The sequence below is a fragment of the Halogranum rubrum genome (genome assembly GCF_900114455.1).
GTDB lineage: Archaea > Halobacteriota > Halobacteria > Halobacteriales > Haloferacaceae > Halogranum > Halogranum rubrum.
Genome location: NZ_FOTC01000005.1, coordinates 170,224 through 212,889, shown reverse-complemented (window position 1 = coordinate 212,889; position 42,666 = coordinate 170,224). Strand labels below are relative to the sequence as shown.

Annotated in this window: 45 protein-coding genes (1 of these 45 only partly in view); 32 read left to right on the top strand and 13 right to left on the bottom strand. The window is 62.7% G+C overall.

Features of this window, described 5'->3' with window-relative positions; all coding sequences use genetic code 11:
- Positions 1-331, top strand: a 331-nt coding sequence (locus tag BM083_RS18090; RefSeq protein ID WP_143085765.1) for an integrase core domain-containing protein, incomplete at its 5' end; no start/stop codon positions are given.
- A 75-nt stretch (positions 332-406) separates the two neighbouring features.
- On the opposite strand, the gene BM083_RS22930 is transcribed toward BM083_RS18090, so the two are convergent.
- Positions 407-916, bottom strand: coding sequence for a hypothetical protein (locus tag BM083_RS22930; protein ID WP_143085764.1), 510 nt, complete (start codon positions 914-916; stop codon positions 407-409).
- 225 nt (positions 917-1,141) lie between these two features.
- Between BM083_RS22930 and hemB the strand changes: the two genes are divergently transcribed.
- The 6 genes from hemB to BM083_RS18055 all read left to right on the top strand — a co-directional run bounded on the left by hemB (position 1,142) and on the right by BM083_RS18055 (position 7,005).
- Positions 1,142-2,122 (top strand): porphobilinogen synthase, encoded by a 981-nt coding sequence (hemB, locus tag BM083_RS18080; RefSeq protein ID WP_089871303.1) that lies wholly within the window; start codon positions 1,142-1,144, stop codon positions 2,120-2,122.
- A 368-nt stretch (positions 2,123-2,490) separates the two neighbouring features.
- A complete protein-coding gene (locus BM083_RS18075) occupies positions 2,491-3,897 on the top strand; it encodes an ammonium transporter (RefSeq protein WP_089871302.1) in 1,407 nt (468 codons plus the stop codon).
- Positions 3,894-4,295, top strand: a complete 402-nt coding sequence (locus BM083_RS18070) for a nitrogen regulatory protein GlnK1 (protein WP_009367092.1) — start codon at positions 3,894-3,896, stop codon at positions 4,293-4,295. Before BM083_RS18075 ends, BM083_RS18070 begins: the two co-directional genes overlap by 4 nt.
- A 419-nt stretch (positions 4,296-4,714) precedes the next feature.
- Positions 4,715-6,088, top strand: coding sequence for an ammonium transporter (locus BM083_RS18065; RefSeq protein WP_089871300.1), 1,374 nt, complete (start codon positions 4,715-4,717; stop codon positions 6,086-6,088).
- Positions 6,085-6,450 carry a nitrogen regulatory protein GlnK1 gene (locus BM083_RS18060; protein WP_089871299.1) on the top strand — a complete coding sequence of 122 codons (366 nt, stop codon included), beginning with the start codon at positions 6,085-6,087 and terminating at the stop codon, positions 6,448-6,450. The genes BM083_RS18065 and BM083_RS18060 overlap by 4 nt, the downstream gene beginning before the upstream one ends.
- Before the next feature lie 183 nt (positions 6,451-6,633).
- Positions 6,634-7,005: a nitrogen regulatory protein GlnK1 gene (locus tag BM083_RS18055; protein ID WP_089871334.1), complete on the top strand. Its 372-nt coding sequence runs from the start codon at positions 6,634-6,636 to the stop codon at positions 7,003-7,005.
- A gap of 11 nt (positions 7,006-7,016) precedes the next feature.
- Here BM083_RS18055 and BM083_RS18050 read toward each other — a convergent pair whose 3' ends face one another.
- The gene (locus tag BM083_RS18050) at positions 7,017-7,922 is read right to left on the bottom strand and encodes a DMT family transporter (protein WP_089871332.1); all 906 of its coding nucleotides are present in this window, start codon (positions 7,920-7,922) and stop codon (positions 7,017-7,019) included.
- A 106-nt stretch (positions 7,923-8,028) separates the two neighbouring features.
- On the opposite strand from BM083_RS18050, the gene hemL reads away from it, so the two are divergent.
- Together hemL and BM083_RS18040 are read left to right on the top strand one after the other, a co-directional pair.
- Positions 8,029-9,366, top strand: a complete 1,338-nt coding sequence (gene hemL, locus BM083_RS18045) for a glutamate-1-semialdehyde 2,1-aminomutase (protein WP_089871297.1) — start codon at positions 8,029-8,031, stop codon at positions 9,364-9,366.
- Between the two features lie 171 nt (positions 9,367-9,537).
- Positions 9,538-9,753, top strand: a complete 216-nt coding sequence (locus tag BM083_RS18040; RefSeq protein ID WP_143085763.1) for a hypothetical protein — start codon at positions 9,538-9,540, stop codon at positions 9,751-9,753.
- A 68-nt stretch (positions 9,754-9,821) separates the two neighbouring features.
- Here BM083_RS18040 and BM083_RS18035 read toward each other — a convergent pair whose 3' ends face one another.
- Complete coding sequence (locus BM083_RS18035) at positions 9,822-10,847, bottom strand: NAD-dependent epimerase/dehydratase family protein (protein WP_089871294.1); 1,026 nt, start codon at positions 10,845-10,847, stop codon at positions 9,822-9,824.
- Between the two features lie 98 nt (positions 10,848-10,945).
- Here BM083_RS18035 and BM083_RS18030 point away from each other — a divergent pair, with 98 nt between their 5' ends.
- The 5 genes from BM083_RS18030 (at position 10,946) to BM083_RS18010 (ending at position 15,127) form a co-directional block, all read left to right on the top strand.
- Positions 10,946-11,428 carry a hypothetical protein gene (locus BM083_RS18030; protein ID WP_089871292.1) on the top strand — a complete coding sequence of 161 codons (483 nt, stop codon included), beginning with the start codon at positions 10,946-10,948 and terminating at the stop codon, positions 11,426-11,428.
- Positions 11,429-11,539: 111 nt separating this feature from the next.
- A complete protein-coding gene (hemC, locus tag BM083_RS18025; RefSeq protein WP_089871291.1) occupies positions 11,540-12,652 on the top strand; it encodes a hydroxymethylbilane synthase in 1,113 nt (370 codons plus the stop codon).
- Entirely contained in the window at positions 12,649-13,437 is a 789-nt protein-coding gene (cobA, locus tag BM083_RS18020) for a uroporphyrinogen-III C-methyltransferase (RefSeq protein ID WP_089871290.1), read from the top strand. The genes hemC and cobA overlap by 4 nt, the downstream gene beginning before the upstream one ends.
- Positions 13,434-14,183, top strand: a complete 750-nt coding sequence (locus BM083_RS18015) for a uroporphyrinogen-III synthase (protein ID WP_089871289.1) — start codon at positions 13,434-13,436, stop codon at positions 14,181-14,183. Before cobA ends, BM083_RS18015 begins: the two co-directional genes overlap by 4 nt.
- Before the next feature lie 752 nt (positions 14,184-14,935).
- Positions 14,936-15,127: a hypothetical protein gene (locus BM083_RS18010; protein WP_089871288.1), complete on the top strand. Its 192-nt coding sequence runs from the start codon at positions 14,936-14,938 to the stop codon at positions 15,125-15,127.
- An 82-nt stretch (positions 15,128-15,209) separates the two neighbouring features.
- On the opposite strand, the gene BM083_RS18005 is transcribed toward BM083_RS18010, so the two are convergent.
- Together BM083_RS18005 and BM083_RS18000 are read right to left on the bottom strand one after the other, a co-directional pair.
- Positions 15,210-15,461, bottom strand: coding sequence for a type II toxin-antitoxin system HicA family toxin (locus BM083_RS18005; protein ID WP_089871287.1), 252 nt, complete (start codon positions 15,459-15,461; stop codon positions 15,210-15,212).
- A 3-nt stretch (positions 15,462-15,464) separates the two neighbouring features.
- Positions 15,465-15,734: a type II toxin-antitoxin system HicB family antitoxin gene (locus BM083_RS18000; protein ID WP_089871286.1), complete on the bottom strand. Its 270-nt coding sequence runs from the start codon at positions 15,732-15,734 to the stop codon at positions 15,465-15,467.
- 323 nt (positions 15,735-16,057) lie between these two features.
- On the opposite strand from BM083_RS18000, the gene BM083_RS17995 reads away from it, so the two are divergent.
- Positions 16,058-17,251 carry an MFS transporter gene (locus tag BM083_RS17995; protein ID WP_009367106.1) on the top strand — a complete coding sequence of 398 codons (1,194 nt, stop codon included), beginning with the start codon at positions 16,058-16,060 and terminating at the stop codon, positions 17,249-17,251.
- Here the strand turns inward: BM083_RS17995 and BM083_RS17990 are convergent.
- The gene (locus tag BM083_RS17990; protein ID WP_089871283.1) at positions 17,248-17,985 is read right to left on the bottom strand and encodes a YqjF family protein; all 738 of its coding nucleotides are present in this window, start codon (positions 17,983-17,985) and stop codon (positions 17,248-17,250) included. The two genes, BM083_RS17995 and BM083_RS17990, sit on opposite strands and share 4 nt — an antisense overlap.
- Before the next feature lie 78 nt (positions 17,986-18,063).
- Here BM083_RS17990 and BM083_RS17985 point away from each other — a divergent pair, with 78 nt between their 5' ends.
- Both BM083_RS17985 and BM083_RS17980 read left to right on the top strand, forming a co-directional pair.
- Positions 18,064-19,476, top strand: coding sequence for a RecJ family nuclease (locus BM083_RS17985; RefSeq protein WP_089871280.1), 1,413 nt, complete (start codon positions 18,064-18,066; stop codon positions 19,474-19,476).
- Positions 19,477-19,549: 73 nt separating this feature from the next.
- Positions 19,550-19,984 (top strand): hypothetical protein, encoded by a 435-nt coding sequence (locus BM083_RS17980; protein ID WP_089871277.1) that lies wholly within the window; start codon positions 19,550-19,552, stop codon positions 19,982-19,984.
- A gap of 94 nt (positions 19,985-20,078) precedes the next feature.
- Here the strand turns inward: BM083_RS17980 and BM083_RS17975 are convergent, their stop codons facing one another.
- Positions 20,079-20,441: a VOC family protein gene (locus tag BM083_RS17975; protein ID WP_089871276.1), complete on the bottom strand. Its 363-nt coding sequence runs from the start codon at positions 20,439-20,441 to the stop codon at positions 20,079-20,081.
- Between the two features lie 219 nt (positions 20,442-20,660).
- Here BM083_RS17975 and BM083_RS17970 point away from each other — a divergent pair, with 219 nt between their 5' ends.
- The 4 genes from BM083_RS17970 to BM083_RS17955 all read left to right on the top strand — a co-directional run bounded on the left by BM083_RS17970 (position 20,661) and on the right by BM083_RS17955 (position 23,425).
- Positions 20,661-20,984: a DUF5783 family protein gene (locus BM083_RS17970; protein ID WP_089871275.1), complete on the top strand. Its 324-nt coding sequence runs from the start codon at positions 20,661-20,663 to the stop codon at positions 20,982-20,984.
- Positions 20,985-21,052: 68 nt separating this feature from the next.
- Positions 21,053-21,421 (top strand): NifU family protein, encoded by a 369-nt coding sequence (locus BM083_RS17965; protein ID WP_089871274.1) that lies wholly within the window; start codon positions 21,053-21,055, stop codon positions 21,419-21,421.
- A 106-nt stretch (positions 21,422-21,527) separates the two neighbouring features.
- The gene (locus tag BM083_RS17960; RefSeq protein ID WP_089871271.1) at positions 21,528-23,072 is read left to right on the top strand and encodes a sulfatase; all 1,545 of its coding nucleotides are present in this window, start codon (positions 21,528-21,530) and stop codon (positions 23,070-23,072) included.
- 110 nt (positions 23,073-23,182) lie between these two features.
- The gene (locus tag BM083_RS17955; RefSeq protein ID WP_089871269.1) at positions 23,183-23,425 is read left to right on the top strand and encodes a hypothetical protein; all 243 of its coding nucleotides are present in this window, start codon (positions 23,183-23,185) and stop codon (positions 23,423-23,425) included.
- Here BM083_RS17955 and BM083_RS17950 read toward each other — a convergent pair.
- The 6 genes from BM083_RS17950 to BM083_RS23495 form a co-directional block, all read right to left on the bottom strand.
- A complete protein-coding gene (locus tag BM083_RS17950) occupies positions 23,408-23,731 on the bottom strand; it encodes a DMT family transporter (RefSeq protein WP_009367116.1) in 324 nt (107 codons plus the stop codon). The two genes, BM083_RS17955 and BM083_RS17950, sit on opposite strands and share 18 nt — an antisense overlap.
- A complete protein-coding gene (locus BM083_RS17945; protein ID WP_089871267.1) occupies positions 23,728-24,624 on the bottom strand; it encodes a ketopantoate reductase family protein in 897 nt (298 codons plus the stop codon). The genes BM083_RS17950 and BM083_RS17945 overlap by 4 nt, the downstream gene beginning before the upstream one ends.
- A gap of 60 nt (positions 24,625-24,684) precedes the next feature.
- A complete protein-coding gene (locus BM083_RS17940) occupies positions 24,685-24,978 on the bottom strand; it encodes a DUF7130 family rubredoxin-like protein (RefSeq protein WP_049893735.1) in 294 nt (97 codons plus the stop codon).
- 202 nt (positions 24,979-25,180) lie between these two features.
- The gene (locus BM083_RS17935) at positions 25,181-28,714 is read right to left on the bottom strand and encodes a DNA polymerase II large subunit (RefSeq protein WP_089871265.1); all 3,534 of its coding nucleotides are present in this window, start codon (positions 28,712-28,714) and stop codon (positions 25,181-25,183) included.
- Between the two features lie 13 nt (positions 28,715-28,727).
- Positions 28,728-29,147: a PPC domain-containing DNA-binding protein gene (locus BM083_RS17930; RefSeq protein WP_009367120.1), complete on the bottom strand. Its 420-nt coding sequence runs from the start codon at positions 29,145-29,147 to the stop codon at positions 28,728-28,730.
- A gap of 117 nt (positions 29,148-29,264) precedes the next feature.
- Complete coding sequence (locus BM083_RS23495) at positions 29,265-29,429, bottom strand: DUF7556 family protein (protein ID WP_009367121.1); 165 nt, start codon at positions 29,427-29,429, stop codon at positions 29,265-29,267.
- 228 nt (positions 29,430-29,657) lie between these two features.
- On the opposite strand from BM083_RS23495, the gene BM083_RS17925 reads away from it, so the two are divergent.
- From BM083_RS17925 to BM083_RS17875, 11 genes are all read left to right on the top strand, one after another.
- A complete protein-coding gene (locus BM083_RS17925; protein ID WP_089871262.1) occupies positions 29,658-31,517 on the top strand; it encodes an ABC transporter substrate-binding protein in 1,860 nt (619 codons plus the stop codon).
- A 185-nt stretch (positions 31,518-31,702) separates the two neighbouring features.
- Entirely contained in the window at positions 31,703-32,749 is a 1,047-nt protein-coding gene (locus tag BM083_RS17920) for an ABC transporter permease (protein WP_009367123.1), read from the top strand.
- Positions 32,750-32,752: 3 nt separating this feature from the next.
- On the top strand, positions 32,753-34,219 hold the full coding sequence (locus tag BM083_RS17915) for an ABC transporter permease (protein WP_089871260.1): 1,467 nt from the start codon (positions 32,753-32,755) through the stop codon (positions 34,217-34,219).
- Positions 34,216-35,292, top strand: coding sequence for an ABC transporter ATP-binding protein (locus BM083_RS17910; protein WP_089871258.1), 1,077 nt, complete (start codon positions 34,216-34,218; stop codon positions 35,290-35,292). The genes BM083_RS17915 and BM083_RS17910 overlap by 4 nt, the downstream gene beginning before the upstream one ends.
- Positions 35,293-35,306: 14 nt before the next feature.
- Positions 35,307-36,623, top strand: coding sequence for an ABC transporter ATP-binding protein (locus tag BM083_RS17905; protein WP_394327624.1), 1,317 nt, complete (start codon positions 35,307-35,309; stop codon positions 36,621-36,623).
- A gap of 5 nt (positions 36,624-36,628) precedes the next feature.
- Positions 36,629-37,024: a DUF7555 family protein gene (locus BM083_RS17900; protein ID WP_089871252.1), complete on the top strand. Its 396-nt coding sequence runs from the start codon at positions 36,629-36,631 to the stop codon at positions 37,022-37,024.
- A gap of 79 nt (positions 37,025-37,103) precedes the next feature.
- On the top strand, positions 37,104-37,655 hold the full coding sequence (locus tag BM083_RS17895; RefSeq protein WP_009367128.1) for a DUF7529 family protein: 552 nt from the start codon (positions 37,104-37,106) through the stop codon (positions 37,653-37,655).
- 71 nt (positions 37,656-37,726) lie between these two features.
- Positions 37,727-38,587: a CBS domain-containing protein gene (locus BM083_RS17890; RefSeq protein ID WP_089871250.1), complete on the top strand. Its 861-nt coding sequence runs from the start codon at positions 37,727-37,729 to the stop codon at positions 38,585-38,587.
- A gap of 217 nt (positions 38,588-38,804) precedes the next feature.
- Positions 38,805-40,274 (top strand): glycosyltransferase family 1 protein, encoded by a 1,470-nt coding sequence (locus BM083_RS17885; protein ID WP_245756932.1) that lies wholly within the window; start codon positions 38,805-38,807, stop codon positions 40,272-40,274.
- Positions 40,275-40,444: 170 nt separating this feature from the next.
- Complete coding sequence (gene glyS / locus BM083_RS17880; protein WP_089871246.1) at positions 40,445-42,229, top strand: glycine--tRNA ligase; 1,785 nt, start codon at positions 40,445-40,447, stop codon at positions 42,227-42,229.
- On the top strand, positions 42,226-42,666 hold the 5' portion of the coding sequence (locus tag BM083_RS17875; protein ID WP_089871244.1) for a diacylglycerol/polyprenol kinase family protein. Its footprint extends 147 nt past the window's final position; 441 of the gene's 588 nt are visible here — the first part of the coding sequence; its start codon is at positions 42,226-42,228; the stop codon falls past the right edge of the window. The genes glyS and BM083_RS17875 overlap by 4 nt, the downstream gene beginning before the upstream one ends.

Below are 42,666 nucleotides of genomic sequence, written 5' to 3'. Positions count from 1 at the left end.
CAAGAATCATGGGACTGATCCGGCGGCTGCGTTTCTCCACGGCGTTTGCGAGAAACACGACTGTTCAGACGCGGTGTTTCTCGCCGATGCCTTCGGTTATCGGACTGCCTTCTCTCGATTAGGGTTGAACGGTCGGGTCGACTACACAGAGCGAAACCTGATCGAAAAGTGGTTTCACACGTTCAAAATGAGGGTCGACCGTTTCCACAACTCATGGGTGGGCAGTCGGCTGAGCGTCCGCCGGTGGCTTGCAGTGTTCGTTCATTACTATAATTTTCAGCGACCGCATCAATCGCTCGGTGGTCGAACGCCAGCTCAGGAGGTTAACTAGACAGTGCCAATCTAGTCTATCTGAAAGTCAAAAGTTGACCTACTTCTCCCCTTCAGCTATTGGGGGTGAATGCCGCTACGAGTCCGACTTATCGCTAAGTACCAGCTCTAGAGCTGCCGGTTTGGGATGACCATTCAGCTGCCACGTGATTAATGTGGTTTCTATATGGGTGTCACTGTAATCTGTTTCCTTCTTTTCAATCGTGGCTGTCATTCGCAACGAATCTTCGCTGATGTCGGTGACTTTCGTCGTCAAGATTTGGTCTTCACGGAGAACAGCGTGGACAACTGATACAACGTGCGTAGAGTAATCAAGTGAGAAGTAACCATTCTCAGCAGGATCGAACACTTTCGTGCTACGGAAGTGTTCTCGCGCATCTGCAGAATTCTGAATGAGTACCCCATGTAGCGAACCAGGCTCTGTTGGTGCGTCGCTGAGGAGGGGTGAATCGGAGATAACGGTTGAAACTTGCCATGCATCGGGTGATTGAGTGAAGGTGTTGAAGACAGGTCGAACACACCCACTAATTCCACTTACAGCAACAAGAGGAATCAAACGGAGGAAGTCTCGGCGTGTGGAGGTCATCAATTAAAAAAGAGAGCACCATAGTGGCATAACAGTAACCATAATTCTGAAGTAAATAATCAGACCACCTCTGACGGAAACTGGGAGGTTTCAATGAGCATGCTGAACTCACCCTCTATATTCAGCACGCGGTTCCTATCAGTTCCCGGCCATCAACACGGCAGAACCAGAGCCACCACGACGAGGGAGCGATGTGGTTTTCCACGGCCCACCCGAACGCCGAGTATGAACCTGAGAGACCGCCCACGTCGGCTTCGGACCGACGGCGTTCGCCCGCTGGTCAGCGAGACGCGACTCGACGCGACGGACCTCATCGCGCCCGTCTTCGTCGACGCGACGACGGACGAACGCGTCCCCATCGAGACGATGCCGGGCCACGAACGCGTCCCCGTCGACGAGGCAGTAGCGCGCGTCGAGGAGATTCGTGAGACGGGCGTCGAGGCGGTGATGCTGTTCGGCATCCCGAACGCGAAAGACGAGTACGGGTCGCGTGCGTGGGCAGAAGACGGCGTCGTCCAAGAGGCGACGCGCCGTGTGAAAGCCGAGACGGACACCTACGTCATCACCGACGTCTGTCTCTGCGAGTACACCAGCCACGGCCACTGCGGCCTGGTCGAACCCGAGGCGGAGGAGAACCCGCGATTGACCGTCCAGAACGACGAGACGCTCGAACTACTCTCGAAGACGGCCGTCTCGCACGCCGACGCCGGTGCCGACATGGTCGCTCCTTCCGCGATGGCCGACGGGATGGTCCGTGCGATTCGCGAGGGACTGGACGAGTCGGGCTTCTCGGACGTGCCCATCATGAGTTACGCCGCGAAGTACGAGTCGGCGTTCTACGGCCCGTTCCGCGACGCCGCCGACGGCGCACCCGCGTTCGGTGACCGCCGACACTACCAGATGGACCCGGCCAACGCCCGCGAGGCGATGCGCGAGGTCAAACTAGACGTCGAAGAGGGTGCGGACGTACTGATGGTCAAACCCGCGCTTCCCTACCTCGACATCGTCCGCGACGTGCGCGAGGCGTTCGACCACCCCGTCGCCGCCTACAACGTCTCCGGCGAGTACGCGATGCTCCACGCCGCCGCCGACAAGGGGTGGCTGAACCTCGAAGAGACGGCCGTCGAGTCGCTGCTCTCCATCAAGCGCGCCGGTGCCGACCTGATTCTGACGTACTTCGCCGAGGACGTCGCCGAGTCGCTCTGAGCGTCGCCGAGACGAACAGAGTGGCGCTGACGTGAGGACGTCACGACGTCGGCGAGAGGGTGTCAACGCCACCCATGCGCGTGGGTGAACGGCCGACGACGACACATTATTTCGCCGACAACTGTTTCACAACTACTGGTAGCCACTGTCTACAACTGGACGAAATACAACCTTATACTGGTTATATTGTTACCGATTTTGTCCATATGCCCACAAACACCACCCATAATTAGGAGTTTGCAACCCTACACTTTATGTAGTACGTTGTCCTGAAGCTCGACCGTGATTGACTTCATGAATGCGAAGCAAACCAGCGAATCAGTGGATGGACGTGCAGCGACCACCCCGAAAGGAGGTGTGTTCAGGTGATGGGACTTCCCCTGCAGGCCGACCCGGCGACCATCGCCAACGGAATCAACTACGTCTGGATTCTGGTCGTCTCGTTTCTCATCTTCTTCATGCAGCCCGGCTTCGCGCTGCTGGAGGCAGGACAAGTTCGTGCGAAGAACGTCGGCAACGTCCTGATGAAGAACATGACCGACTGGGCGCTGGGCGTGCTCGTCTACTTCGTCGTCGGTGCAGGTGTCGCGACTATCGTCGGTGGCCTCACGTCGACTGGCACGGTCGACCTCGCCGGCGCGTTCTCGTACATCGGTGACGACACGGTGTGGATCGACTGGCTCTTCGGGGCCGTCTTCGCCATGACGGCGGCGACCATCGTCTCCGGAGCCGTCGCAGAACGCATGAACTTCAAGGCGTATGTCCTCTTCGCCGCGGTCATCACGGGCTTCATCTACCCCGTCGTACAGGGGCTGACGTGGTCCGGTGGCCTACTCTCCGGGGGCGGTTTCCTCGGACAGGCGCTCGGCGTCGGTTACCTCGACTTCGCCGGTGCGACGGTCGTCCACATGGTCGGCGGTATCGCCGGTCTCGTGGGTGCGAAGATGGTCGGCCCGCGGAAGGGTCGCTTCGACGAGAACGGAAACAGTCGAGCCATTCCCGGCCACTCGATGCTGCTCGCCGTCCTCGGCACGCTCATCCTCGCCTTCGGTTGGTACGGCTTCAACGTCGGGACGCAGGCGACGGTGCTCGCCGTCGCAGAAGACGGTAGCCTCCAGTTCATGGGTGCGGCACTCGGTCGCGTCGCGCTCGTGACGACGCTCGGCATGGGTGCCGGTGCAGTCGCCGCGATGCTCGTCTCCACCTCGTGGCAGGGCAAACCCGACCCGCTTTGGATGGCAAACGGCCTGCTGGCCGGTCTCGTCGCCGTGACGGGCGCGGTGCCTCACGTCACGTGGTGGGGCGGTCTCATCCTCGGCGCACTCGGCGGCGCAATCGTCCTGCCCGCCTACCGCTTCACGGTCGACACGCTGAAGATCGACGACGTGTGTGGTGTCTTCGCGGTTCACGGTGCGGCCGGTGCGCTCGGCACGGCACTCATCCCGGTCTTCGGTGTGGGTGGCTTCATGGGCGTGAATCAACTCATCATGCAAGTGCTCGGCGTCGCAATCATCGCACTGTGGACCATCGTCGCCTCGGGCATCGTCTTCGCCATCGCCGACGCGGTGTACGGACTCCGCGTCTCCGACGAAGAAGAGAGCGAAGGTCTGGACCAGGGCGAACACGGCGTGACGACGTACCCCGAGTTCGTCGGCGACAGCGGCCCCGAATCTGCCCTCGGCAACCCCGTTCGGGCGGACGGCGGGTCCGAGTCGGTATCGACTACCGACGAGGTCGGTGGAGTTGACAGCAACCTCGGTGGTGACGACGAATGAGCGACGAAGAAATCGACGTCGACGACAGCGACGAGGTCGAACAGCCGAACGACGGTAGCATCAAACTCATCATGGCAGTCGTTCGCCCGGACCGACTGAGCGAGATCAAGACCGCACTCGCCGAAGTCGGTGCGCCCTCGCTCACCGTCACACAGGTCTCCGGTCGCGGGAACCAACCCGCGAAGAAAGGCCAGTGGCGCGGCGAGAGCTACACCGTCGACCTCCACCAGAAGGTCAAAGTCGAGTGCGTCGTCGCCGACATTCCCGCCGACGACGTCGTCGACGCCATCCGGGACGCCGCGAACACCGGTGAACCCGGCGACGGCAAGATATTCGTCATCGACGTCGAGAAGGCCGTCCAGGTGCGAACCGGCAAGGAGGGAACCATCGCCGTCTGAGCGCTCCGCTACGTCGGTAACAGGTCCCCGCGACTGAGTCTCCAACCATACCCCTCCCCTCCGTTCGGTCTCTTTTGTGCCGCTCGTTCGAACCGTGAGTCGTCCCATCCTACCACCCAGCGCGCGCTGGATGTGAGCGACGAGCACGGGTGAGTCGACACGACAATCGTCCACCCATCCGGCAACATTTGTCCGAAGACACCGTAGACAAGGACCTTATACACACTATATTCGCTTGTAGTTCTACCAAACGTCCATTTTGAGCCTGTATAAATTTTCTTTTTCGTCATTATACTTATTACCCTCTACGTGCTGACTGTTGAGTACAAACGGTTGACAAACATGGTAGCGAATTCGGAAAACATCGACAACTGTCCAAGCAGCACCACCACCACCAACGCACCACCGGAGGAACCAGCATGAGTCTGGCGAGTCTCCCACTTCAGACGGGTATGGACGCCATCGTCACTGGCGTCAACCTCGTGTGGGTCCTCACTGTGACCTTCCTCATCTTCTTCATGCACGCCGGTTTCGCCATGCTCGAAGCCGGACAAGTGCGTTCGAAGAACGTCGCCAACCAGTTGACGAAGAACCTCCTGACGTGGAGCGTCGGGGTCATCGTCTTCTTCCTGGTAGGGGCGGCCGTCTCGACTATCGTCGGCGGTCTCACCGGCGGCGGCGGCGTCTCCATCACCGAGGCGTTCATGGCCATCTACGCACCCGACGCCGCGAGCGTCACCGCGTGGACCGACTGGCTCTTCGGGGCCGTCTTCGCCATGACGGCGGCGACCATCGTCTCCGGCGCTGTCGCCGGACGCGCGAAACTCCGTGCGTACATCAGCTACACCATCCTCCTCGCGGCCGTCATCTACCCCGTCGTCGTCGGCTTCACGTGGGCCGGCGGCTTCCTCGGGGCGATGGGCTTTCACGACTTCGCGGGCGGCATGATCGTCCACGGGATGGGCGGCCTCGCCGGTCTCACCGCCGCGTGGATCATCGGTCCGCGGATGGACCGCTTCAACGCAGATGGAAGCGTGAACGTCATTCCCGGCCACTCGCTCTCCTTCGCCGTTCTCGGCACGTTGATTCTGGCCTTCGGCTGGTACGGTTTCAACGTCGGCACCGCCGCCGCACCGCTCGCACTGAACGATGCGGGTGAGGTCACGCTCGGTTCCTTCGCCTACGTCGGGCGGGTCGCCCTCGTGACGACGCTCGGCATGGCCGCAGGCGCAATCGGCGCGGCCGCCGTCGCGATGCAGAAGACCGGCAAGGTCGACACGCTCTACGTCGCGAACGGTCTGCTCGCAGGCCTGGTCGGCATCACCTCTATCGCGGACGCCATCGTCTGGCCCGGCGCAATCGTCGTCGGCCTGCTCGCCGGCGCACAACTACCCATCGTCTTCGGCTTCATCGAGAAGCGCCTGCACATCGACGACGTCTGTGCGGTCTTCCCGGTTCACGGCTCTGCGGGGATACTGGGAGCACTCATGTTCCCGTTCTTCGCGACGAGTTTCTGGAACGGCAGTGCGTCGTTCGTCTCGCTGGCGATTCCACAGGTCGTCGGCGTCGCCGTCATCGCGCTGTGGACGTTCGGCGCGACGTACGTCGTCTTCCGCGGCATCCAGGCGACGGGTGAACTCCGCGTCAGCGCCGAACACGAGCGCGAAGGCCTCGACACGTCCGAACACGGCGTCGACACCTACCCCGAGTTCGGCAAGCCAGAACCCGTCACCGACGGTGCAGGCGTCCCGGTCGACGGCACGGTCCGGACTGACGGAGGGAAAGACGAATGAGCGACGAACCCAACGACGGCGGTATCAAACTCGTCATGGCCGTCGTCCGTCCCGACAAACTCGCCGACGTGAAGCAAGGCCTCGCCGAGATTGGCGCACCGTCGCTCACCGTGACGAACGTCTCCGGCCGCGGGAGCCAACCCGCGAAGAAGGGTCAGTGGCGCGGCGAGGAGTACACTGTCGACCTCCACCAGAAGGTCAAAATCGAGTGTATCGTCGGCGACATCCCCGCCGACGACGTCGTCGAGGCGATACGCGAAGCCGCGTACACCGGCGAACCTGGCGACGGTAAGATATTCGTCATCGACGTCGAGGATGCGATGCAGGTCAGAACCGGTTCGTCCGGTCCCGAAGCAGTCTGACGCCCTCGGCCGACGTCTCACCACCACGTCCCACGTTTTCTTTTGACGACCACCGCCACGAGCAACTGCGTCGACGAAGTGACTGCGTCGGTGAAGGGAGTCGGGGAGACACGAAACACCGAAACAGCGAGACAGCGACGTGACGGCGACGAAACTAAGTCACTCGCACGTCGTCGTATGTGTATGTCTGACACAGACCTTCCGAACGACGGTGGTATCAAACTCGTCATGGCCGTCGTCCGTCCCGACAAACTCGCCGACGTGAAGCGGGGACTCGCCGAGATTGGCGCACCCTCACTCACCGTGACGAACGTCTCCGGCCGCGGCAATCAGCCCGCGAAGAAAGGTCAGTGGCGGGGTGAGGAGTACACCGTCGACCTCCACCAGAAGGTCAAAATCGAGTGCATCGTCTCCGATATCCCCGCCGCCGACGTCGTCGAGGCGATACGCGAGTCGGCCACGACGGGTGAGCCTGGCGACGGCAAGATATTCGTCGTCGACGTCGCCGACGCCGTCCAGATTCGGACGGGTGAACGGGGTCGCGACGCGGTGTAGTCGGGAGCCAACTACGCGCCGACCAGTTGCGCACGAATCGCCCGGCGCTTGACGAGCAGGAAACCGACGACGATGACGCCGAATCCGAGGGCCGTCGTCGCGACGAACGGTTCGTCGAGCAGCGCCCATCCGACGAGTGCCGCGAAGACGGGAGAGACGTAGCCGACGAGATTTATCTCGACCGGTCCGAGTCGGTCGAGTAGGTCGAAGTAGAGCAGGTAACCCAGTGCGCCTGCGAAGGGGACGAGATACACGAACGCGATGACGACACTCACGGAGAGGTCGACCGACTGACGTTCGCCGAGTGCGAGACTCCCGAGGTGGAGCATCCCGCCGCCGAGGAGCATCGTCCACCCCTGATACGCCGCGAGAGGAAAGCGAGGTCCCACCGGGCGCAGATAGCGCGTGACGACGCCGCCGAGTGCGAACGCTGCCGCCGACAGCAGGAGGATGCCGACCCCGAACAGGTCCGGCGTGGTGGCGATTCGTGGATTCGGTGCGGCGATGACGACGACGCCGACGAGACCGATCAGGATGCCACCGACGTCGAGCGGCGTGAGTCGTTCCTCGGGGAAGACGGGCCGGGCGAACCCCGCCGAGAGGACGGGAATCGTGCTGAGGATGATCGCACTCACCGCGCTCGTGACGTAGTCCTGTCCGACGAACAGCAGGCCGTTGTGGACGGCGATGAACAGCGTCGCACCCGCGACGATGTTCGGGAGGTCGGTGCGAGACGGTCGCCAGCGCCGGTCGCTGACTACGACGTAGCCGAGGACGAGCAGACCGACGAGATCGAACCGGAGTGCTGCGAAGAGAATCGGCGGAAAACCGGCGAGGCCGGCTTTGACCGCTGGATACGACGCACCCCAGAGAACAGCGAGGAGGAGAAACGCGAGGAGATTTCGGTGCCGAGTCACATCGACTCTCGTCGGGCGGGAGTGGAGAGCGTGTCGGTCCAACTCTGTCGGACTCGTCGACCGATCCCAGAAACGACTATCCGGCACCCGTCCGAAACGTCGAGACATGAACCACGAGCGATCACGCGACCTCTACGACCGTGCCCTCTCGGTGATGCCCGGCGGCGTCAACTCCTCTGTTCGTGCGACTCGACCGTACCCCTTCTTCGTCGAGCGCGGCGACGGCGGCCACGTCATCGACGCCGACGGCAACCGCTACGTCGACTACGTGATGGGCTACGGCCCACTGCTCTACGGCCACGACGCACCCGAACCCGTGCAGTCGGCGATTCAGAAGTACGCCAGCGCGGGGCCGATGTACGGCGCGCCCACGGAGATCGAGGTAGAACACGCCGAGTTCGTCGCCCGCCACGTCCCGTCGGTCGAGATGATTCGGTTCGTCAACAGCGGGACGGAGGCCACCGTCTCGGCCGTGCGCCTCGCCCGCGGTTACACCGGTCGCGACAAGGTAGTCATCATGCAGGGCGGCTACCACGGCGCACAGGAGTCGACGCTCGTCGAGGGCGACGCCGACCATCCCCGACCGAGTACGAGCGGCATCCCGCAGGAGTTCGCCAAGCACACCCTGCCGGTGCCGTTCAACGACGAGGAGGCGATTCAGGAGGTGTTCGAAGAACACGGCGACGACATCGCGGCGGTGCTCGTCGAACCCATCCTCGCGAACATGGGAATCGTGATGCCCGTCGACGGCTACCACCAGACGCTCCGTGACCTCTGTGACGACTACGGGTCGCTTCTGGTCTTCGACGAGGTCATCACCGGGTTCCGTGTCGGTGGACTCGGCTGTGCCCAGTCGAAGTTCGGCGTCACACCGGACGTCACCACCTTCGGGAAGATTGTCGGCGGCGGGTTCCCGGTCGGTGCCATCGGCGGCAAGTCGGAGATTATCGAGCAGTTCACACCCGCCGGCGACGTGTTCCAGTCGGGAACCTTCTCGGGCCACCCGGTGACGATGGCGGCGGGCCACGAGTATCTGAAGTACGCCGCCGAGAACGACGTGTACGACCACATCAACCGACTCGGCGAGAAACTGCGAGAGGGAATCACCGACATCTGTGCCGACCAAGCACCGGAGTACACCGTCGTCGGCACCGACTCGATGTTCAAGACAGTGTTCACCCGCGAGCAACCGGCGATGCTCGACGGGCAGTGTGAGGCTGGCTGTCAGCAGCGACCCGACTGCCCGCGCTACGACCACTGCCCGAAGACCGGCGGAGACGTCGCCAACGCCGAGACCGAACGCTGGGAGCGCATCTTCTGGCACGAGATGAAAGAACAGGGTGTCTTCTTGACGGCGAATCAGTTCGAGTCGCAGTTCGTCTCGTACGCCCACACCGACGAAGACATCGAACAGACGTTAGAGGCGTACAAACACGCCCTGTAGGTGTCGTCGAGCGAGTCACGTGCAGTCGGTGCGAACCGTTCGCCGTCGCTCTCGAAGTCTGCGAACCGAACGAAAGCGTATATCGCTGGCGAGCGTCTGTCGATGTGAATTGGACTGTCCGAACGAGTGGACGGGGTTCGACTCGGCGACCTCACGATGCGGAGACAGAGAATGAACGAAGACGCAGTCGACAGACGGGATGGCGAGCGACACACGACCACTGGTCCGGCGAGAGAGACTCCGCTCGTGGGGTTCGAGTTGACACTCGCGCGGGACAAACCGGTCGAGTGCAGACTGTTTCTCATCGACACGACGGGAACGGTGAGCGAAGGTGCGTGGATTACGGCTACCGAAGGCGCGTTCGTCGACCTCGACGTGATGCAGTAGACAGTGAGCGTATAGCCGACACCGTGGATGGTCGAGACGAGTCGAGTCCTCGCTGGACGCGACCCAGTTCAGGGTGACCGGTCCCGGTCGAACGTCGTGTCGAGATGTGCTCGCGCGTCGCGCCACGCCTCGACGAGACGGTCGGGTGTCGGGTCCGACTCCCACGAGTCGATTCGGTCGTGGTCGTCCAACCACTCGACGGTCCGGCGGACGCCCTCCTCCCACCCGATGGTCTGTTCGTGACCCAACGCCGCGCGCGCCTTGCTGTTGTCGAACACCGTACTGTACTGGAAGTGGTCTCTGAGCCCCGTCGTTCGCTCGGGGACGAGGTCCGTGAGCACCTCGGTCGGGACGTGGACGAGGTCCGGTTCGGGTGCGTCGAGGGCCGTGGCGACCGTTCGGTGGTACTCGTTCCACGTCAGATGCTCCTCGGCGGTGACGTGGTAGGCCTCGCCCTCGACCCCCTCTGTTTCCACTGCAGACACGAAAGAGCGAGCGACGTCGTCGCGGTGGCAGGGTGCCCACACCGACGTGCCGTCGCCGTGGACGACGATAGGTTTGCCCGCCCGAATTCGGTCGAGATAGCTCGTCGCGTCGCCGAGTGTGTGAATCAGTTGTCCACCCTCGCCGTAGGTGTGCCACGGGCGGAGGATGGTGACGGGGAACCCCTCGTCCGCGTAGGCCGCGAAGAAGCGGTCCTCGGCGTCGGCTTTCCCCTCGCCGTACTCGCTCGTCGGCGGATGTCGCGGCGTCTCCTCGGTGAGGGGCATCCGAGCGACGGGACGGGAGTAGACGTCGATGGTGCTACAGAAGACGTAGCGGTCGACGCGTCCCGAGAAGGCGCGGATAGCGCTCTCGGCGTCCTCGGGTGTGAAACAGACCATGTCGACGACGGCGTCGACGTCGAGGTCGGCCATCTGCGCTTCGAACTTCTCGTAGTCGGTACGGTCGCCGTGGACGAACTCGACGGACTCCGGGATGCGGGCGTCCGTCTCGCCGCGAGTGTAACAGGTGACGTCGTGGCCGGCGGCGTCGAGTTGGCGAGTGATTCCGGTGCTGATGAGGCCGGTGCCGCCGACGAGAAGTACGTGCATAGCCGACCCACTCGGGGCGAGCGTAAGTAGCCACTCGTCGCGGCACGCTCGGCGACGGGTCGACGCGGATTTATGCGCGATGCCGCCCTAGTTCAGCTATGGATAGCCCTCCATCCACGAATCGGTCGGTCGAGCGACAGTCCACAGACGGCGCGATAGGTGACCTCCTCCCGCGTGCGAGCGTCGACTCGAAGTGGTGGTACTGGATAGCCGCCGTCCCGCTGTTCGCGCTCCTCGGGACGCTCTTCGGCGTCACGTTCGCCGTCGTCGGACTCCTCAGCTTCGTCGTCGGCGTCGGGTTCGACGCCGGGATTCTGTCGGTACTGCCGTTCTTCGCGGCGGTGCTCGCAGTCGTCTTCGTCGCCCTCGTCGGCGGCCTGTTGACGCTCGTCTTCCCGCTCGCGATGTACGTCGACGCACGCGCCATCACCGAATCCACCGCAGACTACGAGTGGCGGCCCGACCCGACGCTCTACGGTCTCGTCGCTCTCGCGGGCGCGGTGACGACGACGTTCGTCGTGACCGTCCCCCTGGCGCTGTACTACCTCTACAAGCGTCACGAGACGGTTGGAACGCCCTGAGTCAGTCGAGCCAGTACAGTCGAGCAGTATCGACGGCCGCGCCTGCGACCACCCCACACGCGGGCGACGGGAACTGGTGCCCTTTTCACGGTCGACCGCAGAGACGTGTGTATGAACCGTGGGACGCTTCGAATCGCGACGCGGGGGTCGGACCTCGCGCTGCGACAGGCGGCGAGTGTACAGGAGGCGCTCGAAAGCTATCGTTACGAGGTCGAGATTCAGGAAGTCGAGACGCGCGGTGACCAACTGCAAGACGAACTCATCCACCAACTCGGGAAGACAGGTGCGTTCGTCCGCAACGTCGACCAGCGCGTCCTCGACGGCGACGCCAACCTCGCCGTCCACTCGATGAAGGACATGCCGACCGACCAACCGCCGGAACTCACCATCGCGGGCATCCCCGAACGTGCATCTGCCTTCGACGTCCTCGTCTCGCCCGACGGCTACGAGTTCGAAGACCTCCCGGTCGGGTCCACCGTCGGCACCTCGTCGCTCCGCCGGAAGGCACAGATTCTCAACGCCCGGCCCGACCTGACGGTCGAGCCGTTGCGCGGAAACGTCGATACGCGCATTCAGAAGCTCCTCGCCGCCAGCCTCCAAGCGGAACACGAGAAACGACTGGAGGCGTCGAAAGACAAGAAAGGAAACGCCGGAGACGAGGACTACGAGGCCGACTACGACCAGTCGGTCGAAGAGTGGTTCGACAGCCTCTCGGAACTCCAGCGTGGCGCACTCGAACACGATTTGGACACCGAGTACGACGCTATCGTCCTCGCGGAGGCGGGTCTGCGCCGCAGCGGTCTCCACCACCACGTCGAGTTCGAGCGACTCCCTCGGGCGAAGTTCGTCCCCGCGCCCGGACAGGGAGCCATCGCCGTCACCGCCGCCGACCCCGACGTCGTCGAAGCGGTCCACACCGCCGTCGACCACCCCCGGTCGCGCGTCGAGACGACCGTGGAGCGGACGGTGCTCGAAGAACTCGGCGGTGGCTGTGTCGCCCCTATCGGCGTCCACGCTATCCTGCAGGGGTCCTACGTCCACACCGAGGTGCAGGTGCTGAGTCAAGACGGCGAGGAACTCGTCGAGTCCAAGCGTGACCTGCCGGTCGACGACCACGCGAACGCCGCCATCGAGATGGCCGAGAGCCTGCGTGACCGCGGTGCGGCCGACCTCATCAAATCCGCCAAGCGCGACACGCCGAGCGAGGGAACCCGAGACGAATGACCTCGGTTGGCAAGGTCTACCTCGTCGGGAGCGGTCCCGGCGACCCCGAGTTGATGACCGTGAAGGCGCGTCGTCTCATCGACGAGGCCGACGTCGTCCTGCACGACAAACTCCCCGGTCCGGAGATTCTCGGACTCATCCCCGAAGACCGTCGCGAAGACGTCGGCAAGCGCGCCGGTGGCGAGTGGACGCCGCAGGAGTACACCAACAAGCGACTCGTCGAGTTGGCCCGAGAAGGCAAGACCGTCGTCCGCCTGAAGGGCGGCGACCCGTTCGTCTTCGGCCGCGGCGGCGAGGAGATGGAACATCTCGCGGCCAACGAGATTCCGTTCGAAGTCGTCCCCGGCATCACCTCACCCATCGGCGGTCCCGGCGTCGCAGGCATCCCGGTCACACACCGCGACCACACGTCCTCCGTCTCGTTCGTCACGGGCCACGAAGACCCGACGAAGGAGGAGTCGGCCGTCGACTGGCAGGCACTCGCCGACACCGGCGGGACCATCGTCGTCCTGATGGGCGTCGGCAAACTGCCGCAGTACACGCAGGCGCTCCTCGACGCCGGTAAGGACCCCGAGACGCCGGTCGCACTCGTCGAGCGCGCGACGTGGCCCGACATGCGCGTCGCGACGGGCACGTTAGAGAGTATCGTCGACGTCAGAGACGAAGCAGGAATCGAACCACCCGCCATCACCGTCATCGGCGGAGTGGCGGCGACCCGTGAGAAGGTAGTCGAGTTCTTGGCGAACCAGACCGGCGAGTGGGACGGAGAAGGGGAAGAAGAATGACGCAGCAAGTCCGTGTCGCCGTCTTCCGCCCCGACGACGAACGCCTCGCAGACGCCGTCGAACTGCTCGACTCGCTCGGCGCGACGCCCGTCCCCGACCCGATGCTGGAAGTTCGGCCGACCGGCGCGAGTCCACAAACCGACGACGCCGACTACGTCGTGTTGACGAGCAAGACCGGCGTCGAACTCGCGAAAGAAGCGGGATGGGAACCCGGTGACACCACCGTCGTCGCCATCGGAGAGAGTACGGCGGAGGCGCTTCGGAAGGCGGGCTACCGCGTCGACCGGGTGCCCCAGGAGTTCTCGTCGACGGGACTCGTCGAGATGCTGGCCGGCGAAGTCGACGGCAAGCGTATCGAAGTCGCCCGTTCGGACCACGGGAGTCCGGTGCTCACCGACGGTCTCCGAGAGGCGGGTGCCGACGTGAACGAGACGGTGCTCTACCGACTCGTCAGACCAGAGAGTTCGGGCAAATCCGCCGAGATGGCCGCCGACGGCGAACTCGAAGCGGCGCTGTTCACCTCGTCGTTGACCGTCGAACACTTCCTCGACGCCGCCGAGGAGCGCGGCATTCGAGACGAAGCCATCGACGGGCTGAACGACGCCGTCGTGGGGACCATCGGCCACCCGACGAAAGAACGCGCCGAGTCCCACGGCATCACCGTCGACGTCGTCCCCGACGTCGCGGACTTCGAGGAACTGGCGTGCGCCGTCGTGGAGATGGCCGCACCGAGTTATCACGAGTAGTTTAGCGTTTTTGCGAATTTATCAACCGCCGTGGCGCGTGGCTTCGTCGCCTCCGGGCGACGAGTCACGCACGCGAGGGATGAGCGAATGGGCGTCAGCGAGTGAGTGAATCGGTTGGGGAGGGTGTGGCTGCGGTGGGTGGGATTGAAAGGGACGTATTTTCGACGACGGCGGACGACGTAAGCACCGCAGCCGAGTGAAACGAGGCGAGGAGCACAACGAGTCCGCCGTCGTCGAAAATACGTGGACATTCGAGCAATCTACCGATAGTTAGTAACAGACGTGTTCGTACTCATCAGCGTCTCAGGTTATCTTACCAATGGAAACCTGCGTTGAACTTAGAGGGTGAGTCTATCAGCGCGGAGTTGCGCTTAGCGAGGTAAAAACGTGCAATCAGAACAACCATACGACTCTATATCAAATTATTATCTATGGTGTCCCTCCCGAACAGACGAAGTCTTGGTATCCTCGTCGCAGCCATTGTTGCAGGGTATATAGTCGGATTAGCTATTATCGCACTTGTTCAGTCCCCCGCAGCAAGTCTCGATACGGCAACGAGTCCCGTCTATCTCATCGCAGTAACCATCGGTACCGTCGCGTTCACCCAATCGTTCTTAAAAACGAGAACAGCAGCATAGAGTCTCACCGGAAGTTACCAACTGACTGACTAGCGCGCTGAGGTCGGTACGACCACAGAAACCACCTCAGTTCCTGTCAGAAAATCATATGTACGGGTCTGATATTATTCTGACATGGACATCGGACGTCTCTCGTCGTCTTCAATTCGATTTGCGCTTCTATTCGTGTTTGCGCTGGCCATCGCGTTCGTTGCAATGTTGTTCTTCGGTATTTCCCTCGTGACAGCATTCACCGTGGTAGCAAGCGTTGGATCTGGAATGATAATCTGGAGGAGAATATTCTCAGCTGGAATCACAGACCAATAAACGGAACCCGCTTAAACATAGTCGGTAAACCCATCCTGCCGAGATGCGACAATAATGAGGGTATTCGTCTCTTCGCCGAAGATTAGGCATTTTCGTCTATCCACTCGCAGAAGGCATCAAAATCGTTTGCTCCGGCACTTTCGGCGATGCTTCGGAGCGTCCCGGTACGGAGTTCGCTATGCAGCGGGACGGTCACTTGTCGGCGGTCCGCTTCGTTCGTCGGGTGTTCGTAGTACAGTTGGGCGTGGTCGCCGGTCGTACGTCGCCACTCGAACCCACCGACGTTGACCAGCACCTTCACTACCTCCGTTCCAGAGAACGTTCGCCGACCCATCGATTAGTCGAGGACGTCCGGCGGTTCCTGGTCGCCAGTGGTGTTGTTCTCGGGGGAGATTCCCAGCGCACGAAGTTCTTCGTCCGTCGGTTTGCGCCCACGTTTCCCGGTATGGACTGCGACAGCGTCGTCGAGGTGGTCCAGTGCCTCCTCTCTGGACTCTCCTTGCGTGGTCACGCCCGTATCGACGTCCTTCGCGACCCACCAGCCGTCCTCTTGCCAGAGACGAATCTCACCATCGTTGGCGTCGCCGTTCCGAGTCGAACTGGCCATCTTACCTCTAGTTGCCCAATGAACCGTATAAGCATTCGGCATACCGCTCTCGCTGCGAAGACGTAACCGTGGTTTCTCCAGTAAGGTGTTCAGATCGAATGAGCATGATGACCGATTTGCGCCCTCTATTCAGCACGACCAATCTCTCAGCCACAGAAACTCACGTCAGTCGAACGTATAGGAGCTTCCGTGACCTGCAATAACTCGCAACCGATACCGCGAGTAACTCGACAGTTCTCGACGAGTCGTCAGAGAGTCGGACGAACCAGTAAACCCGGCCGCACTCGTCACGGTTAACCGACGCACCCACCGACTCTCTACCAGTGGCAACCGAGTCGAACGTCGCGAGTACGTCGAGAAGTTGGCGGTCGGTGGCGACGGTGGCCGGATGGCAGACGGCGGCGAGTCTCTGTTACTACACCATCTTCGCGGCGACCGGGTTCGTCCGCGACGCCTTCACGCTCTCCGAGTCGCTCGTCGGCGTCTTTCTTACGGCTGCACTGCTCGGCTACACGGTGATGCTCTTTCCGAGCGGTGCGGCCGTCGACGGCTTCGGTGAGAAGCGCCTGATGGTCGTCGGCCTCGCCGCACTCGCCGTCGCCGCCGTCGGCGTCTCACTCGCGCCCTCGTACGGCCTCCTGCTGGGCGCGGGCGCAGTGCTCGGCGCGGCTTACTCGACGGCGATGCCCGCCTCGAACCGCGCTATCGTCGCCAGTTCCCCGCCGGGGCGACAGGGCCTCGCGATGGGGCTGAAACAGGTCGGCGTGACGGCGGGAAGCGGGGTGGCGTCGCTCCTCATCACGGGCGTCGCCGCCGTCGCCGCGTGGCGGATTGGCTTCTGGGTCGTCGCCGCGCTCGCCGGTGGGTACGCGCTCGGATTCGTCGCGCTCTACGACGGGTCCAGCGGGAGCGGCGAGTTCTCGCTGCCGGACCTCTCGGGACTGTGGGACAACCGTGCGTACGTCCTCTTGGTGGCCGCCGGTCTGTTCGTCGGCGCGTCCATCTTCTCGATGCTCGGCTACACCGTCCTCTACGTACAGGACGCGGTGGGTGCGAGCGCCGCCGCGGGCGGCATCGTCCTCGCGCTGACGCAGGTGACGGGGAGCGTCGGCCGTATCGGTGCCGGGAGTCTCGCGGACCGCCTCGGCGGCGCGAAGGGTGCGGCCACCGTCGCCCTCGGGCAACTCGCGTTCGCCGTCGTACTGTTCGGCGTTCTCGCAGGCGGGTCGTGGTCGCTGCCCGTCGCCGTCGTGCTGTTCGTCGGTCTCGGTCTCTCGATTCACGGGTCGACGGGCGTCTTCTACTCGTGTCTCTCCGAACTCGTCGACAGCGACGACATCGGCGGGGCGACGGCGGGCGGACAGACCGCTATCAACACCGGCGGCCTCGTCGCACCGCCGCTGTTCGGCCTCCTCGTCGAGACGAGTGGGTACGGACTCGGGTGGGGCCTGCTCACCGTGACGGCGCTGATTGCGACGGTGCTCTTCGCGGGCGTGCTGTGGCGACTCCAGACCTAGGAACGAATCCGCCACGGGCGCGACGCGTGCATCGGCCACGCGCGGTGATACCGGACTGTCGGGTCCGCCGTCGGCGACGGGACGCCTGCGGCCTCGAACAGCGTGTTCTCCTCGATTGTCGCCGTCGCCGAACGAAACGACGGTGTCTCGCGGTCGATGTCTAACGCCCAGAGTGTCCCGCCCACCGCGCCGAAGACGCGATGGTGACCCACGAACCACCGGTCTCTGTCGCCTCCATCGAGGACGCCCGAGCCGTCAGTGCCGCCGTCGACGGTGACCGTCGTTTCGAACGTCGCCGACGGCGCACCGATCTGCTCGCGGCGACTGTCGAATCGAATCGCTCGACCGTCGCGCTCGATGTGACTGTCGGCGGTGAAGTACGGCATCCGCGACGTGAGTCGAAAGAGGTGGGCGACGAGTCGGTCGCTCGCGTCGATACTGAAGAAGTAGCGTCCCGGCGTCCCCTGGTGCCAGACGTAGGTCTGGAGGCGGAGTTGCGGAAACGACCGGCCGCGTGACGATGGGAGGCCCCGCGGCCGGACTCCCGTCGCCCGGAACGCGACGACGGAGAGCCACGCCGTTCCGTCGAACAGCGAGAGGTCGAGCGGGGCCGGCAGGCGAGGACTCAGTTCGTCCGGGTCGACCGGCCAGTGGAGACAGCACACGTCCTCGGCGGTCATCGTCAACACCGGGAGGCGTGAGAGCGGGAACATCTGTACGTGTTCGAGAGTCACCCCCGATACTCATGACGGTTCTGGCGAAGCGAGTGAGAGAGCGAGTGTTTAAATCCGAAACCGCCCCAGTCGGGAGTGATGGCAGGTCCCGTTCCCGAACTTCACGACCGCGCGGTGGCGTGCGCCGACCGCTTGCGCGAGGCCGACTCGGTACTGCTCGCCTCGCACATCGACGCCGACGGCCTCACGAGTGCCGCCGTCGCGGCGTCGGCGCTCGAACGCGCAGAGATTCGGTTCGACACCGTGTTCTCGAAGCAACTCGACGCCGAGGAAGTCGCCGCCATCGCGGCGACGGACCACGAGACGGTGCTCTTCACCGACTTCGGGAGCGGACAACTCGACGTAATCGCCGAGCACGAAGCGGCGGGTGACTTTACGCCCGTCATCGCCGACCACCACCAACCCGCCGATGTTGAGACTGAATACCACCTCAATCCCCTCTTGTTCGGTCTCAACGGCGCGACCGAACTGTCGGGCGCGGGCGCGAGTTACGTCCTCGCGCGGGCACTCGAAGCAGAAGACGGAGACAACCGGGACCTCGCCGCCCTCGCCGTCGTCGGGGCAGTCGGCGACATGCAGGACTCGGAGGGCGGCCTGCATGGTGCGAACGAAGGTATCGTCGCCGAGGGCGTCGCGGCGGGCGTCTTGGACCCGGCGAAAGACCTCGCGCTCTACGGGCGACAGACACGACCGCTCCCCAAGTTACTGGAGTACGCCAGCGAACTCCGAATTCCGGGCGTCTCGAACGACCAGAACGGCGCTATCAAATTCCTCTCGAATCTCGGTCTCGACCTGAAGGAGGGGGGTGAGTGGAAGCGGTGGGTCGACCTCACCCAGGAGGAACGACAGACCGTCGTGAGCGCACTCATCAAACGCGCCGTCACGAAAGGTGTCCCACCAGAGCGAGTCAACACGCTCGTCGGGACGACGTACAGCCTCGTCGCCGAGGAAGTCGGGACCGAACTCCGCGACGTCAGTGAGTTCTCGACGTTGCTCAACGCGACGGCCCGATACGACCGCGCCGACGTCGGCCTCGCGGTCTGTCTCGGCGACCGAGGGGAGGCGCTCGACCGAGCGCGGACATTGCTCCGAAACCACCGCCGAAATCTCTCGGAAGGGTTGCAGTGGGTCAAGACGGAGGGCGTCACCGTCGAAGACCACGTCCAGTGGTTCGACGCGGGGACGCGAATCCGTGAGACCATCGTGGGCATCATCGCCGGGATGGCCGTCGGCGCGAACGGCATCAGTCGCCGTAAGCCTATCCTCGCGTTCGCCGAGAAGAACGCCGAGGAGGTGAAAGTCTCCGCACGCGGCAGTCACTTCTTGACGAAGCAAGGACTGGACCTCTCGGTCGTGATGCGCGAGGCGTCGCGGAGTGTCGGTGGCGATGGCGGCGGCCACGACGTCGCCGCCGGGGCGACGATTCCAGCAGGGAAGCAAGCCGAGTTCGTCGCCGAAGCGAATCGACTCGTCGGCGAGCAGTTGGCGTAGCCGAGCGAGTCGGTGAACCAGCGAATCGGCCGGCGGCCTTACCACGGTGCTGTACGTCACTCTCTGTAGAGCAATGGCTGAAGACGAGGCGACGAGAGACGGGATGGAACGGACGATGTCGAGACGGGGCTATCTCGCAAGTGGTGTCGCCGCACTGTCTGTCGGTACCGCTGGTTGTGTGACGACGGGGCTTCGACTGGAAGTAGAAGGGGTAGACTCCTCGGACATCTTCGAGTCGATTTCACTGGCGGAGTCGTGGACGGCGAGTAACGCGACGGCGACGGTGACGCTGACCGATACCGCGGCGAAAGAGGCGAGTATTCGCGAACTGGGCGTCGTCGACGCCAAAGGAAGCAGTGTCTGGGCAGGGGCTGTCGACCCCGGCCAGAAGAGCGTCTCGAACGTTCTCTTACCCATCAAAGAGTCAGCCACCGTCGTCGCGGCCAACGCGAGTAAGGAGTTCGTCGACGAGGTGACGGTCCGCGTCGTCGGGTCGACGATTCCGTAGTGCAGATTCTGTATCGCAGTATCGAGTTTATCGCGACAGTTGAGTCCACGCTGAAGAGAACACACGAGACGTGCGTCTGTGAGAGAAAAGAGGTTCAGCGGTAGGTCAGCAGTTCGATGCGGTTGCCGAACGGGTCGCGGAACGAGAACCGCTCACGGCCCGGAATCGGTGGTTCGTCGAACGTCTCGACACCGTGGTCCGTCAGATGAGCACGCATTCTTTCGACGTCGCTGACTTCGAACGCCGGATGGCGCTTCGAGTGGTCGTCACCCGCTTCGACGCCGAGGTGGAGTTCGTCGTCGCCGACGCGGAACCAGAGGCCGCCGTGTTCACGGAGCGACTCGGGTTTCGGAATCTCGCTGAGTCCGAGGACGGTTCCGTAGAACTCGCGCGCTTCCGACTCTGCGCCGGGGGGAATCGTGAGCAAGACGTGGTCGATTCGTCGCCAGTCGGTCATACGTCAGGTCCCATCGCAGGGCACGTAACTCTACTCGTGTGTGAGAGTCGTACAGGAGTCGTTCGGCGAGAAGAGGGCCACGAGAGGCGTCAAGACAGCGGTATTCGCGAAGTGCTCGATGAGACCCCCTCGATTCCCGTAAAGTACACTATGCGATATAGAATACTGCCCACGACGACCAATCGTCCGACTTTTCTCTCTGCCCGTGAACCTCCGAGTATGCCCGAGTTCGACCCCGAGAAGTTCGAGGACAAGTACATCCACTACTTCCAGCAACTCCAGCGTGCCTACAAGAACGCCTTCAACACGATGAACGAGCGTTACGAGTCGGACCTCATCCACGGTATCGACCAACAGATTCTGAACGAGTCCGAACCGTTCTACGAGGACGGCGAGTTCTACGTACAGTTGCCCGACAATCCCGCCGACCGTCTAACAGGTATCGTCGTCGACGACGAAAAGTTGGAGACGACACTGGAGCGGTACGTCGACGAAATCGAAGCAGAACTCCACCGCGTGTTCGGTGTCGACCGACCGCAGTGAGGTGAGGTGTAACTCCGCGCGCACGCGTGAACCAAAGGCCTAAGAACGCAGACCTCTAACTCCGGAACATGAGCACGGAGAGTCAGGAGACGGACGACCTCAAAGACCGCGTGACGAACTTCCTCCGCCGGAACTTCCCGCAGATTCAGATGCACGGCGGGAGCGCAGCCATTCAGAACCTCGACCGCGAGACGGGCGAGGTCACCATCCTCCTCGGTGGTGCCTGTTCCGGCTGCGGTATCTCGCCGATGACCATCCAAGCCATCAAGACGCGGATGGTCAAGGAGATTCCCGAGATCAACCAAGTCCACGCCGAGACCGGCATGGGCGGCGACAGCGAGATGGGCGGCAGTGGCGGCATGAGTCCCTCGTTCCCCGGCGAGACCAGCGACGACGACGGCGGCAGCAGCGACGAAGGTCCACAGGCTCCCTTCTAATTCGCGAACGTTCTCCGTTTTCTCCACGTCGTGAGCGACGGCTTCGGCGTCGTCGGCCGACCGACAGAACAGGAAGTTTATCCTGTCGACACGCGCATCCACGAGTATGACTAGCGAGTCCCCCCGGAACGTCCTGTTCGTCGTCATGGACACCGTCCGGAAGGACCATCTCACGCCGTACGGCTACGATAGACCGACGACGCCGGGACTGGAGACGTTCGCCGAAGAGGCGACAGTCTTCGAACAGGCAGTCGCACCCGCACCGTGGACGCTCCCCGTCCACGCGTCACTCTTCACGGGGATGTATCCGAGTCAGCACGGTGCCGACCAGGAGAAACCCTACCTCAAGGGTGCAACGACCCTCGCACAGACGCTCTCCGCGGCAGGGTACGACACCGCCTGTTACTCCTCGAACGCCTGGATTACACCGTACACCCATCTAACCGACGGGTTCGACGACCAGGACAACTTCTTCGAGGTCATGCCCGGCGAGTTCCTCTCGGGACCACTCGCGAAGGCGTGGCAGACGCTCAACGACAACGAGGCACTTCGTGCCATCGCCGACAAGCTAGTGAGCCTCGGTAACACCGCTCACGAGTATCTCGCCGGCGGCGAGGGAGCAGACTCGAAGACACCCGCGGTCATCGACCAAGCGATGGAGTTCATCGACGACTCCGAGCAGTTCTTCACGTTCATCAACCTGATGGACGCTCACCTCCCCTATCACCCGCCAAAGGAGTTCAGAGACGAGTTCGCACCGGGTGTCGACTCGACGGAAGTCTGCCAGAACTCGAAAGAGTACAACTCGGGTGCGCGGGACATCTACGACGACGAGTGGGAAGACATCAGAGGGCTCTACGACGCCGAGATCGCCCACATCGACTCGCAGTTGACCCGACTGTTCGACCACTTGAAAGAGACGGGTCGCTGGGAGGACACGATGGTCGTCGTCTGTGCGGACCACGGCGAACTCCACGGCGAACACGACCTGTACGGTCACGAGTTCTGCATCTACGACCCGCTCGTGAACGTCCCGCTGATGGTCAAACACCCCGAGTTGGAGGACGAACGCCGCGAGGACCAAGTCGAACTCATCGACCTCTATCACACCGTCCTCGACTCGCTCGGTGTCGAAGGCGGGACGCCCGCCTCACCCGGTGACGACGTCGTCGCCCTCGACCGAACGCGCTCGCTCATCTCCGGAAGCTACCGACAGTTCAAACAGGCGAACGACCCGAGAGACCCCGGTCAGCGCGGCGACGGCAAGTACGCCTTCGTCGAGTACTCTCGCCCAGTGGTCGAACTGAAGCAACTCGAAGAGAAAGCCAAGAAGGCGGGAATCACACTGCCCGAAGACTCGCGGTACTACTCGCGGATGCGGGCGGCCCGTCGATTGGAGTCGAAGTATATCCGTATCGACCGCATCGAGGACGAAGCCTACCGCATCGACGACGACCCCGAGGAGACGACCAATCTCGCACAGTCGGACGACGACCTGATTCGAGAGACCGAGGCGATGCTCTCGGAGTTCGAGTCGGATATCGGTAGCGCGTGGGACAGCGCAGACGACGCCGACGTGACAGACGACGCGGTGCAGGACATGGACGAGGAGGCGCAAGAACGACTGCGTGACCTCGGCTATATGGAGTAGTTCGGCCGGTATCGCGGTCGAAACAGCGATATAGCTCTTTTCGAGGTGTACGTGTCCACGTACGCGGGCGAAGGTTCAATGAGACGTATAATATATCAATAACGAATCTAATGAATCTCGAATCGACCATTCCGACCTACTTGCTCTTCGTCGCGAGTGTGATTCTCGTCGGACTCGCTACGTACAGTTGGCAGTACCGGCACGAACCGGCCGCGAAGTGGTTCTCGGTTCGTCGTCACCGGCGTGAGCGTCGAAGACGACACCCCGGCGTCTCCGGCGTCGAGCGTCTCGACATCTCCGGACGACGCAGAACGGTAGTTCACTCGTTCACCCGCTCACGCCGTCACCTGTAGCCCGACGATACCGGCGACGATGGTGGCGATACAGCCCAGTCGAACCGCCGTCGCCGGTTCGTCGAAGAGGACGATACCCAGTATGGCAGTTCCGACCGCGCCGATACCGGTCCAGACGGCGTAGGCGGTGCCGACCGGCAGGGTCTGGACCGCCCTCGAGAGGAGTCCGACGCTGAGGGCCATCGCCACGACCACGACGGCCGACGCGCGCAGATTCGAGAAACCGTCGGCGTATTCGAGGTTGACCGCCCACACTATCTCGAAGAGTGCGGCGACGACGAGCGTCGCCCACGCGAGTCGACTCATCGAAGCCCCCGCTCGGACTCCCACGCCCGCAACAGTCCCGCGAGGACGCGGTTCGTCGGGACGTCGATGCCGTGGTCGTCGCCCTTGTCGACGACGACACCGCTGATGGCGTCGACTTCGGTTCGCTTGTCGCGCTCGACGTCCTGTAACATCGAAGAACGGTTCTTGGCCGTCTCCTCGACGACCGTATCGAGTGCGTCGCGAGCGACGCGGTTCGGCAGTCGAACGCTCTCGGCGCGAGCGACACGGGCCGTCTCGCGAGCGGCGGCGTGGCCCACGTCTGCGGCGTCGCCGTCGGCAAGTGCGCCGTTGTCGACGCGGGCGAGTGCGGTGACGGCGTTGATACCCGCGTTGACCGCGAGTTTCTCCCAGCGTCGCCGAGGCATGTCGCTCGCGACGAGCGTCTCGATATCGGCGTCGCGGAACGCCTTCCCGATGCGTTCGGCGTGTGACGAGGTTCCGCCGTCGAGTGCCCCGAGGACGACTCTCCCGACACCGGTACACTCGACCTGCCCGGGTTCCAGAAGCCGTGCGCCGTAGGTCGCGGTTCCGGCGAGGACGGGGGCGTCGAGTCGGGTGGTCAGTAACTCCTCCGTCAGTCCGTTCTGGAGCGAGAGGACCGCCTCGAACGACCCGCTCGCGAGTGTGTCGGCGGCGTCGGACGTGTCGAACGACTTGACCGTCACGATGGCGAGGTCGGCGGCGAGGTTTCCGCCGTCGGCGACGGCGTCCGGGTGGACGTGGGCGGTACGTTCGCCGGTAATGTGGAGGCCCGTTTCCCGAACCCGGGACACGTGTGGGTCACGGCCGACGAGCGTCACCTCGTGGACGCGAGCGAGTAAGCCGCCGACGAGGCTGCCGAGGCTTCCCGCGCCGAAGACGACGATATCCATACGTGGACCTCGAACGGCGACCTGAAAACAGAGTCGTTCGCGGACGGACGAGCAGTTCGGTCAGTCTTCGGTCCAGTAGAACAGGTTCTCCTTCGGCGTGTCGCAGTTGGGGCACGTCTCCGGAAGGTCGGAGTCGATTTTGCCCATCTCGCCGCACTCCGCACAGCGCCAGACGAGTTCCGCCTCGCCGAACTCGTGGCCCGACCGCTCGTGTTCGATTGACATCCCGACCACGCCCTCGCGTGTCGTCACGAAGAACCCGTCGTCGCCGAGTCCGCGGATGGTCCCGATTGGTTCGCCTGCCTCGGTGTAGACGGTCGTTCCCACGGTCACCTTGGTCGATTCTTGGCTCATAGACGTATGTGTACGCGTGCCAAGGAGATAAATCGCGGTACGACTGGTTCAGACGGCGAGGCAGCCCTTGGAAATCCGAACGCGCTACACGAAGTCCGCGATACCGGACTGTTTGTTCTTCTCGTTCCACCTTTTTCATCGCCGAGTGGACACACCACTCGGCTCGAAAAGTCTGGACCAAAAAAACAGCAGGTGCTAAGCTCTACATGAAGTCCGCGATACCGGACTGTTTGTTCTTGTCGTTTTCGAACACGCTCTCCAACGAACGTTCGAGAATCGCGAGTCGCTGTTTCGTGTACTCGCGACAGCCGAACTCCTCGGCCACCTCGATGGCGACGTCCATGTACTTGTTCACCGACCCCTGATGGACGGTCAGGTTCACGCGCCCACCGCACTCGCGGCAGTCGCCGGTCAGCGGCATCCGTCGGTACTTCTCGCCGCAGTCGAGACACCGCGTCTCCTGTCGGGAGAACGCCCGGAGGTTCCCGATGAGGTCCGGCAGGAAGTGCCCCTCGATGACGCGTTCGGCGACGTCCGTCTCGTCGACGGCGCGGAGTTTGCGTGAGAGAAGCAACTGGGCGTCCATCTTGTCCATCATCGACCCGAGCGTCTTGTACGCCGAGAGGTCCGGGCCGAGCGCGATGTTCGTCGTGTCGTGGGTGTGGTCGAACCCGGTGTACTCCAAGTCGGTGCCGAGGTTGTCCTCCGCGATGGTGACGATGTCCTCGACATCGCCGGGGTCGGCCATCTCTCTCGTCGCCTCGTAGAACTCGCGCGGATACTGCCGGACGATGTCCATGTTGTGCGCCTCGTCGTCGATTTCCGAGGGGTCGATACGCGAGGACATCACGAGCGGCGCGTCCATCTTCCCGCCGCGCTTGTCGGGGAGGAACTCCTTCGAGAAGTTCAACAGACCGTCCATGAGGAGCATGACGCAGTCCTCGTCGCCGTCACAATTTCTTCGTTTTGCTGCATGAAAGTAAGGATGTGCGTATCCGACAGCAGCGCTAGTGAATCCTACGACTCTCCCGACCGTCGCCGCCGACGTGTGCGGAGCCATCCCGAAGACCAGTTCACCGATGAGGTCGTCGCGTTCGTTGACCTCGTAGAAGGGTGGGAGGTCGTAGAACTTCTCCAGTAAGTCGTCGACGAAGTCGGCCGTCTTGAGCATGTGTTCGGCCGCGCCGTCCGAGAGGACGATGTCTTGGACTTTGAGTTCGACCAACTGGTCGTCGAACCTGAGGGGTTCGCCGTCGATGTCCTCCTCGTAGCCGAGTTGCCGGAAGTGGTCGGCGGTGACGTCGAGTTCGTCGGGGCGGACCGACGTGACGGGGAGGTCCGTCATGTCGTATCGGACGGTGCCGTCTTTGAACGCGGTGACGCCGTTCTTCGCGCGGAGGACGCCTTTCTCGATTGCCTCGGGAGTCTTGTGTGCCGAGGTGAGCCCCTTCACACCTTTCAGAATCTTGAACGAGGCTTCGCGCTCGCCGACCGTCTCCATCGCCGAGTGGAACTCGCTGTTCAGGTCGACGGTCTGCCACTCGAGGCTCTCGATTTCGCGTTCACACCGGGGACACTCGACGCGGCCCGACTCGTCGGGTTCGGCCTCGATGTCGCACTCTTCGCAGACGAAGCGTGGTTCGGTGTGGCCGCCGCACTCGGTGCATTTCGTCTTGTACGTGTGGTGTCCGCAGTCGGTGCACTCGCGAGCACCGATGAGGAGGTCCATCACGCCGCGTTGGCCCTTGTCGTTCATCAGGCGGGCGGCGTCGGCGACGTTGCGCTGACTGCCGCCGGCCTCGCTGATGGGAAAGAGCGTGTGAACCGCGGGAGAGAGGTCACGACTCTCGGACTTCTCCGGGCGACCCATCCGCGCGCCGATTCGGGTCGGCGCACGCTCTTGGACGGTGAAGGGAGCGACTTCCTCGATAGCCTTCATCGCGTTGTTCCCGTCGTCCCACGCGCGGGCCGACTCGGAGAGGTCGTCCCACTCCTTTTGCAGACCGTCAGAGAGACCGAGCGTTCGGACGAACGGCCGCCACTCCGGGATACGAAGCGCGTCCGGCGTCTGTGAGTGCGGGAGGAGAATCGCTTCGAGCGCCGTCCGTGTCGTCTCGGTGTGTTCGATGGCGAGGACGCCCTCGACGACGTCGCCGGCGGCGACAGCGTCGGCCAGCATCTCGAACTGCTCGACCGTGATGTCGTGCCAGAGGTAGGTGTACGCCGGATGGAGCGGCGCGTCGTACTCGTCGGCCCACTCCAGTGCCTCCTCGATATCTGGCTGTTCGAGGTCGATGTGGGGGTCGTCTTCCATCGCCTGTACGTCGACACCGGCGTGTTCGAGGTCCTGTAGCCACCACTCGTGGGTGTAGGACGCCGGGGCGAGCGGATGGTTGTTCTCGACGAACTCGCCGTAGTTGACGAGATACTCGCCGAGGTCCAGAATCTTCTCGACGCCGTTTCGGAGTTCGAGCGCCGTCTCGGGGTCGTCGATGCGGCGGACGTCGCCGTTGGCGAGACGGACCGTCGGCCCTTCGATGGAGTCGACGGGGATGACCCCGCCGGCTTTGCCGGGTCGTTCGGTCTTTATCTGCGTGCCCGTCGCGAGGAAGTCGTCGACGAGGTGCATCGTCGCCGGGTGGACGCCCGCCGTCGCAAAGCCGTGGTTTCGGGCGCGACCGTAGCGGAGTCGGAACCCGCCCGCTTCGCTGGGATGCCCGAAGACCGGGCGGCCGGCGATGAGGTCCCGGAGGTACTTCGTCGCGGGTTCGACGCGGGGGGGTCCCTGTGGTTCGTCGGGTTCGAGGTCGTCGTCGCCCTCGACTTCGTCTGCGTCGGCGTCGGCTTCCTCGCTATCGTCGGAGTCTGCGTCCGCTTCGTCGCCACCGTCGCTATCGTAGTACGTACCGTCGATGAGGTCTTGGAGCCACGGCCAGTCGACTTCGTCGAGTTGGCGGGTGTAGCGCTGAATCTTCGGCGCTTTCAGGGCGATACCCTCGGCCATGACGAGACACATCCCTCCGCGGGCGCTGTTGGTGTCGACGCGTTCGAGGTCACGGAATCCCGAGACCTCTTCGTCGCCCGTCGCCTCGCCGTCGAGCATGATGGGCATGTGCTCGGCGATGAACTTCGTCTCCTTGTCCTTCGGCGAGTACTGGAGTCCCGTCTCTTTGTCGTAGAGCGCGACTTCCTCGGCGTAGCGTTCGACCTCGTCGGTTCTGGCCTTGTACTCGTCGATGCCCAGGAGGGACCGGGCGTAGTCGGCGACGAGCACGGAGAGCGCCTGTGCGGTCCCACCCGCCGAGCGAATCGGCCCGGCGTAGTAGACGTTGACGAACTCGGTGCCGTCGTCGTTCTGGAGGATTTCGACGCGGTCGATACCCTCGATGGGAGCGGCGACGACGCCCTCGGTGAGGAGGGCGACGGCAGTTCGGACTGCACCTTCGACCTTCCCGGCGTCGGTGTCGTAGTCACCGACGCTTCCCTCGACGAAGTCGGTGACGAGTTCGAGAGCAGCCTCTTCGCGGGACATCTCGCCTTCGAGTTCGCGGACGCGTTCGGCGACGCCGGGTATCCCGAGGATGTTCTCGACGCGGTCGGCCATGTCTTTGGCGACCGGAATCTCGATTTCGGTCGCCGGGTCGTAACCCTGTTCGCGGGCCGCCTCGGCGCGTTCGAACGCCTCGTCCAGTCGGCCTTCGATGCGGGCGAAGTAGCGTTCGTCTGCTGGTCTCATAGGCTGGGGCGACTCACAGCCACAGGTCGAGGTCGGTCACGTCGTCGTGTTCGCGTTCCAGCGGCTCGTCGAACGCGCGGAGGTGGAGTTCGCCGGCGAAGACGGTGGCGGCGTTGAGGTGGCCAGCGAGTGCCTGCCCGCTGCGACGCGAGAGCACGACGTGTGTGTGAGCGAAGTGCTCACCGTCGAGTAGCGAGACGTTGCCGACGCAAGAGGCGACTTCGAGCGGTTCCTCGAACGTCACCGACTGGTACTCTTGGTCGTCTTGGTCGTAGAACCAGACGTCGGCGTCTTGGACGGCGCCCATGGCGGTGAACCACGCGGAATCGATGCCTTCGCGGGCAGCGAACTCCTCGATCTCCTCGCGCCAGTCCGCACCGTGTTCGAGTCGGGCGACGAACTCACGACTCGCAGTGACTTCCCGGTAGTTCATAGCCCGAGCGACGGGAGACGGCGACAAAAATCCTACCGTTTGAGCTACTACATCGGAGACAGGAGAGTGCAGTCGCTCGACGGGGTGAGTAAAACGGAGAACGTGGCGACTCGTCGACTACCGCCAGTCGTCGAGCAACGGCGCGTCGTCGGCCCGGACCGACACCCACGCGTTGTCGCAGGTAATATCGGCGATAATGAACTCCGCCGATGCGGAAGTGGAGTCCACCGAGGCCATGACCTCGGGAGCCGACACGTCGATGGCAGTCGTGTCTGTCGCCATGTATGTTACTCACTATCACAACCATATAAACGCGTCGAAATTCAGGCAGAATTGTCTCTGGATTATGAGTGAAGCGACGATTTTAGCCTACGACGGGTTCTTACTTCGGGAGCAATGAGTGGTTGGGTATGGTGTACCGAACCACGGAAAGAGGACACATTGGAAGTATTACGGACTATCGTGTGAATACGGTAAATTTATCCGGACCCATCAAAAAGGAGGAGTGGGATGACAGACAATAACAGCCTTTCACGCCGTCGCTTCCTGCAAGCGACGGGTGGTGCAGCCTCGGCCGTCGCCATCGCCGGATGTACCGGTGGTAACGACGACGAGGAGACGCCAGCAGATGGCGGTAGCGGAAACCAGAGCGGTAACGGGAGCACTGGCGGTGGCTCCGACCGCGACGTCAAAGAGAACTACATTCAGCTCACCAACTCCTCTATCGAGACCCTCGACCCCGTCGCCAACACGGGTACCGCGGGTGGGGTAGTCATTCAGCAGACGTACGACGCGCTGATGATGTACCCGGACGGTGAGGCAACGGTCGAGCAACTTCTCGCCTCGGAGTACGAAGTCTCCGACGACTACAAGACCTACACGTTCACGCTCAACGACGCGACGTTCCACAACGGTAAGGACCTCACGGCGAGCGACTTCGTCTACTCGTTCGAGCGCCTCGCAGCGTCCGACAACAGCCGTCGGTCCTACTTCATCCTCGACTCGCTGGGCGTCGCCCACGAGACCGAGACAGTGACCCAAGACGGCGAAGAGTCGGAAGTCTACAAGCCCGGCACCCTCGGCGTCGAGGCTGTCGACGAGAAGACCCTCGAAATCACGCTCGCACAGGCGTTCCACGCCTCCCTCGAGATGCTCGCCTACACCTCCTTCGCGGCGGTTCCGGAAGGCATCGTCGGCGACGTCGAAGGGTTCGAAGGCGAGATGGAGTACAACCAGTTCGCCAACAACCCGGTCGGCTGTGGCCCCTACAAGTTCGAATCGTGGGAGAAGGGAACGTCCGTCGAAGTCAGCAAGTACGAGGACTACTACGGTACGGTCGCCAAGACCGAGGGTATCCACTGGCAGATCATCGAGGACACCCAGGCACTGTTCAACTACGGTCAGAACGGTAACGCCGACATCATCGCGATTCCGTCCTCGGAGTACAACGCCGACAACATCTCCATCGAGTCGGAGGACGACGAAGGTCGCAGCATCGGTACGTACGGTCCGATGCGGAACGGAAAGACGGCCAACTACATGTCCGTCCCCGAGATTTCGGCCTACTACATCGGCTTCAACATGGAAGCCGTCCCGAAGCCGGTTCGCCAGGCGTTCGCCTACGCGCTGAACCAGCAGACGATGGTTCAGGAAGTCTTCAAGAGCCGTGGCGAGCCTGCGTACCACTTCACGCCGCCGTCCATCTACCCGGGCGGAGCACAGGAGTACACCAGCCACGCCGAAGGCAGCTACCCGTACGGATACAACGAGTCGCAGCTCGACCAGGCCCGTCAGGTCATGGAAGAGGCTGGCTACGGTCCCGACAACATGTACGAAGTTCAGTGGACCCAGTACCAGTCGACGACCTGGGAAGACATGGCGAAGATTCTGCGCGACCAGCTGCAGTCGGCGCACATCGACATGAGCATCGAGAAGGCACCCTTCTCGACGCTGCTCAAGCGCGGTCGCAACGGCAACATGGAAGTCTACACGCTGGGCTGGATCGCTGACTGGCCCGCAGCGGACAACTTCCTCCAGCTGCTCAACCCGCCGCAAACCGACACCTCGCAGCCGGCCCCGACCTCCTACATCAACTGGAGCTCGGAGACGGGCAGCGAGGCACAGGCAGCATCAGACGCCTGGACGACGGTCTCGGAGAACCTCGCACCGACGGACTCGGCAGCGAGCGCACGTGCGGAAGCCTACGTCCAAATCGAGGAAGCGAACTGGGAAGACGTCGGTTTCCTGCCGATCTACCACTCGCTCGGCGAGCGCTTCTGGTACGACTGGCTCGACGTGGCACCACACGGTGGCATGGGCCCGAGTCGCCAGATGTACAACGAGGCGACGCTCAGCGAGCGGAACAAATAATATAAAAAGACCGTTGGTCTAGCGACCATTTTTTAGACGATTCGGCGATTAGAGACCGCATACGGCCCCGTTTACTGAAAAGTATGGGCAAAGGTTGCACGAAGCAAAACGGAAGACATAACCATGACGATTCGAAAACAAACGCATAGTATGACCTGTGGTATGGCACAACAGAGGGTCGTTCCATGAGTCGGTGGCAGTATTTCCTCCGGCGGATACTGCTGTCGATTCCCGTGGTGCTGTTCGGGACGACCGTCACGTTCATGATCATCAGACTTGGCCCGCTCGACCCCGCAGCGGCCATTCTGGGACCGACGGGAGACCCCGCCGCGTACGACCGTATACGTGAGCAACTCGGACTCACCCAACCGCTATGGCAACAGTACTTCGACTTCCTCTTTCAGTTGTTCACCTTCGACCTCGGTAACTCGTGGGTCATCGGCCCCGGACGTACTGCCTACGAACTTATCCTGATACACGCCCCGCGAACCATCTGGCTCGGCTTCTGGTCGGTGCTCATCGCACTGTTCGTCGGGATTCCGCTCGGCTTCTACGCTGGGCTGAACCCCAACACGTTCAGTGACTACACCGCATCCTTCGGTGGTATCGTCTGGCGGGCGATGCCGAACTTCTGGCTCGCGATTATCTTCGTGAGCGTTCTCTCGCAGTCCGAAGACCTCCTCTTCGGCTTCGAGTGGTCGAGTTGGCTCGTTCAGACGAACGTCGTGACGCCGCCGTCGCTGGCGTTCATGTCCGAACCGCTCGCACTTCTCACGAATCCGGGAGACACGTGGCCGCAGTTGATCGGTGCGATCAAACAGATCGCACCCGCGGCAATCGTCCTCGGTTCCTCGTCGATGGGCAACGAGATGCGTATCGGCCGAACCGCAGTGCTCGAGACCATCAACTCGAACTACGTCGAGACCGCCCGTGCGAAAGGCGTCTCGAACCGAACCATCGTCTGGAAGCACGTCTTCCGGAACGCACTCATTCCGCTCGTCCCCATCATCACCGGCGAGGCGTTCCTGCTCATCGGCGGGTCCGTCCTCGTCGAGACGGTGTTCGCGATCAACGGACTCGGCTGGCTGTTCTTCCAGGCGGCCATCCAGGGTGACCTCCCACTCGTGGGGTCGCTCATGTTCATCTTCATCCTCATCTTGGTGGGAACGAACATCCTACAGGACTTCCTGTACACGATCATCGACCCCCGCGTCGGCTACGACCAGAGCTAACCAATGAGTAACACACAACAAACCGAAGAGGTACCGCTCAGACAGCGAATCAGCGAGAACCCCCGACCGGCACTCGTGTGGCTCCTCGCCGGCGCACTCCTCATCGCCATGGAGTTCGGCGCACTCGTCGGCGTCTTCGTCGACCTGTTGAGCCTCATCGTGAACCTGATTCCGGGGAACCCCGGTATCGGTGCAGTGAACGCGCTGGAAGCGTTCGTCAAGAGTATCCCGACGTTGCTCTCGCGCGACGTCATCCCGAATCAGGGCTACTGGAACGGACAGGGCTGGGAAGCGACCTTCCTCGGTCTGGAACCGAAGTACGCGTGGCTCGTCCGCACCATCTTGGTGTACGTCTACGCCGCACTCGTGTTCGCGTGGGCGTGGAACGGCTACACCCGCTTCCGACGCTACTACCGTTACGCCGATTGGACGCCGCGTGACGACGTCGTCGACCGACTCCGCGGTCACACGTGGGGACAGTTCGGCTTCGTCATCGTATTCCTCTTCCTCGTCATGGCCATCTTCGCACCCGCACTCGGGCCGACGACGGTGGAGGCGAACATCCTCGACCCCTACTCGAACAGTGTCCAGTACTGGGACGGTGAGGTCGGGACGTCGAACGGCGAAGTCGCCGAAATCACCGTCGGTGAAGCGAACCTCGGGTCCGGGTCACAAGGGACCGCAAGTGAGAACTTCGGGCCGTGGACGTACGACGACTACAATCGGTTCCACCCGTTCGGCACGACGACCAACGGGAAGGACCTCTTTACGAACATGGCGACCGGTGCGAGGGTCTCGCTGAGCATCGGTCTGGCGTCGATGGGTGCCGCAGGTATCATCGCACTCGCACTGGCGATGATCACGTCCTACTACAAGGGACTCTCCGACCTCATCGTCATCCTGACCTCTGACTCGATTCAGGCGCTCCCCATCTTGATGATTCTCATCCTCGTGATGGTCGTCTTCCAAGGGACGTGGTTCGCCGAACTCTACGACGGGGCGCTGTTGATGATCGGCATCTTCGTCCTGACGCAGTGGCCGTTCCTCTGGCGGGCCATCCGTGGTCCGGCACTCCAGACCGCAGAACAAGAGTGGATCGACGCCGCGAAGAGTTTCGGACAGAAACCGTTCGTCATCATGGAGAAGCACATGGCCCCGTACGTCATCGGGTACATGCTCGTCTACACCTCGATGAGTCTCGGCGGCATCATCATCGCCGTCGCCGGCCTGTCGTTCCTCGGTCTCGGCATCAACCCGCCGACGCCCGAGTGGGGCCGCATCATCTCCGACGGGCAGCCTTACGTCGCGAGTGCCTCGTGGCACATCTCGCTCATCCCCGGTCTCCTCATCACGCTCATCGTGACGGGGTTCAACGCACTGGGTGACGGCATCCGCGACGCTATCGACCCGAAGAGTAAGACTGGCGAAGGCGAGAACACCGAAGCGATGGCAGGAGGGTCCGGCGCATGAGTTCACAGACTACGACGACACGCGACCGCAGCGGCGAAGAGCCAATCTTGTCGATTCAGGACCTCCGGACCGTCTTCTACACGGACAAGGAGGTCATCCGCGCCGTCGACGGCATCAGCTTCGACATCTATCCCGGTGAGACCGTCGGCATCGTCGGCGAGTCAGGTTCCGGGAAGTCGGTGACCGCCCGCTCCATCATGGGACTCGTCGAGAGCCCCGGTCGTATCGAGAACGGGAGCATCGAGTTCAAAGGCGAGAACCTCGTCGGCAAGACGCAGAAACAGTGGCGGAAGATTCGCGGGAACGGTATCGCGATGGTCTTCCAGGACCCGCTGACGTCGCTGAACCCGGTGTACACCGTCGGCAACCAGATCAAAGAGTCGCTGCGACTCCACCAGGGTCTCACGGGACAAGAGGCCACCGAGGAAGCCATCGAACTCCTCGAAGCCGTCGGCATCCCCGACGCTGGACGGCGGATTCGCGAGTACCCCCACCAGTTCTCCGGTGGGATGCGCCAGCGGGCCGTCATCGCGATGGCACTGGCGTGTGACCCCGAACTCCTCATCTGTGACGAACCGACGACGGCACTCGACGTCACGATTCAGGCGCAGATTCTCGAACTCCTCAACGACTTACAGGAGGAGCGAGACCTCGCCATCATGTTCATCACGCACGACATGGGCGTCATCGCCGAGATCGCCGACCGCGTCAACGTGATGTACGCCGGCGAAGTCGTCGAGACGGCCTCGGCTGTCGACCTGTTCGGCACGCCGAAACACCCCTACACGGAGGGGCTTCTCCGGTCTATCCCGGGCACCCACGACCAGGGTGAACGGCTGTGGACTATCGAAGGCGACGTCCCGACACCGAACGAGCAACCGACGTACTGTCGGTTCGCACCGCGATGTCCGAAGGCGTTCGACGAGTGTGAGCAGGTTCATCCGGTGTCCGTCCCGGTCGACGAGAACACACACGACCACACGGCGGCGTGTCTCCTCTACCCCGAAGACCGTTCGCAGGCGGAGGCCGTCGCATACCACGAATCCCGTTCGACGGGAGGTGCCGACCAATGAGCAACCAAGCGAGTATGCAATCGACGAGTTCGCAATCCGGTGAGCCGCTCGTACAGATCCGCAACCTCAAGAAGTACTACGAGGGTAGCGGTCTCTTCGGTGGACAGCCAGTGAAGGCAGTCGACGGCGTCAGTTTCGACATCAACCGCGGCGAGACGTTGGGTCTCGTCGGCGAATCCGGCTGTGGGAAGTCGACGCTCGGCCGGACGCTCATCCAACTCGAAGAAGCCACCGACGGCGAGGTGCTGTTCGACGGCACCGACGCGACGACTATCTCGGGTGCAGAGCTCAAAGAGTGGCGTCGGAACTCCCAGATGGTCTTTCAGGACCCCGAGTCGAGTCTCAACGACCGGATGACCATCGGTGAGATCATCCAAGAACCGCTCGACGTCCACGACATCGAGTCGCCGCGAGACCGCCGCCAGAAGGTCAAAGAACTGCTCGACACGGTCGGGCTTCGACCCGAGCACTACTACCGCTACCCCCACCAGTTCTCCGGCGGCCAACGCCAGCGTATCGGCATCGCTCGTGCGCTCGCGCTCGAACCGGAGTTCATCGTGCTCGACGAACCCGTCTCGGCGCTCGACGTGAGTGTGCAGGCGAAGATTCTGAACCTCCTCGAAGACCTCCAAGAGGAGTTCGGCCTCACGTACCTGTTCATCGCCCACGACCTCTCTGTCGTCCAGCACATCTGTGACCGCGTCGCCGTGATGTATCTCGGTAACATCATGGAACTCGGTCCGACCGAGGCGCTGTTCGACGACCCGGCGAACCCCTACACCCACGCGCTGCTGTCGGCGATTCCGGAACCGGACCCGACAGCCAACCGTGACCGCATTACGCTCCGCGGGACGCCGCCGAGCCCGCGCGACCCGCCGCAGGGCTGTCCGTTCAGTACGCGCTGTCCGGTGAAGATTCGCCCCGAGGAGTACCGTGACCTCGACGACGAGTTGTGGCTGCGCATCGAAATTCTCCGAGAAGTCCTCCGCGAGCGTTCGCGTGCCGAGAAGTCGCTCTCGGACCGTGCGCGGGAACTGCTCGGGATGGAGACGCGGTTCTCCGACATCAACGAGATTCACCAGGAACTGTTCGGCGACGTCGACGTGCCGCCGCGTATCCAGACGCACATCGACGAAGTCGAGCAGTACGTGCAGGCGACCAAAGACGACGAGGCCCGCCAGTATCTGCTCGAAGAGTTCGGCAGCGAGTGCGACGTCGAACAGCCAGAACACCACGTCGTCGGCGACACGGGTCGTGTGAGTCTCTGTCACCGACACAAAGGTGAACACGACGAGCCGAAGACCGTCTACGAACAACAGCTCACCCGATAGCTTCGATGAACAGCCGACGACGCGGCCTCCAAGCGCTCGACACGCTCATCTACGCAGTCGTCATGACGGCGGTGCTGTTCGTCGTGTCGACGGTAGTGAGCCTCCTCTTCGGACGCGGCTTCGTCGGGACGAAGCATCTGCTCTTCTTCGTGGGGTTCGCCATGTTCGGCTACGGTGCGTTCAGTCTCCAACCGGTGAAGCCGTGGAAAGACGACGACGGCGACACGCGTAGAGACACGCCGAAAGGACTCCAACGACTCGCCGAACGAGCGATTCCCCAGACGTATCGCGTCTCGTCGAGAGACCGACTGTCGACGGGGGCGAAACTGTTCGTCGCCAGTCTGTTCGTCCTCGGAACCTCGGCGGCGATGGAGTTCGTGTTCGGTGTCGGCAGTGTGTGAGACCGAGCGCTGGCGTGTGACTGAAATGCGTTTTTGAGAGTTCGACACGTTTTACCGCATCCATCGTCGAAGAGTGAGTATGCCAAACACCACCGAGGGAGACAAACCGGACTACGCCGAGAGCCTCGCTGGCAGTGCGGAAGTCGGAAAGAACGCCTGGCAAGCCACACTCGACGAGATGGACACGATGGCCGAGGAACTCGAAGCGGAGGGGTGGCAGACCGTCACCATCGCCGCCGGCCACACCGCACCGGAGAACCCGTCGTCGGGCGACAACGACCGTTTCGGTCTGACCCACGTCGTCCCGAACAACAAAGCCGAGGAGTTCGCCGAACTGTTCGAGGAGGGCGCGTTCCCGCAGTACGAAGTGTTCCGAAACGAAGTCGAGGGTCGTGAGTTCGTTCTCACCGTCCTCTCGGACCCCGAGAAGCAGGCAGCTATCCTCATCGCCGGGTCGTACGAACTCCGTCACGCTCCTGGCTGTGTCAAGGCCGCAAAGCGCGAAGAGAAGATGTACACGCACGTCCAGACGCTCGACAAGACCCATCTCGGGTCGTTCGAACACGACGACTACTCGAAGTTCTTCCCGCACGCCGACCGGATCGAGAACTGGGTCACCGGCGGCAACTGAGTTCTTCCTCCCTGTCCCACGGTCGCACCCCTTCGTAGAGTACAAGAGGCGGCGGACTGTACGCAGGGTATATGAACGTAGCCGACGCGATGACGCCCCGCTCGGAGGTCGTCACTGTCGAACTTCCCGGTACCCGTGACGACGTGTTAGAGTACCTCCAAGAGCGCGGATTTTCCTCTGTCCCCGTCGTGAAATCGACCGACGACGGCGAGGAGTACCGCGGTCTCATCTCCCGCGACGACCTCATCGAACATCCAGACGAAGACCAACTCGCCATCTTGATGCGCGAGGTGCCGACGACGACGGCCGACACCAGCCTCGAAGACGCCGCCCGGATGATGGCCAGCGAGGGTGCTCGTCGAGTCCCCGTCGTCGACGAGAGCGGCGACGTCCCGGAACTGAAGGGTATCGTCACCGTCACCGACGTGGTTCGCGCCATCGCTCGTGGCGACATCGACGGCGAGACGGCCGTCGGCGAACTCGCAGCGACCGACGTCAACGCGACCTACGTCGGGACGCCGCTGACCGTCGCCGAACGCGAAATCTTCTACGCGAACGTCCCCTACGCCATCGCACTCGACGACGACGGCCGAATGGCCGGCATCCTCACCGAAGTCGACATCATCGACGTCGCCCGCGTCGTCGAAGGCGAAGACGACACCGGCGAGAGTCTCGCCGACGAGGACGACGAGTGGATGTGGGAAGGCATCAAAGCCGTCGGCAACCGCTATCTCCCGACGCGGAACGTCGAACTTCCGAACGAACCGGTCCACGAGTTCATGAGCGACGACGTGGTCACTATCTCCCGCAAGAAGTCTGCGAAGGAGGCCGCACAGATGCTCATCTCGAACGACATCGAACAGATTCCGCTGGTCAGCGGTGATTCGCTCGTCGGCGTCGTCCGCGACGTGAATCTACTGGCAGCGCTGTAAGGAAGACGTCGACGGCGGGACGACCCACTCGGACGAGAGCCTCGTCGGTCGGAGTCGAGACGCACAGAGACTCAGTCGTGGCGAGACAGTGCTGTGATAGAGAGTTACCAATAGTGGGCCAAAATGGTTGATACGGAGACTGGCGTCATCTTCGAAAGACAACCCCAGGCTCACTATGCGTGTACTCATCATTCCAGAGTTATATCGTCCAGGCGACGTGAGCGCTAACGCGACGGTCAACGACGCCGTGACGTGGGTCGAGCAGTGGCTCGAATACGATGAGACGCTGCACGTCTACTGGTTGCTCCCCCATCGGGGCGACGCGAACTACGAACGGGACTACGTGCTCGCGGACCGAGAGCGAGTCACGCTCATCGAAGCAGACCAGTTCATGGGCGACACAGAGTTCAGCTATCTGTTCACCGGGAACGGCTACACCGAGGACCAACTGTTAGCGCTCAAACGTCGAATCTACGACGAGTTGGGCTACGTCGACATCGTCGTCGACCAACTTCGAGAAGGACGAACCGTCCTCTATCGATGGCTGTTGTTTCTCTCGGGGCATCGGGCCGGCGACCCGAACCCGTTTGCGGTCATCGCAAACGTCCACGACCTGATGGTCCCGTTCAAGTATCCGAGTGACGGCCATCGTATCGACTACCACCGGAAACTGGAGGTAGCAGAGGCGGCCTTCTCCGACGGCCGATGGTTCAAGGCTCGACTCGATGCCGACGAGATGCCGGTCTACGGTCAGCAGTTCCTCCAGCAGTCGGTGCTGGCGGAGGCGCTCGACACGTCGGTCGTGACCGACAGCCCAATCGACTTCTCCGCGTTCGACGAGGCGTACGCTTCGCAACCCCGATGGCTCCACGTCGCCGGGTCCGGATGGGAGAAGAAACACGGTGAACTCGTGATGGACATCGCCGCGACGCTGTACGAACGTCTCGGCATCCGGACCCTCCTGACGAGTATGGACACCATCCCCGCGAAGTATCAAGCACTGGAGTGGGTCGAGGCCCACCCGGAAGCACCGCGAGATTTGTACGAAGAGATGCTCCGCAAGGGCGATATGGCCATCTGTGCGACGGAGTACGACACGCTCGCTCGGACGTGGTTCGAACAGGCCGCGAGCGGGCAAGTACTCGTGCTCCGTGACGAACCGTGGATTTACGACTGCGTCCCGCGAGACAGCAAACTCGTCGCCCCGGTAGACGAACTCGAAGCGCGCGCCGTCTGGGCCGCCGAACACTGGGAAGAGGCGGTTGCAGAGAACAGACGAGTGATGGCGCACGTTCGGGAGGTGCGGAGCCCTGAACGGACCGGCCAGAAGACGTACCGAGATATGGTGCGACTCGTCGACGAACGGCGCGACGAGTTCGAGAGTCCGAAGGCAAAGCGGATAGAGCGCATCGTCGAAACGCTCGACGAGTCGACGTTCGGTCTCGACGAGTTGAACCGGGCGTCCGCACGATACACCGAGAACGGCAAGCCACTCTTGGACCAAGAGTGGTGTACGATTACCGACCTCGTGTTCTCACTCCGTGAGATGGGGTACGTAGACGTCGGCGACGGGGGGACGCCGACGTTCGCGACGACAGTGCAACACCAACGTTCCCCCTCCGAGGCGACGGGCGCCCAAGAGCAGTCGCTCTCGCCGTTCAATCGCCGAAACCAGCGACGCCGGTGATTCGATGACTCGGCGATTCGGTGACTCGTCCGAGAGAGACCCCGTGTCGCTGTATTTAAACCACTCGTCGGTATAGAGGCGTACATGAGAGACGAACGACGGGACGCGAGTCGCGAACGGTCGCGGCCAAGCCGTCGCACAACCGCGCGAACGAACACGAGGTGTGAGGCGTGACGAACGCAGAGAAACTCACCGAACTCGCCAAACGCCGTGGCTTTTTCTTTGGGTCTTCTGAGGCCTACGGCGGCGTCGCCGGGTTCTACACGTTCGGTCCCGAGGGTGCGGCGTTGAAGCGTAACGTCGAGTCGTCGTGGCGCGAGCAGTTCACGACCAGACTCGGCAACGAGGAGATAGAGGCGCCAACCATCATGCCCGAACCCGTCTTCGAGGCGTCGGGTCACCTCGACGGCTTCGACGACATGCTCGTCGAGTGTGCCGAGTGCGGCGAGTCCCATCGTGCGGACCACCTCATCGAGGACAACACGGACATCGAAGAGGCCGAGTCGCTGCCGATTGCCGAAGTCGAGGAACTCATCGCCGAACACGAGTTGGAGTGTCCGAACTGTGGCGCGCCGCTGGCCGGTCAGGACGTCGTGGACTTCAACCTCATGTTCGAGACGTCGATCGGTCCCGGCAACGGTCACCCCGGTTACCTCCGTCCGGAGACGGCACAGGGTATCTTCGTCGAGTTCCCGCGCCTGAAGGAGTACGCGCGGAACCAACTCCCGTTCGGCATCACGCAGGTCGGTCGTGCCTATCGCAACGAGATTAGCCCGCGGAAAGGCATCGTCCGGACCCGCGAGTTCACGCAGGCAGAGTTAGAGCAGTTCATCGACCCCGAATCCGACGAACCGCCGCTGGAGGACGTCCGTGACGTCGAAGTCGTCCTCTATCCGGCAACCGAACAGGAGAAAGAGTCGGTAGAGTACATCGAGACCACCATCGGTGACGCCGTCGACGACGGCATCATCGCCAGCGACTGGGTCGCCTACTTCCTCGGCGTCGCACAGGGCTGGTACGAGTCGGTCGGTGTCGACATGGACCGCTTCCGGTTCCGTCAGCATCTCCCCGGTGAGCGTGCCCACTACGCGAGCGACTGTTGGGACGCCGAATCGGAGTTAGGAGGCGACTGGGTCGAAATCGCCGGCTTCGCCTACCGCGGCGACTACGACCTCTCGAAACACGAGGAGTACGGCGACGACTCGTTCACCGTCTTCCAGCAGTACGACGACCCGAAGACGGTCGAGCGCGCCGTCGTCGACCCCGACATGAGCGCACTCGGTCCGGAGTTCGGCGGGCAGGCGATGGCCGTCGCCGAGGCGCTACAGGACCTCGCCGACCGGAATCCGGACGCCTTCGACAGCGACGAGGTCACCGTCGAGGTGGACGGCGACGAGGTCACCGTCGACACCGACCTCGCGAACTTCAGCGTCGAGGAGCAGACCGAGTCCGGCGAACACATCACGCCGCACGTAGTCGAACCCTCGTTCGGTGTCGACCGCACGGTATATACCGTTATCGCGCACGCGTACGCGAAAGACGAAGTCGCCGACGAAGCGCGGTCGTTCCTCCAACTCGACCCGACTATCGCCCCCACGTCCGTCGGTGTGTTCCCGCTCTTGAGTAACGCCGAGGAGTTGACCGAGCAGGCACACGACATCGTCGACGCCCTTCGCGACGTCGGCCTGTCCGTCGCCTACGACGAGTCGGGTAACATCGGCCGTCGCTACCGGCGACAGGACGAGGTCGGTACGCCGTTCTGTGTCACCGTCGACTACGAGGGCCTCGAAGGCGACGGCCCCGACACGGTGACGCTCCGCGAACGCGACTCGACGGCACAGCTTCGACTCCCGGTCGACGTGCTGGTGGAAGAACTGGTGGCCGTTCGGAGCGGTGCAAAGCCGTTCGACGCCCTCCGCGAAGACTACGAAGCGGTAGACTCCGACGACGCGTGAGCGAAATCGGCCGGCGACTCGTCCACGTCAGCGGTACGGCGCTCCCGGCGCTCTACCTGCTGGGCTGGGTGACGTGGGAGCAGTTAGGTATCCTGCTCGTCGTCGGCTCAGTCGTCGTTGCTGTGCTCGAATTCATACGCCTGCAAGTGGGTCTCGACTGGTGGATCTACCGCGAACTCACCCGCGAGTACGAACAGGACAACCCGGCAGGCTACGCGCTGTACTTCTTCAGTATGACCGCCGTCGCCTGGGTGTTCGAACCGTACGTCGCCATCCCCGGGATGTTGATGCTCACTATCGGCGACCCCATCAGTGGTGTCCTCGGGTCGAACGACGCCAGCACGGGCAAACAGGCCGGTGTCCTACTCGTCATGTTCGGCGTCTGCTTCGCGTTGGCGTGGCCGTTCGTCGACCCACAGGCGTCGTTTCCCGTCGCC

Coding starts and splice junctions, on each gene's coding strand:
- BM083_RS22930 (WP_143085764.1), bottom strand. CDS start 916: ATGACCTCCACACGCCGAGACTTCCTCCGTTTGATTCCTCTTGTTGCT.
- hemB (WP_089871303.1), top strand. CDS start 1,142: ATGAACCTGAGAGACCGCCCACGTCGGCTTCGGACCGACGGCGTTCGC.
- BM083_RS18075 (WP_089871302.1), top strand. CDS start 2,491: ATGGGACTTCCCCTGCAGGCCGACCCGGCGACCATCGCCAACGGAATC.
- BM083_RS18070 (WP_009367092.1), top strand. CDS start 3,894: ATGAGCGACGAAGAAATCGACGTCGACGACAGCGACGAGGTCGAACAG.
- BM083_RS18065 (WP_089871300.1), top strand. CDS start 4,715: ATGAGTCTGGCGAGTCTCCCACTTCAGACGGGTATGGACGCCATCGTC.
- BM083_RS18060 (WP_089871299.1), top strand. CDS start 6,085: ATGAGCGACGAACCCAACGACGGCGGTATCAAACTCGTCATGGCCGTC.
- BM083_RS18055 (WP_089871334.1), top strand. CDS start 6,634: ATGTCTGACACAGACCTTCCGAACGACGGTGGTATCAAACTCGTCATG.
- hemL (WP_089871297.1), top strand. CDS start 8,029: ATGAACCACGAGCGATCACGCGACCTCTACGACCGTGCCCTCTCGGTG.
- BM083_RS18040 (WP_143085763.1), top strand. CDS start 9,538: ATGAACGAAGACGCAGTCGACAGACGGGATGGCGAGCGACACACGACC.
- BM083_RS18035 (WP_089871294.1), bottom strand. CDS start 10,847: ATGCACGTACTTCTCGTCGGCGGCACCGGCCTCATCAGCACCGGAATC.
- BM083_RS18030 (WP_089871292.1), top strand. CDS start 10,946: ATGGATAGCCCTCCATCCACGAATCGGTCGGTCGAGCGACAGTCCACA.
- hemC (WP_089871291.1), top strand. CDS start 11,540: ATGAACCGTGGGACGCTTCGAATCGCGACGCGGGGGTCGGACCTCGCG.
- cobA (WP_089871290.1), top strand. CDS start 12,649: ATGACCTCGGTTGGCAAGGTCTACCTCGTCGGGAGCGGTCCCGGCGAC.
- BM083_RS18015 (WP_089871289.1), top strand. CDS start 13,434: ATGACGCAGCAAGTCCGTGTCGCCGTCTTCCGCCCCGACGACGAACGC.
- BM083_RS18010 (WP_089871288.1), top strand. CDS start 14,936: ATGGACATCGGACGTCTCTCGTCGTCTTCAATTCGATTTGCGCTTCTA.
- BM083_RS18005 (WP_089871287.1), bottom strand. CDS start 15,461: ATGGGTCGGCGAACGTTCTCTGGAACGGAGGTAGTGAAGGTGCTGGTC.
- BM083_RS18000 (WP_089871286.1), bottom strand. CDS start 15,734: ATGGCCAGTTCGACTCGGAACGGCGACGCCAACGATGGTGAGATTCGT.
- BM083_RS17985 (WP_089871280.1), top strand. CDS start 18,064: ATGGCAGGTCCCGTTCCCGAACTTCACGACCGCGCGGTGGCGTGCGCC.
- BM083_RS17980 (WP_089871277.1), top strand. CDS start 19,550: ATGGCTGAAGACGAGGCGACGAGAGACGGGATGGAACGGACGATGTCG.
- BM083_RS17975 (WP_089871276.1), bottom strand. CDS start 20,441: ATGACCGACTGGCGACGAATCGACCACGTCTTGCTCACGATTCCCCCC.
- BM083_RS17970 (WP_089871275.1), top strand. CDS start 20,661: ATGCCCGAGTTCGACCCCGAGAAGTTCGAGGACAAGTACATCCACTAC.
- BM083_RS17965 (WP_089871274.1), top strand. CDS start 21,053: ATGAGCACGGAGAGTCAGGAGACGGACGACCTCAAAGACCGCGTGACG.
- BM083_RS17960 (WP_089871271.1), top strand. CDS start 21,528: ATGACTAGCGAGTCCCCCCGGAACGTCCTGTTCGTCGTCATGGACACC.
- BM083_RS17955 (WP_089871269.1), top strand. CDS start 23,183: ATGAATCTCGAATCGACCATTCCGACCTACTTGCTCTTCGTCGCGAGT.
- BM083_RS17950 (WP_009367116.1), bottom strand. CDS start 23,731: ATGAGTCGACTCGCGTGGGCGACGCTCGTCGTCGCCGCACTCTTCGAG.
- BM083_RS17945 (WP_089871267.1), bottom strand. CDS start 24,624: ATGGATATCGTCGTCTTCGGCGCGGGAAGCCTCGGCAGCCTCGTCGGC.
- BM083_RS17940 (WP_049893735.1), bottom strand. CDS start 24,978: ATGAGCCAAGAATCGACCAAGGTGACCGTGGGAACGACCGTCTACACC.
- BM083_RS17935 (WP_089871265.1), bottom strand. CDS start 28,714: ATGAGACCAGCAGACGAACGCTACTTCGCCCGCATCGAAGGCCGACTG.
- BM083_RS17930 (WP_009367120.1), bottom strand. CDS start 29,147: ATGAACTACCGGGAAGTCACTGCGAGTCGTGAGTTCGTCGCCCGACTC.
- BM083_RS23495 (WP_009367121.1), bottom strand. CDS start 29,429: ATGGCGACAGACACGACTGCCATCGACGTGTCGGCTCCCGAGGTCATG.
- BM083_RS17925 (WP_089871262.1), top strand. CDS start 29,658: ATGACAGACAATAACAGCCTTTCACGCCGTCGCTTCCTGCAAGCGACG.
- BM083_RS17920 (WP_009367123.1), top strand. CDS start 31,703: ATGAGTCGGTGGCAGTATTTCCTCCGGCGGATACTGCTGTCGATTCCC.
- BM083_RS17915 (WP_089871260.1), top strand. CDS start 32,753: ATGAGTAACACACAACAAACCGAAGAGGTACCGCTCAGACAGCGAATC.
- BM083_RS17910 (WP_089871258.1), top strand. CDS start 34,216: ATGAGTTCACAGACTACGACGACACGCGACCGCAGCGGCGAAGAGCCA.
- BM083_RS17905 (WP_394327624.1), top strand. CDS start 35,307: ATGCAATCGACGAGTTCGCAATCCGGTGAGCCGCTCGTACAGATCCGC.
- BM083_RS17900 (WP_089871252.1), top strand. CDS start 36,629: ATGAACAGCCGACGACGCGGCCTCCAAGCGCTCGACACGCTCATCTAC.
- BM083_RS17895 (WP_009367128.1), top strand. CDS start 37,104: ATGCCAAACACCACCGAGGGAGACAAACCGGACTACGCCGAGAGCCTC.
- BM083_RS17890 (WP_089871250.1), top strand. CDS start 37,727: ATGAACGTAGCCGACGCGATGACGCCCCGCTCGGAGGTCGTCACTGTC.